Origin of the sequence: Streptomyces sp. NPDC019531 (assembly GCF_044903305.1) — a bacterium.
GTDB lineage: Bacteria > Actinomycetota > Actinomycetes > Streptomycetales > Streptomycetaceae > Streptomyces.
Genome location: NZ_JBJDQL010000029.1, coordinates 41,966 through 99,093 on the forward strand (window position 1 = coordinate 41,966; position 57,128 = coordinate 99,093).

49 protein-coding genes and 2 pseudogenes (1 of these 51 cut by a window edge) are annotated in these 57,128 nt (G+C 70.3%); 32 read left to right on the forward strand and 19 right to left on the reverse strand.

The window, feature by feature from the left end:
• From ACI2L1_RS28850 to ACI2L1_RS28860, 3 genes are all read right to left on the reverse strand, one after another.
• Positions 1-770, reverse strand: a 770-nt coding sequence (locus ACI2L1_RS28850) for an ATP-dependent 6-phosphofructokinase (RefSeq protein WP_404742305.1), incomplete at its 3' end; no start/stop codon positions are given.
• Between the two features lie 191 nt (positions 771-961).
• Entirely contained in the window at positions 962-1,690 is a 729-nt protein-coding gene (locus ACI2L1_RS28855) for a type 1 glutamine amidotransferase (RefSeq protein ID WP_404742306.1), read from the reverse strand.
• Between the two features lie 16 nt (positions 1,691-1,706).
• Positions 1,707-2,945, reverse strand: a complete 1,239-nt coding sequence (locus ACI2L1_RS28860; RefSeq protein WP_404742307.1) for a MurT ligase domain-containing protein — start codon at positions 2,943-2,945, stop codon at positions 1,707-1,709.
• A gap of 112 nt (positions 2,946-3,057) precedes the next feature.
• Here ACI2L1_RS28860 and def point away from each other — a divergent pair, with 112 nt between their 5' ends.
• Positions 3,058-3,612 (forward strand): peptide deformylase, encoded by a 555-nt coding sequence (def, locus tag ACI2L1_RS28865; RefSeq protein WP_404742308.1) that lies wholly within the window; start codon positions 3,058-3,060, stop codon positions 3,610-3,612.
• An 81-nt stretch (positions 3,613-3,693) separates the two neighbouring features.
• Here the strand turns inward: def and ACI2L1_RS28870 are convergent, their stop codons facing one another.
• A complete protein-coding gene (locus ACI2L1_RS28870) occupies positions 3,694-4,338 on the reverse strand; it encodes a TetR family transcriptional regulator (RefSeq protein ID WP_404742309.1) in 645 nt (214 codons plus the stop codon).
• A gap of 172 nt (positions 4,339-4,510) precedes the next feature.
• Between ACI2L1_RS28870 and ACI2L1_RS28875 the strand changes: the two genes are divergently transcribed.
• The gene (locus tag ACI2L1_RS28875) at positions 4,511-5,740 is read left to right on the forward strand and encodes an acyl-CoA dehydrogenase family protein (RefSeq protein ID WP_404742310.1); all 1,230 of its coding nucleotides are present in this window, start codon (positions 4,511-4,513) and stop codon (positions 5,738-5,740) included.
• 142 nt (positions 5,741-5,882) lie between these two features.
• Here ACI2L1_RS28875 and ACI2L1_RS28880 read toward each other — a convergent pair whose 3' ends face one another.
• From ACI2L1_RS28880 to ACI2L1_RS28900, 5 genes are all read right to left on the reverse strand, one after another.
• A complete protein-coding gene (locus ACI2L1_RS28880; protein ID WP_007380390.1) occupies positions 5,883-6,119 on the reverse strand; it encodes a DUF6213 family protein in 237 nt (78 codons plus the stop codon).
• A gap of 25 nt (positions 6,120-6,144) precedes the next feature.
• Positions 6,145-7,530 (reverse strand): NADP-dependent succinic semialdehyde dehydrogenase, encoded by a 1,386-nt coding sequence (locus ACI2L1_RS28885; RefSeq protein ID WP_404742311.1) that lies wholly within the window; start codon positions 7,528-7,530, stop codon positions 6,145-6,147.
• Between the two features lie 71 nt (positions 7,531-7,601).
• Entirely contained in the window at positions 7,602-8,060 is a 459-nt protein-coding gene (locus ACI2L1_RS28890; protein WP_404742312.1) for an NUDIX domain-containing protein, read from the reverse strand.
• Complete coding sequence (locus tag ACI2L1_RS28895; RefSeq protein ID WP_404742313.1) at positions 8,057-9,595, reverse strand: ATP-dependent DNA ligase; 1,539 nt, start codon at positions 9,593-9,595, stop codon at positions 8,057-8,059. Before ACI2L1_RS28895 ends, ACI2L1_RS28890 begins: the two co-directional genes overlap by 4 nt.
• A 51-nt stretch (positions 9,596-9,646) precedes the next feature.
• Positions 9,647-10,570 carry an NAD(P)/FAD-dependent oxidoreductase gene (locus ACI2L1_RS28900; RefSeq protein WP_404742314.1) on the reverse strand — a complete coding sequence of 308 codons (924 nt, stop codon included), beginning with the start codon at positions 10,568-10,570 and terminating at the stop codon, positions 9,647-9,649.
• Positions 10,571-10,634: 64 nt separating this feature from the next.
• Between ACI2L1_RS28900 and ACI2L1_RS28905 the strand changes: the two genes are divergently transcribed.
• From ACI2L1_RS28905 to ACI2L1_RS28930, 6 genes are all read left to right on the forward strand, one after another.
• Positions 10,635-11,207 carry a helix-turn-helix domain-containing protein gene (locus tag ACI2L1_RS28905; protein WP_404742315.1) on the forward strand — a complete coding sequence of 191 codons (573 nt, stop codon included), beginning with the start codon at positions 10,635-10,637 and terminating at the stop codon, positions 11,205-11,207.
• A gap of 128 nt (positions 11,208-11,335) precedes the next feature.
• Positions 11,336-12,313: an NADPH:quinone oxidoreductase family protein gene (locus ACI2L1_RS28910; RefSeq protein WP_404742316.1), complete on the forward strand. Its 978-nt coding sequence runs from the start codon at positions 11,336-11,338 to the stop codon at positions 12,311-12,313.
• On the forward strand, positions 12,310-13,491 hold the full coding sequence (locus tag ACI2L1_RS28915) for an acyl-CoA dehydrogenase family protein (protein ID WP_404742317.1): 1,182 nt from the start codon (positions 12,310-12,312) through the stop codon (positions 13,489-13,491). The genes ACI2L1_RS28910 and ACI2L1_RS28915 overlap by 4 nt, the downstream gene beginning before the upstream one ends.
• Positions 13,488-14,570 carry an acyl-CoA dehydrogenase family protein gene (locus ACI2L1_RS28920; protein WP_404742318.1) on the forward strand — a complete coding sequence of 361 codons (1,083 nt, stop codon included), beginning with the start codon at positions 13,488-13,490 and terminating at the stop codon, positions 14,568-14,570. The genes ACI2L1_RS28915 and ACI2L1_RS28920 overlap by 4 nt, the downstream gene beginning before the upstream one ends.
• Positions 14,571-14,751: 181 nt before the next feature.
• Positions 14,752-15,615: a phosphatidylinositol-specific phospholipase C/glycerophosphodiester phosphodiesterase family protein gene (locus ACI2L1_RS28925; RefSeq protein ID WP_404742319.1), complete on the forward strand. Its 864-nt coding sequence runs from the start codon at positions 14,752-14,754 to the stop codon at positions 15,613-15,615.
• Positions 15,616-15,726: 111 nt separating this feature from the next.
• Positions 15,727-15,921: a hypothetical protein gene (locus ACI2L1_RS28930; protein WP_404742320.1), complete on the forward strand. Its 195-nt coding sequence runs from the start codon at positions 15,727-15,729 to the stop codon at positions 15,919-15,921.
• 22 nt (positions 15,922-15,943) lie between these two features.
• On the opposite strand, the gene ACI2L1_RS28935 is transcribed toward ACI2L1_RS28930, so the two are convergent.
• Together ACI2L1_RS28935 and ACI2L1_RS28940 are read right to left on the reverse strand one after the other, a co-directional pair.
• Entirely contained in the window at positions 15,944-17,182 is a 1,239-nt protein-coding gene (locus ACI2L1_RS28935; protein WP_404742321.1) for a phosphodiester glycosidase family protein, read from the reverse strand.
• A 75-nt stretch (positions 17,183-17,257) separates the two neighbouring features.
• Positions 17,258-17,653, reverse strand: a complete 396-nt coding sequence (locus tag ACI2L1_RS28940; RefSeq protein WP_404742322.1) for a DUF779 domain-containing protein — start codon at positions 17,651-17,653, stop codon at positions 17,258-17,260.
• A 141-nt stretch (positions 17,654-17,794) separates the two neighbouring features.
• On the opposite strand from ACI2L1_RS28940, the gene ACI2L1_RS28945 reads away from it, so the two are divergent.
• Complete coding sequence (locus tag ACI2L1_RS28945; RefSeq protein ID WP_404742323.1) at positions 17,795-18,745, forward strand: LD-carboxypeptidase; 951 nt, start codon at positions 17,795-17,797, stop codon at positions 18,743-18,745.
• 94 nt (positions 18,746-18,839) lie between these two features.
• On the opposite strand, the gene ACI2L1_RS28950 is transcribed toward ACI2L1_RS28945, so the two are convergent.
• Positions 18,840-19,691 carry a class I SAM-dependent methyltransferase gene (locus ACI2L1_RS28950; protein ID WP_404742324.1) on the reverse strand — a complete coding sequence of 284 codons (852 nt, stop codon included), beginning with the start codon at positions 19,689-19,691 and terminating at the stop codon, positions 18,840-18,842.
• 139 nt (positions 19,692-19,830) lie between these two features.
• Here ACI2L1_RS28950 and ACI2L1_RS28955 point away from each other — a divergent pair, with 139 nt between their 5' ends.
• Complete coding sequence (locus ACI2L1_RS28955) at positions 19,831-20,613, forward strand: recombinase family protein (protein WP_404742325.1); 783 nt, start codon at positions 19,831-19,833, stop codon at positions 20,611-20,613.
• A 13-nt stretch (positions 20,614-20,626) separates the two neighbouring features.
• Here the strand turns inward: ACI2L1_RS28955 and ACI2L1_RS28960 are convergent, their stop codons facing one another.
• Positions 20,627-21,832: a bifunctional class I SAM-dependent methyltransferase/NUDIX hydrolase gene (locus tag ACI2L1_RS28960; RefSeq protein WP_404742326.1), complete on the reverse strand. Its 1,206-nt coding sequence runs from the start codon at positions 21,830-21,832 to the stop codon at positions 20,627-20,629.
• Positions 21,833-22,009: 177 nt separating this feature from the next.
• Here ACI2L1_RS28960 and ACI2L1_RS28965 point away from each other — a divergent pair, with 177 nt between their 5' ends.
• From ACI2L1_RS28965 to ACI2L1_RS29005, 9 genes and pseudogenes are all read left to right on the forward strand, one after another.
• Complete coding sequence (locus ACI2L1_RS28965; RefSeq protein WP_404742327.1) at positions 22,010-23,659, forward strand: cellulase family glycosylhydrolase; 1,650 nt, start codon at positions 22,010-22,012, stop codon at positions 23,657-23,659.
• Between the two features lie 157 nt (positions 23,660-23,816).
• A complete protein-coding gene (locus tag ACI2L1_RS28970; protein WP_404742328.1) occupies positions 23,817-25,889 on the forward strand; it encodes a discoidin domain-containing protein in 2,073 nt (690 codons plus the stop codon).
• Positions 25,890-25,913: 24 nt separating this feature from the next.
• A complete protein-coding gene (locus tag ACI2L1_RS28975; RefSeq protein WP_404742329.1) occupies positions 25,914-26,504 on the forward strand; it encodes a TetR/AcrR family transcriptional regulator in 591 nt (196 codons plus the stop codon).
• A 54-nt stretch (positions 26,505-26,558) separates the two neighbouring features.
• On the forward strand, positions 26,559-26,906 hold the full coding sequence (locus ACI2L1_RS28980; protein ID WP_404742330.1) for a VOC family protein: 348 nt from the start codon (positions 26,559-26,561) through the stop codon (positions 26,904-26,906).
• A gap of 55 nt (positions 26,907-26,961) precedes the next feature.
• On the forward strand, positions 26,962-29,337 hold the full coding sequence (locus ACI2L1_RS28985) for an ATP-binding cassette domain-containing protein (protein ID WP_404742331.1): 2,376 nt from the start codon (positions 26,962-26,964) through the stop codon (positions 29,335-29,337).
• A 135-nt stretch (positions 29,338-29,472) separates the two neighbouring features.
• Positions 29,473-29,927 (forward strand): annotated as a pseudogene (locus ACI2L1_RS28990) (S-(hydroxymethyl)mycothiol dehydrogenase); the annotation flags it as partial.
• 153 nt (positions 29,928-30,080) lie between these two features.
• Complete coding sequence (locus ACI2L1_RS28995; RefSeq protein WP_404742332.1) at positions 30,081-30,443, forward strand: bifunctional 3-phenylpropionate/cinnamic acid dioxygenase ferredoxin subunit; 363 nt, start codon at positions 30,081-30,083, stop codon at positions 30,441-30,443.
• The gene (locus ACI2L1_RS29000; RefSeq protein WP_404742333.1) at positions 30,440-31,600 is read left to right on the forward strand and encodes an NAD(P)/FAD-dependent oxidoreductase; all 1,161 of its coding nucleotides are present in this window, start codon (positions 30,440-30,442) and stop codon (positions 31,598-31,600) included. Before ACI2L1_RS28995 ends, ACI2L1_RS29000 begins: the two co-directional genes overlap by 4 nt.
• 86 nt (positions 31,601-31,686) lie before the next feature.
• Positions 31,687-32,814, forward strand: a complete 1,128-nt coding sequence (locus ACI2L1_RS29005) for an aromatic ring-hydroxylating dioxygenase subunit alpha (protein WP_404742334.1) — start codon at positions 31,687-31,689, stop codon at positions 32,812-32,814.
• On the opposite strand, the gene ACI2L1_RS29010 is transcribed toward ACI2L1_RS29005, so the two are convergent.
• The 3 genes from ACI2L1_RS29010 to ACI2L1_RS29020 all read right to left on the reverse strand — a co-directional run bounded on the left by ACI2L1_RS29010 (position 32,802) and on the right by ACI2L1_RS29020 (position 36,028).
• Positions 32,802-33,548, reverse strand: coding sequence for an IclR family transcriptional regulator (locus ACI2L1_RS29010; RefSeq protein ID WP_404742371.1), 747 nt, complete (start codon positions 33,546-33,548; stop codon positions 32,802-32,804). The two genes, ACI2L1_RS29005 and ACI2L1_RS29010, sit on opposite strands and share 13 nt — an antisense overlap.
• A gap of 225 nt (positions 33,549-33,773) precedes the next feature.
• Positions 33,774-35,312 carry a sensor histidine kinase gene (locus tag ACI2L1_RS29015; protein WP_404742335.1) on the reverse strand — a complete coding sequence of 513 codons (1,539 nt, stop codon included), beginning with the start codon at positions 35,310-35,312 and terminating at the stop codon, positions 33,774-33,776.
• The gene (locus tag ACI2L1_RS29020; protein WP_404742336.1) at positions 35,309-36,028 is read right to left on the reverse strand and encodes a response regulator transcription factor; all 720 of its coding nucleotides are present in this window, start codon (positions 36,026-36,028) and stop codon (positions 35,309-35,311) included. The genes ACI2L1_RS29015 and ACI2L1_RS29020 overlap by 4 nt, the downstream gene beginning before the upstream one ends.
• Positions 36,029-36,153: 125 nt before the next feature.
• Between ACI2L1_RS29020 and ACI2L1_RS29025 the strand changes: the two genes are divergently transcribed.
• The 3 genes from ACI2L1_RS29025 to betA all read left to right on the forward strand — a co-directional run bounded on the left by ACI2L1_RS29025 (position 36,154) and on the right by betA (position 40,483).
• Entirely contained in the window at positions 36,154-37,371 is a 1,218-nt protein-coding gene (locus tag ACI2L1_RS29025) for a DUF3500 domain-containing protein (protein WP_404742337.1), read from the forward strand.
• A gap of 13 nt (positions 37,372-37,384) precedes the next feature.
• Positions 37,385-38,659: a HupE/UreJ family protein gene (locus tag ACI2L1_RS29030; RefSeq protein ID WP_404742338.1), complete on the forward strand. Its 1,275-nt coding sequence runs from the start codon at positions 37,385-37,387 to the stop codon at positions 38,657-38,659.
• 153 nt (positions 38,660-38,812) lie between these two features.
• Positions 38,813-40,483 carry a choline dehydrogenase gene (betA, locus tag ACI2L1_RS29035; RefSeq protein WP_404742339.1) on the forward strand — a complete coding sequence of 557 codons (1,671 nt, stop codon included), beginning with the start codon at positions 38,813-38,815 and terminating at the stop codon, positions 40,481-40,483.
• On the opposite strand, the gene ACI2L1_RS29040 is transcribed toward betA, so the two are convergent.
• Positions 40,447-40,857, reverse strand: coding sequence for a hypothetical protein (locus tag ACI2L1_RS29040; RefSeq protein ID WP_404742340.1), 411 nt, complete (start codon positions 40,855-40,857; stop codon positions 40,447-40,449). The genes betA and ACI2L1_RS29040 overlap by 37 nt on opposite strands.
• A 285-nt stretch (positions 40,858-41,142) precedes the next feature.
• Here ACI2L1_RS29040 and ACI2L1_RS29045 point away from each other — a divergent pair, with 285 nt between their 5' ends.
• The 9 genes from ACI2L1_RS29045 (at position 41,143) to ACI2L1_RS29085 (ending at position 55,633) form a co-directional block, all read left to right on the forward strand.
• The gene (locus ACI2L1_RS29045) at positions 41,143-42,612 is read left to right on the forward strand and encodes an aldehyde dehydrogenase family protein (RefSeq protein ID WP_404742341.1); all 1,470 of its coding nucleotides are present in this window, start codon (positions 41,143-41,145) and stop codon (positions 42,610-42,612) included.
• A 20-nt stretch (positions 42,613-42,632) separates the two neighbouring features.
• Complete coding sequence (locus ACI2L1_RS29050) at positions 42,633-43,721, forward strand: glycine betaine/L-proline ABC transporter ATP-binding protein (RefSeq protein ID WP_404742342.1); 1,089 nt, start codon at positions 42,633-42,635, stop codon at positions 43,719-43,721.
• Positions 43,721-45,730, forward strand: coding sequence for an ABC transporter permease (locus ACI2L1_RS29055; RefSeq protein WP_404742343.1), 2,010 nt, complete (start codon positions 43,721-43,723; stop codon positions 45,728-45,730). The genes ACI2L1_RS29050 and ACI2L1_RS29055 overlap by 1 nt, the downstream gene beginning before the upstream one ends.
• 13 nt (positions 45,731-45,743) lie before the next feature.
• The gene (locus ACI2L1_RS29060) at positions 45,744-46,709 is read left to right on the forward strand and encodes an ABC transporter substrate-binding protein (RefSeq protein WP_404742344.1); all 966 of its coding nucleotides are present in this window, start codon (positions 45,744-45,746) and stop codon (positions 46,707-46,709) included.
• A 180-nt stretch (positions 46,710-46,889) separates the two neighbouring features.
• On the forward strand, positions 46,890-49,328 hold the full coding sequence (locus ACI2L1_RS29065) for an FAD-dependent oxidoreductase (protein ID WP_404742345.1): 2,439 nt from the start codon (positions 46,890-46,892) through the stop codon (positions 49,326-49,328).
• 20 nt (positions 49,329-49,348) lie between these two features.
• Positions 49,349-50,632, forward strand: a complete 1,284-nt coding sequence (gene glyA / locus ACI2L1_RS29070; protein WP_404742346.1) for a serine hydroxymethyltransferase — start codon at positions 49,349-49,351, stop codon at positions 50,630-50,632.
• The gene (locus ACI2L1_RS29075; RefSeq protein WP_404742347.1) at positions 50,629-51,861 is read left to right on the forward strand and encodes a sarcosine oxidase subunit beta family protein; all 1,233 of its coding nucleotides are present in this window, start codon (positions 50,629-50,631) and stop codon (positions 51,859-51,861) included. The genes glyA and ACI2L1_RS29075 overlap by 4 nt, the downstream gene beginning before the upstream one ends.
• Positions 51,862-51,885: 24 nt before the next feature.
• A complete protein-coding gene (locus tag ACI2L1_RS29080; RefSeq protein ID WP_404742348.1) occupies positions 51,886-55,038 on the forward strand; it encodes a sarcosine oxidase subunit delta family protein in 3,153 nt (1,050 codons plus the stop codon).
• Complete coding sequence (locus ACI2L1_RS29085) at positions 55,031-55,633, forward strand: sarcosine oxidase subunit gamma (RefSeq protein ID WP_404742349.1); 603 nt, start codon at positions 55,031-55,033, stop codon at positions 55,631-55,633. The genes ACI2L1_RS29080 and ACI2L1_RS29085 overlap by 8 nt, the downstream gene beginning before the upstream one ends.
• Positions 55,634-55,643: 10 nt before the next feature.
• On the opposite strand, the gene ACI2L1_RS29090 is transcribed toward ACI2L1_RS29085, so the two are convergent.
• Positions 55,644-56,435, reverse strand: a complete 792-nt coding sequence (locus ACI2L1_RS29090) for an IclR family transcriptional regulator (RefSeq protein WP_404742350.1) — start codon at positions 56,433-56,435, stop codon at positions 55,644-55,646.
• Positions 56,436-56,491: 56 nt separating this feature from the next.
• Positions 56,492-56,671 (reverse strand): annotated as a pseudogene (locus ACI2L1_RS29095) (CGNR zinc finger domain-containing protein); the annotation flags it as partial.
• Here ACI2L1_RS29095 and ACI2L1_RS29100 point away from each other — a divergent pair.
• A protein-coding gene (locus tag ACI2L1_RS29100) for a metallophosphoesterase (RefSeq protein ID WP_404742351.1) crosses the window boundary here: on the forward strand, positions 56,658-57,128 show its 5' portion. It continues 309 nt past the right edge of the window; only the first 471 of its 780 coding nucleotides appear in the window; its start codon is at positions 56,658-56,660; its stop codon lies beyond the right edge, outside the window. The pseudogene ACI2L1_RS29095 and the gene ACI2L1_RS29100 overlap by 14 nt on opposite strands.

Here is a 57,128-nt window from a genome sequence, read left to right on the forward strand (position 1 = left end):
AGCTCGATCGACAGCTGACGGGCGATCCCGGCGAACCGCTCGTGCCCGTAGATGTCCTTGGCGCCCTCGTCGAAGGCCATGGAGCCAGGCGCCGGCTTGGCCCCCTCCGCCGCCACGACGATCGCGAACCGCTTCCCCGCCTCGAACCGCTCCCCGACCCGCCGGGCCAACTCCTCGATGTCGAAGGGCCGTTCCGGTACGACGATGGCGTGCGCGCCGGCCGCCATCCCGGAGTGCAGCGCTATCCACCCGGTGTGCCGCCCCATGACCTCGACGACGAGTACCCGCTGGTGGGACTCGGCGGTGGTCTTGAGCCGGTCGAGCGCCTCGGTGGCGACACCGACGGCCGTGTCGAACCCGAAGGTGACATCGGTGACCGCGATGTCGTTGTCGATGGTCTTCGGCACACCCACGATCGGCAGACCGGCGTCCGACATCAGCCGGGCCGCCTTCAGCGTGCCCTCACCACCGATGGGAATGATCGCGTCGAGCCCGAGCTCCTCGACATGCCCCTTGGCCCGCTCCACGCCGTCCCGCAGATGCGAGGGCTGGACCCGGGAGGAGCCGAGGATCGTGCCGCCGCGGGCGAGGATGCCGCCGACGGCGTCGAGGTCGAGCTTGAGGTAGTCGCACTCCAGGAGGCCCTTCCAGCCGTCCCGGAAACCGATGACCTCGTCGCCGTGGTCGGCGACGGCACGGTGCACGACGGACCGGATGACGGCGTTCAGGCCGGGGCAGTCGCCGCCGGACGTGAGGACACCAATGCGCATAAGCCCGCTACAACCTTCTCGACAGGGGCTGGATCCGGACCACGTCGTCCGGCTCGAACCCCGCCACCCTAGCGGCAGGAAGGGGCGGGGCCGAAGCACACGTCCGCCTGCTGGACGACCCCGCTCACCTGTGCGGACGTACCGTCAGACGGGCTGGTTGCAGTGAGCTGAAGATCAGATGTCCATACAGGTCAGGCGGGCTGCTGCGCGGCCGCGATACGTTCGTTGCGCAGCGCCTCGTACCAGCGGTCGTCGGTCGGCGGCAGAGCGTTCACGTCGAGGGCCAGCTTCAGCAACAGGTCCGCGATGAGCGGGTTGCGCGCGAGCACGGGTCCGTGCATGTACGTACCGAAGACCGTGTCGTTGTACGCCCCCTCCGTACCGTCCCCGGTGCCGTTGCCCTTGCCCAGTCGGACGTTGGCGAACGGGCGGGCGGTGGGGCCGAGGTGGGTGATGCCCTGGTGGTTCTCGAAGCCGGTCAGCGGAGGCAGGCCGAGACGGGCGTCGATGTCGGCGAGCACGTCGCCGACGCAGCGCTCGCCCTCACCGCGCACGGAGACCACGTCGAGCAGGCCGAGGCCGGGCTCGCGCTGGCCGAGGTCGTTGATGAACTCGTGGCCGAGGATCTGGTAGCCGGCGCAGACCGAGAAGACGATCGCGCCGTTGCCGACGGCCCGGTGCAGTCCGCCGTCCCGGCGCAGCCGCTCGGCCGCGAGCCGCTGGGGCCGGTCCTCGCCGCCGCCGATCAGGTAGATGTCGCCCGAGGTCGGGATCGGCTGGTCGCTGCGCACGTCCAGGCGGGCCACGTCGAGGCCGCGCTGGCGGGCCCGGCGCTCCACGACCAGGACGTTGCCCTGGTCGCCGTAGGTGCTGAGCAGGTCGGGGTAGATCCAGACGACCCGCAGTTGGTTGTCGCTCACAAAAATCCCCTGTGTCTCAGTTGCCGACGCGGCGGCGCAGGTCCTGGAAGGCGGTGTAGTTCGCGATGACCTCGATACGGCCGTGCGGACTCATGGACACGGCCTGGTCCAGGTTGTCGCAGACCTGGAAGTTCTGGTTCGCGACCTCCAGACGTACCGCGAGGTCCAGCTTGCGATCGCCGATCACGCAGATCGGGTGCCCGGTCAGCCGGGTGTAGTCGACGTCCCACAGCCAGGAGGTGTCGGTGCCGTCGGCGCCGCGGGCGTTGACGGAGAGGATCACCGGAGTGGGCGGCGGGTCGATCAGGCTGAACGTTTCGAGCCAGCCGGCCGGGTTCTTCGCGAGCAGCAGCCGCAGGTCGCGCTGCTGGAACTGGACCACGTCGTAGCGCCCGGCCACGGCCTGCACCTGGTACATGCGTTCCAGGGCGACCTGCGGCGGCACACCGAAGACCGCGGCGACGGCGGCGGAGGAGGCGGCGTTGGCCTTGTTGGCGCGCCCCGGCAGCTGGAGGTGGATGGGCCAGGCGGAGCCGTGCGGGTCGAGCACGTGATCGCCGGACAGCGCCCAGCTGGGCGTGGGCCGCCGGAACCCGCACTCACCGCAGAACCAGTCGTCGCCCGGTCGCTGCATCACACCACCGCAGGACGGGCAGGACCAGGCGTCGTCCTTCCACATCTGCCCGGCGGCGACCCAGATGACGTTGGGGGAGGAGGAGGCGGCCCACACGACGAGCGGGTCGTCGGCGTTGGCGACCACCACGGCCTTGCTTCCCGCCAGTCCCTCGCGCCAGTTCTCCGCGAGCATGCGGGTCTCGGCGGCACGGTCGAGCTGGTCGCGGGAGAGGTTCAGCAGGGCGATGCACTTGGGGTCGGTGTCCCGGGCCACGCCCGCGAGGTACTTCTCGTCGACCTCGATCACGCCGTACCGGGCGTCCGAGCCACCGGCCAGCGCCGAGGTGATACCGGCGGGCATGTTGGCGCCGAGGGCGTTGGACACGACGGGCCCGGCGGCGCCGAGCGCCTCGGCGATGAGCCGCGTCGTGGTGGTCTTTCCGTTGGTCGCCGAGACGAGGACGACGTCCAGGTGCTGGGCGAGCCGGGCGAGGAGGTCGGGATCGAGTTTGAGGGCCACCTTGCCGCCGATGACCGAACCGCTGCCGCGACCCGCGGCTCGGGAAGCCGCCGCGACTGCCTTGCCCGCCGTCACGGCGAGCTTGGCCCGCGGCGAGAGCGGGTCCGAGTTGGCTGTCATCAGTTCTCGATCCTCCTTGCGTACGCGCCGCGACTCTGCCTCCGGCCACGTGGTGTGGACCTCAGCCTATCGAGATCCGTAGGCACTCCCGAATCGCCGTACCCTTGCGGCCATGCGAAACGGCTCCATTCCGGGCACCCATGGCCGCGTCCGGCCCCTCACCCTGCTCGGCGACCCCGCGCTGCACGACCCCTGCGGGGACGTGTCGGACTTCGGCCCGGCACTGGCGACGCTCGTGGAGGACTTGTTCGCGACGATGTACGCGGCGGAGGGCGTGGGCCTGGCGGCCAACCAACTGGGCGTACCGCTGCGCGTGTTCGTGTACGACTGCCCGGACGACGAGGAGGTCCGCCACCTGGGACATGTGGTGAACCCGCGGCTGGTGGAGGCGGACGGACTGGTGCTGCGGGGCCCGGAAGGCTGCCTGTCCCTGCCGGGCCTGGAGGCGGGAACGGAACGCTACGACCACGCGGTGGTGGAGGGTTTCACGGCAACGGGCGAGCCCGTGACGATCCACGGCACGGGCTTCTTCGCGAGGTGTCTGCAGCACGAGTGCGACCACTTGGAGGGCAAGGTCTACGCAGACCATCTGACGGGCCGACGCAAGCGCAAGCTCGCGCGACAAGTGGCCAGATCTTCTTGGCGCAGGGCAAGCGATCCCACCTAGGGGCGCGGGGCTGTATCGATGTGCGGCTCCCGCCGCGTGGGCGCGACCAGCCCCCACAGACCCGTGCCTGGGAGACGACGGTCAGAACCCCGGACCCCCGACCTTGTCTCCGGCCGCAGCGAGCCGCCCCCACAACAGGTCAGCCATACTCCGCACCAACTCCGCCCGCGAACACGGCCGTTCCCCCAACCACCAGTCACCCGCCGCGTACATCATCCCGACGACCCCGTGCCCCCACACCCGAGCCAGCAACTGACTCCCGGGCCCGAGATCCAGCCGTTCCTCGATGACCTGCCCCAACTCTTCACCCATCCTGCGCAGCAAGGGCGCGGAATGCTTACCGACGTCGAACCCCTGATCCCCGACCTGACTCCCCTCGGCGGGGTGCATCAGGAACCGGTACACCTGAGGCCGGGCCTCGATCGCGGCGAGATACGTGTCCAGGGTCGCCTCGACCCGCTCACGCCGATCCGCGGGAGCGTCCAGCGCCGCCCGCAGGGAGTCCAGCAGCGCGTCGGTGTGCCGCTTGGCAAGCGCAGCGTAAAGTCCGCCCTTGTCACCGAAGTGCCGATACAGAATCGGCTTCGTGATACCCGCCTCCGCGGCGATCGCGTTCATGGAGGCCTGCGGCCCGTCACGCAGCACCACCCTGTCCGCGGCCTCCAGCAGTTCGCGCCGGCGGCGGTCGGCGGACCGTTGTTGATCGGTCCGCTGTGTGGTGTCCATGAGTTCTCCCCACCCGTGCTGAATCGGTGCCGCCTGCGCAAACTAACACCTGACAGGCGATTGACATCGAACAGGATGCTGACTCGTCGTCGGGAGTTGACTTTTCCTACCCACGAGTAACAGACTTGAGTTACCGCTAGTAACATGCATGCGTGCCGCCGCTGGAGGAAACATGGCCGAGTTCACCATGGAGCTCAACGACGAACAGAAGGAGGTCCGGGACTGGCTGCACGGCTTCGCCGCCGACGTCATCCGCCCCGCGGCTGCCGAATGGGACGAGCGTGAGGAGACTCCCTGGCCGGTCATTCAGGAGGCCGCGAAGGTCGGCATCTACTCCCTCGACTTCTACGCCCAGCAGTACTTCGACCCCACCGGGCTCGGTATCCCGATGGCGATGGAGGAGCTGTTCTGGGGCGACGCGGGCATCGCCCTGTCGATCGTAGGCACCGGTCTCGCGGCTGTCGGCGTCCTCGCCAACGGTACCGAGGAGCAGATCGGCACCTGGATCCCGCAGATGTACGGCGACGCGAACGACGTCAAGGTCGCCGCGTTCTGCTCGTCCGAGCCGGACGCCGGTTCCGACGTGGCCTCCATGCGCACGCGTGCCGTGTACGACGAGGCCAAGGACGAGTGGGTGCTCAACGGCACCAAGACCTGGGCGACCAACGGCGGCATCGCCAACGTCCACGTCGTCGTCGCGGTCGTCGACCCGGAGCTCGGCTCCAAGGGCCACGCGTCCTTCATCGTGCCGCCGAACACCCCGGGCCTGTCCCAGGGCCAGAAGTTCAAGAAGCACGGCATCCGTGCCTCCCACACCGCCGAGGTCGTACTGGAGAACGTCCGCGTTCCTGGCCACTGCCTGCTCGGCGGCAAGGAGAAGCTGGACCAGCGCCTGGCCAGGGCCCGTGAGCGGGCGAAGGCCGGCAACGGCGAGCGCGTGAAGAACGCGGCGATGGCCACGTTCGAGGCTTCGCGCCCCGCGGTGGGTGCGATGGCCGTGGGTACCGCTCGTGCCGCCTACGAGGTCGCCCTCGACTACGCCAAGACGCGTGAGCAGTTCGGGCGCCCGATCATCGACAACCAGGGTGTGGCCTTCCAGCTGGCGGACATGCGGACGTCGATCGACGCGGCCCGTCTCCTCGTCTGGCGTGCCTCCTGGATGGCGGTCAACGGCAAGCAGTTCACCGCGGCCGAGGGTTCCATGTCGAAGCTGTTCGCGAGCGAGACGGCGAAGCAGGTCACGGCACAGGCCGTGCAGATCCTGGGCGGCAACGGCTACACGCGGGAGTACCCGGTGGAGCGCATGCACCGCGACGCGGCGATCTACACGATCTTCGAAGGCACGAGCGAGATCCAGCGACTGGTGATCGCCCGGACGCTCTCGGGGATGTCCATTCGGTAACTCGCGCGGCTGCCGGCGCGTGGGGGCTGGTCGCGCAGTTCCCCGCGCCCCCAAGGGGGCAACCCACCTGTGCCCCGAAGGGGCGCGGGGAACTGCGCGAACAGCCACGATGAACCGGCACCAGGCAACGAACCAGCAACCCCTACGGTGCCCCACCGCTACTGTGCGCGATGCACGCCACATCAATCCGGTCGGCCAGCTTCGCGAGCTCGATCGTCAGTGCGGCGACCGTGTCCTCGTCCAGCCCGTCGGCCCCGGCCTCGACCAAGTGCAGCCACCGCCCGCCAAGACTGCGGAGCAGCTTGCTCACATCGGCGGCAGCCACCTGCAAGGTCCCGCGGTCATCGACGATCAGAGGCAGAGTCACTTCGCGGTTCACACCCGGGATCGTAGCCGCGCAAGCGTCACGCTCCGTGCCAAACCGTGGTGATGTTGCAGAACTCCCTGATTCCGTGCCCGGACAGCTCACGCCCGTATCCGGACCGCTTCACTCCGCCGAACGGGAACGCCGGATGCGAGGCGGTCATCCCGTTGACGAACACCCCGCCGGCCTCCAGATCCCGTACGAACCGGTCGATCTCCGCCTCGTCGCGCGTCCACACGTTGGAGCTCAGCCCGAACGGCGAGTCGTTGGCGATCAGCACGGCCTCATCGAGGTCGGCGGCCCGGTACAGGGTGGCCACCGGACCGAAGGTCTCCTCGCGGTGGACGCGCATGTCGCGGGCGACGTCGGCGATGACGGTCGGCGGGTAGAACCAGCCGGGGCCGTCGGGCCGTTCCCCGCCGCACAGCACGCTCGCACCGCTGCGCCTGGCGTCGTCGACCAGTTCCTCCAGATCGGCCCGCCCCTGCTCGCTCGACAGCGGTCCGACCTCGGTGTCCTCCTCCAGCGGATCGCCGACCTTGAGGGCCTTCATGCCCTCGACGAACCGCTCGGCGAACCGGTCGTAGACGTCGGCGTGCACGATGAACCGCTTGGCGGCGATGCAGGACTGCCCGTTGTTCTGCACGCGCGCGGTCACCGCCACCTGCGCGGCCCGGTCGATGTCCGCCGAGGGCATCACGATGTACGGGTCGCTGCCGCCGAGCTCCAGCACCGTCTTCTTCACCATGTCCCCGGCGGTGGAGGCGACCGCCCGCCCCGCGGGTTCACTCCCCGTGAGCGTGGCCGCCTTGACGCGTTCGTCGCGCAGGATGGCGTCGATCGCACCGGACCCGACGAGGAGGGTCTGGAAACAGCCCTCCGAGTAGCCCGCCTGGTGGAAGAGGTCCTCCAGGAAGAGGGCGGTCTGCGGCACGTTCGACGCGTGCTTCAGCAAACCCACGTTCCCTGCCATCAGCGCGGGTGCGGCGAAGCGGATCACCTGCCACAGCGGGAAGTTCCACGGCATCACCGCGAGCACCGGCCCGAGCGGCCGGTAGTGCACGCGCGCGCGTGACGCGCCGGAGTCCTTGACGTCGGACTCGGAGGGCTCCTCGTCGGCGAGCAGCGACTGCGCGTGCTCGGCGTACCAGCGCATCGCCTTGGCGCACTTGGCGGCCTCCGCGCGGGCCTGCTTGACCGGCTTGCCCATCTCGGTGGTCATGACCCGGGCGATGTCCTGCATGCCGTCGTCGAGGAGCTCGGCGGCCCGGTTCAGGAGGCGGGCGCGGTCCGCGAAGGACGTCGTGCGGTAGGTGCGGAACGTCGCCTCGGCGAGCTGGAGCCTGCGCTCGATCTCCTCCTCGCCCATGGCCTCGTACGTCTTGAGCGTCTCGCCGTTCGCCGGGTTGACCGTCGCGATGGGCATGACCGACCTCCTGAAGAGCTGACTGTGCTTCGACCTTCCCGCGCGACGGGGGCGACCGCAACGCGTGGACGTCAGGCCGAGTGCTCAGCCAGCCGGTCGAGAAACGCGGCCTGCGCCTTGACGATCACGGCCCGGGCCCGGTCGAGCCCGAACCACTCCACCCGGTCCACCTCGGGGAACTCCCGTGTCTGCCCGGACTTCGGCGGCCACTCCATGGTGAACACCCCGGGCACCACGGTCGCCGGATCGAGGTCCGCCTCGATCGCCCACGCCGTGACGACCTTGCCGTTCGTCTGCCGGACCTCGCCCAGGGGTAAGGCCTCCCCGTCCGGCGGCGGCAGCCCGAGCTCCTCCTGGAACTCCCGGCGGGCCGCGTCCCAGGCGGGCTCCTCGGGTTCGTACTCGCCCTTCGGGACCGTCCACGCCCCGGCGTCCCGCCGCGCGAAGAACGGTCCGCCCATATGGCCCAGCAACACCTCCAGACCGCTATCGGTGTGCCGGAACAACAGTAGGCCCGCGCTCGTCTTCATGGCTTCACCTCGGGATGCGCGGCCAGCAGCGTCTCCACCGTGTCGGCCTCCTCCGGCCGCTTGTCCTCCCGGTAGCGGACCACGCGCGCGAACCTGAGGGTGACCCCGGCCGGATAGCGGGTCGACCTCTGCAGACCGTCGTAGGCGATCTCGACGACGAGTTCGGGCCGTACGGTCACCACGTAACCGCTGCTGTCGACGGCCAGCTCCTGGAGCCGCTCGGTCTGCCAGGTGAGCATCGCGTCGGTCATGCCCTTGAAGGTCTTGCCCAGCATGGCGAAGCCGCCGTCGGCCGTGCGGGCGCCGAGGTGCAGGTTGGAGAGTTTTCCGGTACGGCGGCCATGGCCCCACTCGGCGGCCAGCACCACGAGGTCGAGGGTGTGCACGGGCTTGACCTTGAGCCAGGACGCGCCGCGCCGGCCCGCGCTGTAGGGGGCGTCGAGGGACTTCACCACGACGCCCTCGTGGCCGCGCTCAAGGGTCTCGGCGAGGAACTCCTCCGCCGTGCCGAGGTCCTCGGGGCCGGACACCAGTGTGCGCCGCACCCGCATCGGCTCGGGGACCAACCGGGCCAGTTCCGCGTGCCGTTCGGCGAAGGGCAGGTCGAGGAGGTCGCGGTCGTCGACGGACAGTGCGTCGAAGAAGACGGGCGAGACGGGGACCGCCTCGGCGGCCGTCGTGACGTCCACGCGGGAGCCGACCCGGCCCGCCGTCTCCTGGAAGGAGCGGGGCCGCCCGGCCTCGTCGAAGGCGATCACCTCGCCGTCCAGGATGAACCGCTCGCCTCGCAACTCCAGTGCGGCAGCCGTCAGTTCGGGCAGCCGGTCGGTGATGTCGTCGAGGGTGCGGGTGTACAGCCGTACGACATCGCCGTCCCGGTGGATCTGGACGCGGATGCCGTCCAGCTTCTCCTCGACCGCGCACACGCCGAGTCTCTCGACCGCCTCGGCCACCGAGGAGGCGCTGTGCGCCAGCATCGGCAGGACCGGGCGCCCGACGGTGAGACGGAAACGGTCCAGGGCGGCCGGGCCGTCGGTGAGGAGGGCCTCGGCCACCGTCTGGAGCGAGCCCGCGAGCATCACGGCACGGCGTACGTCGGCGGGAGGTGCCTCGGTCGCCTGGGCGAGCCCCTCGGTGGCGACCGCGTCCAGCGCGCCCTGCCGTACCTCGCCACTGATCAGCCCGAACAGGAACCGCTGCTCGTCCTCGGTGGCCGCGCCCAGCAACTCCCCGACCAGCCGGGCCCGTTCGGCCTGCGAGCCTGCTCCCGCCACCTTGCCGAGCTCGCTCAGCAGGGCGTCCACCGTGTGCACGGTCAGGGTCGGCTCGGCGGCCGGGGCGACCGGGCGGCTCAGCACCTTCCAGCCGACGCCGAGCCTGCCCTGCGGAAGCCGTCCCGCCAGGTACGGGATGACGATGGGCACGTCGTCCGCCTCGGCGTCCCTGAACAGCTCGGCGAGGAGCGCGATCTTCTTCGAGCGCGCGGAGGTCGCGGCGACCTCCTGGGACACCTGGGCCAGCCGGGCAAGCAGCATGCAGCCATGGTGCACCGGAGGCGGCCGGTCCACACCCCGGCCTCGCCCCGATCACGCCTCCACGGCAGTGTCGAGGTCGCTCATCAGCAGCTCCCCGTTGATCGTCGCCGCCGCCCGGTACCCGGCGCTCGCCGCGTTGATCACCTGCTCCGCGAAGCCGGCCGCGTTGCCCACGGCGTACACACCGGGCACGGTCGTCCGCCCGTTCCCGTCCACCACCGGGTAACTGCCGAAGGGCGTCTCCTGCAGCTCGGCCCCGAGCTGTTCGAGCAGGCCGTTTTGCGGGACGGCACGCGGCGCGGTGAAGACGACCTCGCGTGCGAACGTCGGGCCGGCCGCCAGCCGTACGGCGGTGAGCCGGTCGTCCGTCACGACCAGCCCGGCGACCTCGCCGGGCACCACGGCGACACCGGCCGCGGCCAGTCTGCGCAGGTCGTCGTCCGAGAGCTCGGACTCGGCGACCTTGTGCAGGAAGAGGGTCACGTCCTTCGACCACTGGGAGACCATCAGCGCCTGGTGCACGCTGAGCGGGGTCGTGGCCAGCACGCCGAAGGCCTGGTCGCGGACCTCCCAGCCATGGCAGTACGGGCAGTGCAGGACGTCCTTGCCGAAGCGCTCGGCGACGCCGGGCACGTCGGGGAGCTCGTCCTTGAGGCCGGTGGCGAGGACGAGGCGACGGCCCCGGAGCGTGCGTCCGCTCGCCAGGGTCACGGCGAAGCCCTCGGCGACCTCGACCACCCGGTCCCGGACCAGCTCGACGCCGTACCCCTTGATCTCCTCGCGGCCGATCGCCAGGAACTCGCCGGGGGGCATGCCGTCCCGGGTGAGGAAGCCCTGCATATGGGCGGCGGGCGCGTTGCGCGGTTCGCCGGCGTCGATGACCAGGGTGCGGCGCCGGGCGCGGCCCAGGACGAGTGCGGCGGACAGTCCGGCGGCACCGCCGCCGACGACGATCACTTCGTATGTCTCGGTCATACCGACACGGTCGTCCTGGGATGCGGGATTGACAAACTTCTTTGCCGATTCTGCAATGTCTTGCATGACTACCGATGACGTTCTCGCGGAGGTCGGGCCGAGACTGCGGCGGATACGGAAGGACCGGGAGGTGACACTCGCGTCGCTGTCCCAGACCACCGGGATCTCCGTGAGCACCCTCTCCCGACTGGAATCGGGGCTGCGCAAGCCCAGCCTGGAGCTGTTGCTGCCGATCGCGCAGGCTCACCGGGTGCCGCTGGACGAACTCGTCGGGACACCGCCGGTGGGGGACCCGCGGGTAAGGGCCAAGCCCCTCTCGCGGCACGGGCGCACCTACTGGCCGCTCACCCGGCAGCCCGGCGGCCTCCAGGCCTTCAAGGTGCTGGTGCCCCAGGGTCATGAGGAGCCCGAGGCCCGTACCCACGAGGGCTATGAGTGGTTGTACGTACTGTCCGGGCGGCTGAGGGTCGTGCTGGGTGAGCACGACGTGGTGCTCACCGCCGGGGAGGCGGCGGAGTTCGACACCCGGGTGCCGCACTGGTTCGGGTCGACGGGGGAGGGGCCGGCGGAGTTCCTCAGCCTGTTCGGGCCGCAGGGCGAGCGGATGCACGTCCGGGCGAAACCCACGCGGTCGTGACGCACGCGACTGTTCCCTGGCGGGCTCTTCACCGGCAGGCTGTTCCCTGATCGGCAAGCAACCGCTTAGTATGCGGAGGATCCCCGGTCAGACCCCGGCATGACGACGCAGTCCCGTGGAGGGCCCCCATGCAGGCATGGCAAGTGCACGAGAACGGCGAGCCGAGCGAGGTGATGCGCCTCGACGAGGTGGCACAGCCCGTGCCCGGCGAGGGCCAGGTCCTGCTGAAGGTGCGCGCCGCGAACATCAACTTCCCGGATGTCCTCATGTGCCGCGGCCACTACCAGGTCCGGCCGCCGCTGCCCTTCACGCCGGGCGTGGAGGTCTGCGGCGAGACCGAGGACGGGCGGCGCGTGATCGCCAACCCCGCGCTGCCGTACGGCGGTTTCGCCGAGTACGCCGTCGCGGACGCCGCGGCTGTGCTGCCCGCGCCCGACTCGCTGGACGACGCCGAGGCCGCCGCGCTGCACATCGGCTACCAGACGGGCTGGTTCGGTCTGCACCGGCGGGCTCGTCTGGAGGCCGGCGAGACACTGCTCGTCCACGCTGCCGCAGGAGGGGTCGGCAGCGCGGCCGTGCAGCTCGGCAAGGCGGCCGGGGCCACCGTCATCGGGGTCGTCGGCGGTGCCGAAAAGGCTGCCGTCGCACGGAAGGTGGGCTGTGACGTGGTGATCGACCGGCGGAGCGAGGACGTCGTCGCCGCCGTGAAGGAGGCCACCGGGGGCCGGGGCGTGGATGTGGTCTACGACCCCGTGGGCGGCGAGGCCTACACGCAGTCGACCAAGGTCGTCGCCTTCGAGGGACGGATCGTGGTCGTCGGCTTCGCCAGCGGGAACATCCCCAGCCCCGGCCTCAACCACGCGCTGGTGAAGAACTACGCGATCCTGGGCCTGCACTGGGGCCTGTACAACACCAAGAACCCGAAGCTGGTCCAGCACTGCCACGAGCAGCTCACCGAACTGGCCGCCCGGGGCGCGATCAAGCCGCTGGTGAGCGAGCGGGTGCCGCTGGCCGGGGCCGCGGGCGCCATGCAACGACTCGGTGACGGGGTGACCACCGGTCGGGTCACCGTCGTCCCGTCGCTCGGGAAGGGAGTCTCCGCATGACCGACGCAGCCGAACTCAAGCGCCGTACCGAGGAGTTGCTGGCCGCGTGTCCGCCCGCGACCACGGACCGGATGGACTTCCTGAAGGCCCGCTTCGACGCGGGGCTCGCCTGGGTCCACTACCCCGAGGGGCTCGGTGGACTCGGTGCTCCCCGCGCCCTCCAGGCCGTCGTGGACGCCGAGTTGGAGGCCGTGGGCGCCCCCGACAACGACCCGCGGCGCAACGGCATCGGTCTCGGCATGGCCGCGCCGACCGTCCTCAAGTACGGCACCGAGGAGCAGAAGCAGCGCTATCTGCGGCCCCTGTGGGTAGGGGAGGAGGTCTGGTGCCAGCTGTTCAGCGAGCCCGGCGCCGGATCCGACCTCGCCGCCCTCGGCACACGTGCCGTCCGGGAGGGCGACGCATGGGTGGTCAACGGGCAGAAGGTGTGGACATCCGGCGCCCACAACTCCCGCTGGGCCATCCTCATCGCCCGCACCGACCCGGACGTGCCCAAGCACGCGGGCATCACCTACTTCATCTGCGACATGACCGACCCCGGCGTCGACGTCCGCCCGCTGCGCCAGATCACCGGCGAGGCCGAGTTCAACGAGGTCTTCCTCACCGACGTCCGTATCCCCGACTCCCGCAGGCTCGGCGGGATCGGCGACGGGTGGAGGGTCGCGCAGACGACGCTGAACAACGAACGCGTCGCCATCGGCGGTATGCGGCTGCCCCGCGAGGGCGGCATGATCGGCCCGGTCTCCAAGACCTGGCGCGAACGCCCCGAACTGCGCACCCAGGACCTGCACCAGCGGCTGCTGAAGCTCTGGGTGGACTCCGAGGTGGCCCGTCTCACCGCCGAGCGCCTGCGCCAGCAGCTCGTCGCAGGACAGCCGGGGCCCGAGGGCGCCGGCATGAAGCTCGCCTTCGCCCGCCTCAACCAGGAGATCAGCGGCCTGGAGGTCGAACTCCGCGGCGAAGAAGGCCTGTTGTACGACGACTGGACCATGCGCCGGCCCGAACTGGTGGACTTCACCGGCCGCGACGCCGGCTACCGCTACCTCCGCTCCAAGGGCAACAGCATCGAGGGCGGGACCACCGAGGTCCTGCTGAACATCGTCGCCGAGCGCGTCCTGGGCCTGCCGTCCGAGCCGCGCACCGACAAGGACGTCGCCTGGAAGGACCTGTCCCGATGAGCACACAGCCCGATCTTCTCTACTCCGAGGAGGAAGAGGCGCTGCGGGCCGCAGTCAGGGATCTGCTGGCCGACCACTGCGACGCGCCGGGCGTGATCGCCCGCACCGAGTCGGACACCCCGCACGACCTCGCGGCCTGGAAGGCCCTCGCGGACGGAATGGGGCTCGCCGGGCTCCTGGTACCGGAGGCGAAGGGCGGCCAGGGCGCCACGCACCGTGAAGTAGCCGTGGTCCTTGAGGAGTTGGGCCGCGCGGTCGCCCCCGTGCCCTATCTGACCAGTGCCGTCGTCGCCACCGAGGCGCTGCTGGCCTGCGAGGCCGACGAGCTGCTCGCCGAGCTCGCGTCCGGGCGGAGGATCGGCGCCCTCGCCGTCGCGCTGAACGTCGCTCCGGGCGGTGCCTACAAGGTCGTACGCCATGAAGGCCGTGCTCTGCACGGTGAGTTGACCGCTGTCGCGGACGCCGCGGCGGCCGATGTGCTGCTGATTCCCGCGGACGACGGCGGGCTCTACGCGGTGGAGGCCTCCGCCGTGACCGTCACCCCGCAGGTCTCCTTCGACCTGACCAGGCCGCTGGCCACTGTCACCCTCGACGGGGCGCCGGGCCGCCTCCTCGGTGACGCCGAGCCCGCCGTGCACCGTGCGCTGCGGGCCGGGGCCGGGCTGCTCGCATCCGAGCAACTCGGGGTCGCCGACTGGACGTTGACCGAGACCGTGCGCTATCTCAAGGAGCGCAAACAGTTCAACCGGCCGGTCGGCGGCTTCCAGGCGCTCAAGCACCGGCTCGCCCAGCTGTGGCTGGAGGTCGTCAACCTCCGTGCCGCCGCCCGCAATGCCGCCGACGCCCTCGCGACCGGTGAGGACGCCGATGTGGCGGTCGCCGTCGCCCAGGCCTACGCGGCGTCCGTCGCCGTGCACGCCGCAGAGGAGGCCCTCCAGTTGCACGCCGGCATCGGCATGACCTGGGAGCACCCGATCCACCTGTATCTGAAGCGGGCCAAGTCCGACTCGATCGCCTATGGAACGGCGGGCACCCACCGCGCCCGGCTGGCCGAACTCGTCGGTCTGCAGGCCCCCTGAGGTTCACCCGGATTCACCCGGTAAAGCCCGTCCCACCTGGGGCGGGCTTTACCGTGCGCCCACGTGGAAGGAGTGAACGGGCGACGGCAGTCCGGCCAACTCCTGGCATGTACAGGTTCATTGGGGGCCGAAGGGCCCCATACTCCCTGTGGTTCCGACCCGCCCCACAGGGAGGCAGAGCATGTCCCTCATCACTCGTCGCAGAGCCCTCACCACCCTCGGCGTCGCGGCCGCGGCGGTGCTCGCCCCGCCCGCCGGCAGTGCGTGGGCCGACGGCCAGAAGCACCGCCCCCGCCCGTTGTGGCGCGCTCACGCCCACAACGACTACGAGCATCCGCGCCCCCTCCTCGACGCCCTCGACCACCGCTTCGGCAGCGTCGAGGCCGACATCTACCTCGTCGGCGACCAGCTCCTGATCGGCCACACCGTGGACGACCTGGACCCGACGCGCACCCTGGAATCCCTCTACCTCGACCCGCTGGCCAGGATCGTCAAGGCCAACCACGGTTCCGTGTACCGGGGTTACCGTCAGCCGCTCCAGCTGCTGATCGACATCAAGACCGAGGGCTCCTCGACGTACCTCGAACTCGACCGCCATCTCCAGCGCTACAAGCAGCTGTTCACGACGTACGCGCACGGCCGCGTCCGCCCCGGAGCCGTGACCGCCGTGATCTCCGGGGACCGTGCCGCCCGTACGCCCATGGAGGCCCAGACGGTGCGACGCGCCTTCTACGACGGCCGGCTCACCGATCTCGGGACCTCGGCGCCCGCCTCCTTCGTCCCGCTGATCAGCGACAACTGGACGCTCAACTTCACCTGGCTGGGTGAGGGCGCCTTCCCGGACGCCGAGCGGGTCAAGCTGCGGAGCATCATCCAGCAGGCCCACGGGCGCGGGCAGAAGGTGCGGTTCTGGGCCACACCCGACGTGGCCGGGCCCGCGCGGGACGCGCTGTGGAGCGAGCTCCTCGCCGCCGGCGTCGACTACTTCAACACCGACGACCTGGCGGGCCTGGAGGCCTTCCTGGACGCCCGCCGGGCGGCTTAGACACCACTCGTTCGGAGGACGGCTCAGCCGCCCGGACGAACCCTCTGCTACGCCACACTTGCGGCCGAACGCCGTGAAACGGATGTGACGGCGTGGCGGAGGAGGCTGTCCATGGTGCTTTCCATTTCTGTGCTGGTGCTGCTGCTGATCCTGGCGGTGATCTTCGTGCGCAACGGCGGACTCAAGTTCTCCCACGCGCTGGTGTGCGCGCTGCTCGGCTTCTATCTGGCCGGCACGAGCGTCGCGCCCACCATTTACAGCGGTGTCACGGCGACGGCGGACATCGTCGGCAGCCTGCGCCCCTGATGCCGGCCGGTGGCCTTCGGCGTCAGCCCCTGGAGAAGACCCCGATACCGTTCGGGACGGGACGTTCGACGCCTCCTGAGGGGTGGTTGACGGCGGCGACGGAGCTGGTGCCCGGCATCCGGGCGGCCATGGTCGTCGAACCGCCGCCGTCCAGGCTGAAGGCGTCGACCGAGCCCAACGTCCGCATGGTGTCGGCCACTTCGGCGATCGTCAGCCCGGTGCGATAGGCGACCGCCCCGTCCAGCGCGAGGAGATACAGGCGTCGTCCGCCGTCCGCGATACCCACAGCCGTCCGCACCGCCGACACCGTGTCGTCGAGGCCGGGCAGCGGGAGGCCGTCGTCGAGGACGGGGTAGCCGCCGAGCGCGAAGCGGTACGGGATCCACGCCGAGGCCGCCACCAGCCGGTGCTGCACCGTCACCGCCGATCCGACCGAGAGGTGTCGCAGCTGCTGCGCGCCCGCCTCCCGGCCCACGACCTCGGTGGTGCCGACGGCGATCGGTCCGCCGCCCGGGGTGTCGGACGTGGCGACGACCTGCCCGCCGCGGACGGTCACCTCATAGGTGTCGGTGCTGCACGGGGCCGCCCGGTTCGTGTCGGTTCCGCAGGTGGCCCGCACCCGGGACATGCCGCCCCAGTCCGAGGTGAACGCCCCGACCGAACCGACGGGCAGGGCGTACTGGTTCAGCCCGCCCAGCGGCAGCCGCCCCTCGGGTGTCCGCACCGAACCGTCGAGTGCCAGGTCGTCGAGACGGGCCCGCCGGTCGGTGCCCACCCCGAATACGTCCTCGGTGCTCGTGCCGGGCGGCAGCGCGGGCCCGAAACGCTGGCCGTCCGGCACCGCTCCCTTGAGGGCCCGGCCCTGTGCAATCGCCGGGCCCACGCTCGCGCCGGTCGCCTCGACACCGGGGTGCTGGGTCTCCGTGATGTTGAAGAAGTCGCCGTTCACCCCCGCGAGGGCGCCCTGTGCGGTGGCCAGTCCGGACACCGTGGCCCGCGCGGCCACCGCCCCCGGGTACAGGAGCTCCACCCGCACCCGTGGATCGCGCAGATCCACGCTGAGCAGGTGGGCGTGCGTCCTCCCCGCGGTCGCGTTGATGTCGAACTGCCGGTACTGCACGCCCGTCGCGAGCTGGGTCCACGCCGGTGCGGCGGCGGCCGGAGACGCCCCCACCAGGGCCACGCCGGCCAGCGTGCCGAGAGCCGCCAGAAACGCCAGTACCGATCTGCCTACGCCGAAACGTCTTTGACGGTGCGTCACAGCTCCCCCTGATGTCCCGTCAACTGTCCCAGGAGTCAGGGGAAGTGCACCAGACGGCGATGGCCGAGGGGAGGTCTAGGCGCCGATCACACGCGAGCGGATGAGGAATCGCACCCCCTCGGGTGCCTCCAGCGAGAATCCGCTGCCCCGGCCCTCGACGACGTCGACGATCAGACGGGTGTGACTCCAGACCTCGTACTGGCTCCTCGACATCCAGAACGTCACCGGCTCCTCGACCCCCGCCACATCCAGCTCGGCGAGCAGCACGTCCGAGCCACCGGTACGGAACTCGCCCGCTGGATAGCACATCGGCGCGCTCCCGTCGCAACAGCCGCCGGACTGATGGAACATCAACGGCCCGTGCGTCTCGCGCAACCGCCGCAACAACTCGCCGGCCGCAACCGTGAGCTCGACACGCGGCACCTCGTCGTACTCGACGTCGTACTCGACCCGTGCGGATTCGTCGTCCATGGTCGCCGAGTGCAGCACGGGGAAGGTTGCGAAGGGGTTGCACGTGCCCTTTCCCGAGAAGTCCGGAGAAGTCTGGAGAAGGGGGAGCGTGTTGGTCTGCGGGGCCTGGCTTCGGCTGGACGTGTGCAGGAAGATCGCGGCATGGACTCCTTCGGCAGTCTCCAGAGCTTGCGGTCGCCGCGGTTGCGGTCCGGGGACCGGGTGCGGATCGTCGCTCCGGCCTGTCCCCCCAGCCGCGAGGGAGTCGCCCGTGGCGTTGAGCTACTGACGTCATGGGGACTTAGGGCCGAGGTGGGTGAGCACGTCTTTGACCAATGGGGGTATATGGCCGGTCGGGATGAGGATCGCGTCTGCGACCTGAACTCCGCGTTCCGCGACCCGGGGGTCCGCGCCGTGCTTGCCGCCATGGGCGGCAAGGGCACCTACCGCATCGTCGACGACCTCGATACCGACGCGCTGCGCCGTGACCCGAAACCGGTGGTCGGCTTCAGCGACATCACCCACCTCCACATCGCCCTGTGGGCCCGATGCCGACTGTCCTGCCTGCACGGCCCCTTCCCCGACGACTCATGGTGCGGGCCCGCATCAGCCGACGCCGTCCGCCGCGCGCTGATGACCACCGCCCCCGTCACCATCCACCGGGACACCAGCCAGGCCAGTGCGGCAGTCACCGTCGAGGGCACCGCGACCGGTGTCCTTGTCGGCGGCAACCTCGACGCGATCCGCACCGAGGCCGGCGCCGGTCTGCCGAACCTCAAGGGGGCGATCCTCTTTCTCGAACACCAGCGAGGCACAGGGCTGGGGGAGGCCGACCGCGCGCTGACCCAGCTGACCCGTACCGGGGCTCTGGACGGGTTGCACGGTGTTGCGCTCGGCCAGTTCATCGGCTTCGACCAGGATGCCGACGACCCGACCCTGGGGGGATGGGGCATCGCCGACGTCCTGCGTGACCGACTGACCCGCCTGGGAGTACCTGTCCTCGGCGGACTCCCTGCCGGACACGGCCCGCACCCTCCGACCATCCCGCTCGGCACTGAGGCCACGATCGACACCGCCGCCGGAACCCTGACGGTTCAGCCGGCCGTCACCTGACCGTCGACTGCCCGTTCTTGCACCGTGTGCGGTCTCCGAGCGCACATCGGTCCGCGAGGCTGGTGGGCTCGCAGCCTTGCCGAGCAGGCCACCTCTACCGGCGGACCGCCGAGATGAGTCCGCCTGGCCGTTCCTCGCGCTGTGGTGGGGTGTTGATCGGACGGCCGTAGGCGGCAGCGCGCTCGCGCAGGGTGTGGCTGTCGGCTTCCCAGCCGCGCCCGGCCAGCCAGCCCACCGGGTCGTCGGGCATCTCCGAGACCCACATGGACGCCGCCGATCCCGGTACGGCGTCCGCGCCGAAGCGCTCGATCACGCCGCGCGAGCCCAATGTCAGCCCCATCCAACTGCCTGCCGCCGACTGCGCGCTGATCCGGTCCAGCAGCAGCTCCACGGCGTCCTCGGGCAGATAGATCAGCAGTCCCTCGGCGATCCACACGGTCGGCACGGCCGGGTCGTGCCCTGCGGCGGCCAGCGCGCCTGGCCAGTCCTCACGCAGATCCACCGCGACGGTGATCCGCTCGCAGCGTGCGACGGCCCGCTCCTGGCGCAGCACCGAAGCCTTGAAGCCCAGTGGCGCGGCGGTGTCGACCTCGAACAGCCGGGTGCCCTCGGGCCAGTCCATCCGGAAGGCCCTGCTGTCCATGCCGGCGCCGAGCAGCACGACCTGCCGGACCCCGGCCGCGGAGGCCTGCTGCAACAAGTCGTCGAGGAACTTCGTCCTGATGACGATGGAGAACGAAACGGCCAGCCGTCGGCGTCGCGCGGCCTCGTCATCGGGCAGCGGCGGCGAGGAGGGCCACAGGCCGCCGGCGGTGGCGAAGGCCTGTGCCAGTGGGTCGCGGAACAGCGCGTTCTCCCGCGCGGTCTCCAGCGCCCGCACCCTGGCCACCCCCACCGCCGTGGCCCACACTCCCGACGGCTGCACCCGCTCCTGCTCATCAGTCACCGCGCCAGCCTAGGTGGTCGATTTCCAATGGGCCTGATGAGTGGAGCCAGGTTCATGCGCGGCCAAGCCAGTCATGCGCGCGGAGAGGATCCGAGTCCCCCGTCGGGCGGGGGCTCTCGGTGTGGCGAACCTGGTCTACATGCGGGTCTCGACCGACCAGCAGTCGACCGCCCGGCAGAGCCTCGTCCTGGAGGAAGCCGGCATCGAGGGCCCGGTCGTCTTCGAGGATGACCCGGGCACCCCCAGTCGCCTCCACCCGCTCCAGGGCCCGAACTTCCGCGAACTGCTCACCCACTCGCGGCCGGGCGACACCGTGCGCATCTCCGAGATGTTCCGCCTCGCGCCCGGCACCGGGCACATCCTCGACGTGCTCCGCGGTGAACTCCAACCCGACCTCCAGCGCGAGTTGACCTACGACGGCCTGCGCGCCGCCGAGGCCAAGGGCAGCAAGGGCGGTTGCCGTCCCGCCGTCCCGGCCGCGAAGGCCGACACCGTCCGCACCGCCTATCGGGAGGGCCGCTCGATCGCCCCCCTCACCCGCGACGACGGCTTCAGCCGGGGCGCCATCCGTACGGCCGTCGCCGACCTCATGCCCGACCACGCCGCCATCGAGCAGGAGGGCGGCGTTCCGTCCTCGGAGCTGCCGGTCACCCTCGATGTGCCGGACAGGGCCGCCGTTTCCTCCGCGCGAGCGACCTGGAGCCCGCAAGAGCGGGACGCGCTCGACCAGGGCGTGACCGTACGGCGCGGCCAGGGCCGCACCCTGCGCGTCACCGCCGCGCCAGCTGTTCACCGCCAACTCCTCGCCCGCCGCCGGCCGCTCGACGGCGGTCAGGGCCTCCCCGCGGTCCCGGCCCGGCGCAAGGTCCGTCGCGAGTACGGGAACCGCCTCAACGCCCATGTGGCCACAGCCGGACCATGAGCCGGACAAGCAGCTACCGCTGATTTCCGTTCGGCCGCTCCCCGCGGGCCACAGAGGCGGCGTACGGCGTGAAATGGGCCGGGGTGTGGTCGATCGGGAGGGTCGGGCGCCAGGCGGTGAGGCCCTGGGCACTGCAGACGAAGAGGTTCTCCGGGAGGCGGTCCAGGGAGAACCAGCGCCAGTCGCCGACGCGTTCGTCGGGCTGGTCGGAGGGCTCGCCGCGCCAGGCGGTGACCTGGGTCGCCACGGTCATCCGGACCACACCGTCGGCGTCGTCGAGGAGCGTGCCCAGCAGGTGGACGTCGGCCGTGTCGGCCTCGATCCCCGTCTCCTCGCGGAGTTCGCGGACCACCGTCTCCTCCAGCGACTCCCCGGGCTCCACCGTGCCGCCGGGCAGCTCCCACGTCCCGCGCCGGTGCCGGCCGAGGAGCAGTCCGCGGGGTCCGTACAGGATGGCGCCCACGCCGATCGCCGCGTGCGGCACCGGACCGCGGTTGGTGCGGGGTCGGGAGGAGACCCGGACCGGGCGCGTCACCCGGAAGATCCGGTACGACGCGTGGTTGCCCTCCTCCGGTGCGTCGAGCACGTCCACGCCCTCGACCCGCAGCCCGTGCTCCCCCAGCAGGTCGGTCCAGAGCTCTTGAGCCAGGACCCACATCCGGACGGTGACGTCCTCGCCTCCCGCGAGCCGCAGGATCTCGGGCCGGGACTCGACGACCGACGAGGGGCCGTCGCCGCGCGAGTTGGTGTGCAGCACGGCGAAGCACAGCGTCCCGCCGGGACGGATCGCCGCCGAAAGGGCGGGCAGCAGGCGACGGGGGTCGATGTACGGCAGCGCGTTGACCGAGTAGACGACGTCGTACGGTTCCGCCGTGCCGAGGTGCTCGACGGCGTCGGCCCTGATCAGGTGCAGCCCGCCCAGGGAGCCGTAGCGCGCGAGAGCCCGTTCGTACTGGGTGGGGGAGGAGTCGACCGCGTCCACCGAGGCGCCGTACGCCCGGACCAGATGTGCCGCGTGCCGGGCCGGGCCGCACCCGACGTCCAGGACTCGTCGCCCGGTGAGTTCGCCGAGGATCTCGGCGCCCGGGCCATGGCCCCGCAGGCCCCAGTCGAACCGCTCCAGCTCCGGCAGCACCGTGCTGCGCCGCAGATGGTGGTCGCCGTAGGCGTGCCAGGCCTCGGCGTTGACGGAGTGAGGGTCGAGGGGTCGCGTGGTCAACGTGCCTCCCAGATGCGGTGGTCCAGGTTCGGAACCCTATGCGAGCGCCGGCACCACCGAGTTGCCCAGGAGCACCGCCCATTTCCGTCTCCTGTCTTGACGTGTACTTGACGGAGTGGCTTCTATGGGAGCGCTCCCATGCTCCTTCCGACTGCCTCACCCACCCCTGGAGCCGCAGTGAGAAGAACAAGAAAGAGCCCCTTAGGCACGTTCCTGGCCAGGCTGGCGGCCCTCGTCGGCCTGGTGGTGCTCGGCGGCCTCTGCCCGGGCACGGCCCAGGCCGCCGTCGAACCCGGCACCCAGGCCACGGGCCTGCACATCAGCAACGGCCGTCTGGTCGAGGGCAACGGCAACGACTTCGTCATGCGGGGCGTCAACCACGCCCATACCTGGTACCCGAACGAGCTGCAATCGCTGGCCGACATCAAGGCGCAGGGCGCCAACACCGTCCGGGTCGTCCTCGCCGACGGCCACCGCTGGACCGCCAACAGCGCTTCGGACGTGGCCAACGTGATCGCCCAGTGCAAGGCCAACCGGCTCATCTGTGTCCTGGAGGTGCACGACACCACCGGATACGGCGAGGACACCGCCGCCGGCACCCTCGACCAGGCCGCCGACTACTGGATCGGCCTGAAGGACGTCCTGGCCGGCCAGGAGAACTACATCCTCATCAACATCGGCAACGAGCCCTGGGGCAACACGAGTCCGGAGGGCTGGACCGCTCCCACCATCGCCGCGATCCAGAAGCTGCGGGGCGCCGGGTTCCAGCACACGATCATGGTGGACGCGCCCAACTGGGGCCAGGACTGGCAGCAGGTCATGCGCACCAACGCCCAGTCCGTCTACAGCGCCGACACCACGGGCAACCTGATCTTCTCGATCCACATGTACAGCGTCTTCGACACCGCGGCGGAGATCACCGACTACCTGAACGCCTTCGTCGGCGCCGAACTGCCCATCCTGATCGGGGAGTTCGGCGGTCCCGCCGACCAGTGGGGCGATCCGGACGAGGACACCATGATGGCAACCGCCGAACAGCTACACCTCGGCTATCTGGCCTGGTCCTGGAGCGGCAACACCGACCCGATCCTCGACCTGGTGCTCAACTTCGACCCGGCGCAGATGAGTTCGTGGGGTCAGCGCGTCTTCAACGGCGCCAACGGCATCGCGCAGACCGCCAAGGAGGCCACGGTCTTCGGCGGCGGTTCCGGCGACACCCAGGCCCCCACCGCTCCCGGCACCCCGACCGCCTCGGCGGTGACGGCGAGCTCCGCGAACCTGTCCTGGACGGCCTCCACTGACAACGTTGGCGTCGCCGGGTACGACGTCGTCCGCGTCAGCGGTGGCACCGAGACCACGGTCGCGGCCTCGACGGTGAATTCGGTGACCGTGTCCGGACTGACCGCCGACACGGCGTACTCCTTCGCCGTCTACGCTCGTGACGCCGCCGGCAACCGGTCGGCCCGCTCGGCCACGGTGAACATCACCACCGCCGCAGCGCCCACTGGGAGCTGCTCGGTCGGCTACCGCGTGGTCGGGGAGTGGCCCGGCGGTTTCCAGGGCGAGATCGCCATCCGCAACACCGGCACGGCCGCCGTCACCGGCTGGAAGCTCGGCTTCAGCTTCACCGACGGGCAGACCGTCTCCAACATGTGGGGCGGGACCGCCGCGCAGAGCGGCGCAGCGGTGACCGTCACCCCGGCCTCCTACACCAACACGATCCCGGCCGGAGGCTCCGTCACCGTCGGCTTCATCGGCAGCAAGGGCACGACGAACACCGCGCCCACGGCCTTCACCCTCAATGGAGCGACCTGCGTGAACGGTTGATGTACCCCAGGTATCAGGTCAACTGTCCCGGACTCTTGACTCGGAGCGCAGTCGTCGCGATCCTCGACGCAGATATCGCGCCGGTCATGACAATCCCAAGGGCAGCCAAAGTGCCCTCGGTCGACGGCGCCCTCCCGCCGACCGAGGGACGTGGGCCATGACCGGAGACTCCGTCCGCAGACACCGGAACATCACCGGACGACGGAAGAACATCACCGTCGTCTCCGTGCTCTTCCTGGTGCTGGCCACCATCCTCGGCCCCACGCCGAGTTCGGCGGCCACCGACTGGTGGACACCGACGGCCAGACCCACCCCCGACGTCCAGGTCAACGTGACCGGAGCGCCCTTCACCGGCACGAACTCGGCAGGCGAGGTGCAGGGGTTCGTCGACGCGCACAACCACCTCTTCTCCAACGAGGCCTTCGGTGGGCGGCTGATCTGCGGCAAGGTCTTCTCCGAGTCCGGAGTCGCCGACGCACTCAAGGACTGTCCCGAGCACTACCCGGACGGTTCCCTCGCGCTCTTCGACTACATCACCCACGGCGGCGACGGCAAGCACGACCCGGTCGGCTGGCCCACCTTCGCCGACTGGCCGGCGTACGACTCGATGACCCATCAGGCCAACTACTACGCCTGGGTGGAGCGGGCCTGGCGCGGTGGGCAGCGGGTGCTGGTCAACGACCTCGTCACCAACGGCATGATCTGCTCCATCTACCCCTTCAAGGACCGCAGCTGTGACGAGATGACCTCGATCCGCCTGCAGGCCAAGCTCACTTACGACCTCCAGGCCTACATCGACAAGATGTACGGCGGCACCGGCAAGGGCTGGTTCCGGATCGTCACCGACAGCGCGCAGGCCCGACAGGTCATCCAGCAGGGCAAGTTGGCGGTCGTCCTCGGGGTCGAGACCTCCGAGCCGTTCGGCTGCAAGCAGATCCTCGACATCGGGCAGTGCAGCAAGGCGGACATCGACAAGGGGCTCGACGAGCTGTACGCGCTCGGCGTGCGCTCCATGTTCCTGTGCCACAAGTTCGACAACGCCCTGTGCGGGGTCCGCTTCGACGAGGGCGGCCTCGGAACCGCCATCAACGTCGGGCAGTTCCTGTCCACCGGAACCTTCTGGCAGACCGAGAAGTGCACCACCGCGATGCACGACAACCCGATCGGCACGGCGGCCACCGACGCGGAGGACGACCTGCCGGCCGGCACCGAGGTCCCGGAGTACGACGAGGACGCGCAGTGCAACGTGCGCGGGCTCACCGATCTCGGTGAGTACGCCGTGCGCGGCATGATGAAACGCAAGATGATGCTCGAGATCGACCACATGAGCGTCAAGGCCGCCGGCCAGGCCCTCGACATCTTCGAGGCCGCCAACTACCCGGGCGTGCTGTCCTCGCACAGCTGGATGGACCTCAACTGGACCGAGCGGGTGTACTCGTTGGGTGGTTTCGTCGCCCAGTACATGCACGGCTCCGAGGACTTCGTCGCGGAGGCCGAGCGTACCGCCGCGCTGCGCGAGAAGTACGACGTGGGCTACGGCTACGGCACCGACTTCAACGGCATCGGCGACCACCCCGCGCCGCGTGGAGCGGACGCGGCGAACAAGGTGGCGTACCCCTTCAAGAGCGTCGACGGCGGCTCGGTCATCGACAAGCAGACCTCCGGGCAGCGCACCTTCGACTTCAACACCGACGGGGCCGCGCATGTCGGCATGATCCCGGACTGGATCGAGGACATCCGGCTCGTCGGCGGCCAGGACGTGGTCGACGACCTGTTCCGCGGGGCCGAGTCCTACCTCGACACCTGGGGCGCCTCGGAACAGCACCAGGCGTCCGTGAACCTCGCCAAGGGGCGCACGGCCACGGCCAGTTCGTCCGAGTCGAACCCCTTCACCAGCTACCAGCCGGGGCGGGCCGTGGACGGCGACGACTCCAGCCGCTGGGCCAGTGACTGGAGCGACGACCAGTGGTGGCAGGTCGACCTGGGCTCCACCAACCTGGTTTCCAGGGTCACGCTCGACTGGGAGCGGGCGTACGGGAAGTCGTACCGGATCGAGCTCTCCACGGACGGCACGAACTGGACGACCGCCTGGTCGACGACCAGCGGTGACGGCGGGCTCGACACGGCCGGTTTCACCGGCACACCGGCACGTTACGTCCGGGTCCACTGTCTCGACCGCGGTACCGACTGGGGATACTCGCTCCACGAGGTGGGTGTCCACAGCGGCTGACACATTCGACAGCGGGGGAAACACATGGCACGCATGCCGTCGGCGGAGCGGCGCAGACAGCTGACGGAAGCGGCGATCAGGGCGATGGCCCGGGACGGCGTCGCGAAGACGACGACCCGGTCCATCGCCGCCGAGGCCGGCGTGTCCCTCAGCGTCTTCCACTACTGCTTCGACTCCAAGCAGGCCCTCGTCGAGGCGGTCATCACGACCCTCACCGACCAGTCCGTCACCGTCGTCAAGGAAGCACTGCGCCCCAGGGGCACCCTGGAGGAGACCGTCGCCGCCGGTTTCCGGGCGTACTGGGACCACGTCCGCGCCCACCCCGAGGCGCACATGCTCACCTACGAGCTCACCCAGTACGCCCTGCGTGAGCCCGGGTTCGAGCATCTGGCCCGACGCCAGTACGAGCTGTACGGCGAGGCCTACGCCGAGCTCATCGAGCAGCTGCGAAGGGACATGGAGCTTGAGCTGAGGGTTCCCGTCTCCGTCCTGGCCCGCTATCTCGCGGCCATGACCGACGGGCTGACCCTGAACTACCTCGTCCTCGGCGACGCGGCCGCGTGGGCCGACATCCTCGACACCGTCACCGCGCACATCGCGGGCCTGGTGCGCTGAGACCGGTCAGGATTCGAGAAGCGCCCGCCATGGGCGGTGGCTAGCGTGACCGACATGGACATCACGATTCGGGCGAGCTTCCTCCCGCACGAGGACCCGGAGGCCTCCCTGGCCTTCTACCGGGACGTGCTCGGCTTCGAGGTCCGGGGCGACGTCGGTCGCGACGGGATGCGCCGGCTCACGGTCGGCCCCGCGGGGCAGGCCGACACGTCGGTCGTACTGCAACCGGCGGGCGACGACCCCGAGCTCCTGCTCGCCACCCCCGACCTCGACTCCGTGTTCGAGCGGCTCCAGGCCCGCGCCGAGGTGATCCAGGAGCCGATCGAGCAGCCGTACGGCGTTCGGGACTGTGCCTTCCTCGATCCCGCGGGCAACATGATCCGGATCCAGGAGCTGCGCTGAGGCGCGTGCACCGACGTAGTGTTCGAAGCTGTCGAAAACGGGAGGACACGTCACCATGAGCAAGGCCACTTCGGGCGACCGGCACGCCGCTGACAGCCACGACCTGATCCGCGTGCACGGGGCGCGCGAGAACAATCTCAAGGACGTCAGCATCGAGATCCCGAAGCGCCGGCTCACGGTGTTCACCGGAGTCTCCGGCTCCGGCAAGAGCTCGCTGGTGTTCGACACCATCGCCGCCGAGTCGCAGCGGATGATCAACGAGACGTACAGCGCCTTCGTGCAGGGCTTCATGCCGACGCTCGCGCGGCCCGAGGTCGACGTCCTCGACGGGCTGACCACCGCGATCACCGTCGACCAGCAGCGCCTGGGCGGCGACCCGCGCTCCACCGTCGGCACCGTCACCGACACCAACGCGATGCTGCGCATCCTCTTCAGCAGGCTCGGGACCCCGCACATCGGCTCGCCCAAGGCGTTCTCCTTCAACGTGGCCTCGATCAGCGGGGCGGGCGCGGTCACCATGGAACGCGGCGGGCAGACGGTGAAGGAGCGCCGCAGCTTCAGCATCGTCGGCGGCATGTGTCCGCGCTGCGAGGGCCGGGGCACGGTCAACGACATCGACCTCACCCAGCTCTACGACGACTCCAAGTCCCTCGACGAGGGCGCGATGACCATCCCCGGCTACAAGGCCGGCGGCTGGAACTACCGGCTCTACAGCGAGTCCGGTTTCTTCGACGCCGACAAGCCGATCCGCAAGTTCACGAAGAGGGAGCTCCAGGACTTCCTGTACCGCGAGCCGACCCGGATGAAGATCGCGGGCATCAACATGACCTACGAGGGTCTCGTCCCGCGGATCCAGAAGTCGATGCTCGCCAAGGACCGCGAGTCGATGCAGCCGCACATCCGCGAGTTCGTGGACCGGGCGATCACCTTCATGGTCTGTCCCGAGTGCGAGGGCACCCGGCTCAACGAGGGCGCCCGGTCCTCGAAGATCAAGGGGATCAGCATCGCCGACGCCTGCGCGATGCAGATCAGCGACCTGGCGGAGTGGGTGCGGGCGCTCGACGAGCCGTCTGTCGGGCCGCTCCTGACGGCGTTGGGGGAGACCCTCGACTCGTTCGTGGAGATCGGGCTCGGCTATCTCTCCCTCGACCGGTCCTCGGGCACGCTGTCCGGCGGGGAGGCGCAGCGCACCAAGATGATCCGGCACCTCGGCTCCTCGCTCACCGATGTCACGTACGTCTTCGACGAGCCGACGATCGGGCTGCACCCGCATGACATCCAGCGCATGAACAACCTGCTGCTGCGCCTGCGGGACAAGGGCAACACGGTGCTGGTCGTGGAACACAAGCCGGAGACGATCGCGATCGCCGACCATGTCGTCGACCTGGGGCCGGGTGCGGGTACGGCGGGCGGTTCGGTGTGTTTCGAGGGCACGGTGGAGGGGCTGCGGGGAAGTGACACCGTCACCGGGCGCCACTTCGACGACCGGGCCGGTCTCAAGGACACGGTCCGCAAGGCGACCGGGGCGCTGGAGATCCGCGGTGCGTCCACGCACAACCTCCAGGGCGTCGACGTCGACATCCCGCTGGGCGTGCTGACGGTGATCACCGGGGTCGCGGGGTCCGGCAAGAGCTCCCTGGTGCACGGGTCGATCCCGGCCGGGGAGGGGATCGTGTCCGTGGACCAGGGCGCAATCCGCGGCTCCAGGCGCAGCAACCCGGCGACGTACACCGGACTCCTCGAACCGATCCGCAAGGCGTTCGCGAAGGTCAACGGTGTGAAGCCGGCGCTGTTCAGCGCCAACTCCGAGGGGGCGTGCCCCACCTGCAACGGTGCCGGGGTCGTCTACATGGACCTCGCGATGATGGCGGGGGTCGCCACGACCTGTGAGGAGTGCGAGGGGAAGCGGTTCCAGGCCTCCGTCCTTGAGTACCACCTCGGCGGGCGGGACATCAGCGAGGTGCTCGCGATGCCGGTGACCGAGGCCGAGGAGTTCTTCGGCGCCGGTGAAGCGCGTACGCCGGCCGCGCACCGCATCCTGGAGCGCCTCTCGGACGTCGGGCTCGGCTACCTCACCCTCGGCCAGCCGCTCACCACGCTGTCCAGCGGCGAGCGGCAGCGGCTGAAGCTGGCGACCCACATGGGCGACAAGGGCGGTGTCTACATCCTCGACGAGCCGACGACCGGCCTCCACCTCGCCGATGTGGAGCAACTCCTGGGCCTGCTCGACCGGTTGGTGGACTCCGGCAAGTCGGTCATCGTCGTCGAACACCACCAGGCGGTCATGGCCCATGCCGACTGGATCATCGACCTCGGGCCTGGCGCGGGCCACGACGGCGGCCGGATCGTCTTCGAGGGGACACCGGCGGAGCTGGTCGCCGCGCGGGCGACGGTGACGGCGGAGCACCTGGGGGCGTACGTGGGGGTGTGACGGGGTGTCGTCCGTCGCCGCGACACGGCTGGAACCGACCTCTTGACCCATGGCTCACCCTCCCCGATGCTCGGTTGCGCATGGTGATGCACGTATCGAATGAGGCAACCGGCAGGTCCGTCGGAGGAGTGACCCATGGCTCAGGAGGTTCGTGCTGTCGTCGCCCGGGCGAAGGGCGCCCCGTCTCCGTCGAGACGATCGTCGTCCCCGACCCGGGCCCCGGCGACGCGCTGGTGAAGATCGAGGCGTGCGCCAAGGGCGAGTCCTGGTACTGCTTCGCCACCCTTAACTCGGCCCAGCCGATGACCCTGCTCGACGGCACCCCGGTCGCGCCCGCCCTCGGTATCGGCGCCTTCGCGGAGGGGACCCTGGTCGCCGCGGGACAGTGCACCAAGGTGGACCCGGCGGCCCCGGCGGCCGCCGCCGGACTGCTCGGCTGCGGTGTCATGGCGGGCTTCGGTGCGGCCGTGAACACCGGCGCCGTCGGCCGCGGGAGGGGTGCCACCCACGCCGTGAACTCGAAGGACCTGGGCCCGGTCGAGGCGATCCGCGAACTGACCGGCGGCTTCGGCGCCGACGTGGTCGTCGAGCTTTCTGTTGATTACTGCGCATCAAGTTGCGCCAAAAGAAACGCCGAACAGGGGCTGGGCCGGCCCTCTGGACGCCTTGACAAGGGTTTGCGGGCGCCTCCACACTGACGTTGCGTTCACCGCAATCCGTTTCGCTATACGCACCGAGGTGTCATGATGATTCCCGTGTGCCGTCTCGTGGACCTCCCCCGAGGCGAGGCCTACCGGCTCGACATCGATCCGCCGGTCTCGGTGTTCCACACCGACGACGGCGAGGTCTTCGCCATCGACGACACCTGCACCCATCAGGACGCCTCGCTCGCCGACGGCTGGCTGGAGGGCTGCGAGGTCGAATGCCCGCTGCACGCCTCGAAGTTCGATCTGCGGACGGGCGCCGTCGACGCCCCGCCGGCCAAGCGTCCGGTCCGCACGCACGAGGTCCGTGTCGAGAACGGCATGATCTACGTCCAGCTGTCCATGGACGCCCCGAACCTGCCGCCCTGCGTCGCGGCCAGGCTCGCTGGGGGACCCGCGTGAGGACGGTGGCCGTGGTCGGCGCCTCGCTGGCCGGTCTGTCGGCGGCACGCTCCCTGCGCAGACAGGGCTACGACGGACGGCTCGTCGTCATCGGCGAAGAGCCCCACCGCCCGTACGACAGGCCCCCGTTGTCGAAGGAGTTCCTGGCCGGCTCCCTGGGTGAGGCGGACCTCGCCCTGGAGCCCGTCGACGAGGACCTGCGGGTCGAGTGGCTGCTCGGTGTTCGCGCCGTCGCCCTCGACGGCCCGCAGCGCGCCGTACGGCTCGCCGACGGCAGCGAGGTCCGGGCGGACGGCGTCGTCATCGCGACCGGCGCCGCCGCCCGGACGCTGCCCGGCACCGACGGACTGGCCGGGGTGCACACCCTGCGCACCCTGGACGACGCGCGCGCCCTGCGCGACGAACTGGCCCTGGGGGGACGGCTGGTGGTGATCGGCGGCGGCTTCATCGGCGCCGAGGTCGCCTCCACCGCGTACGCCCTCGGGCTCGACGTGACCGTCGTGGAGGCGGCCCCGACCCCGTTGGCCGGACCGCTCGGCGAGACCATGGGCGGGATCGTCTCCGCCCTCCACGCGGACCACGGCGTACGGCTGTTGTGCGGGGTGGCCGTCAAGGGGCTGAGCGGCGAGAGCCGCGTCGGCGCCGTCCTGCTGGAGGACGGCCGCAGCCTGCCCGCCGACATCGTGGTCGTCGGGGTCGGCGCCCGCCCGTGCGTCGAGTGGCTGGTGGGATCGGGCATCGAGCTCGCCGACGGCGTCATCTGCGGCGCCGACGGCCGCACCGGTCTGGCCGGTGTCGTCGCGGTCGGTGACTGCGCCTCCTGGTACGACCCGCGCGCGGGCCTGCACCGCCGCGTCGAGCACTGGACCGGCGCCCGGGAGCGGCCCGACGCGGCCGTGACCGCGCTGCTGGCGGGCGGCGCGGTGGAACCGACCGCGCCGAGGCCGCCGTACTTCTGGTCGGACCAGTACGGCGTGAAGATCCAGTTCGCCGGTCACGCGGCCGGTGCCGACAGTGTGACGATCGAGGAAGGCGCCCGGGACGACCGCAACGTCCTGGCCGTGTACCGGCGTTCCGGGCAGCCGGTCGCCGTGCTCGGGATGAACCAGCCGCGGCTGTTCACGCGCTGGCGCAAGCAACTCGCCGCCGCGGCCTGACAGCACCGCAGCTGTCGCTCCGTCCAGAACGCCGTCCGCTCTTCCCGGCGTGCATCACCACCACGACGTTCCCCGAGGAGTGCACTGTGACCTCGACCAGCCTGCCGGACAGTCTGATCGCCACCCTCCCCGGTACCGCCTACACGGACCCCGGGATCTTCGCCCAGGAGCAGGAGCACATCTTCGAAGCGATGTGGTTCTGTGCCGTCCGCGCCTCCGAACTGCCAAAACCCGGTGCCTTCAAGACCGTTGAGGTGGGCCGCGAGAGCATTCTCGTCACGCGGGCGCGGGACGACTCGATACGGGCCTACTTCAACGTCTGCCGGCATCGCGGGGCGAAGTTGTGCACCGAGGAGTCCGGGGAGGTCAAGCGTGCGTTCCAGTGCCCGTACCACGCGTGGACGTACGACCTGACGGGCAAGCTCGTCGCGGCGCCGAACCTGACGAAGATGCCGGACGTGGGCCGTACCGAGTACGGGCTGGCGAGCGTGGCCGTGCGTGAGTGGCTCGGCTATGTGTGGGTGTGTCTCGCGGAGGACCCGCCGCCCTTCGCCGAGGTCGTCGAGGATGTGATCACGCGCCTCGGCGACACCGAGTCGATCGAGCACTACGACATCGGGGGGCTGGAGGTCGGCCGGCGGATCGTCTATGACGTGAAGGCGAACTGGAAACTCGTCGTCGAGAACTTCATGGAGTGCTACCACTGCGCGACGATCCACCCCGAACTCACCGAAGTGCTACCGGAGTTCGCCGACGGATATGCGGCCCAGTACTACGTGGGCCACGGCGCGGAATTCGGTGAGGACGTCAGGGGCTTCACCGTCGACGGCTCGGAGGGGCTGGACCGGATTCCCGGAGTCTCCGAGGACCAGGACCGCCGCTACTACGCGATCACCGTGCGGCCGCAGGTGTTCATCAACCTCGTGCCCGACCATGTGATCTTCCACCGGATGTACCCGGTCGCCGCCGACCGCACGATCGTCGAGTGCGACTGGCTGTACCTTCCGCATGTCGTGGAGAGCGGCAAGGACGTCAGCCGGTCGGTGGAGCTGTTCGACCGGGTGAACCGGCAGGACTTCGACGCGTGCGAGCGCTGTCAGCCAGGGATGAGCTCACGGCTGTACACCAAGGGTGGCGTCCTGGTGCCGAGTGAGCACCACATCGGCGAGTTCCACGACTGGGTCCGGACCCGGCTGGGGGCTCAACCCAGATAACCCATACGGTGGCTGATCTCGTCGGCGCCCTTGACCAGCACCGGAGCGAGCTCGTGAAGGCGCTCCTCGGAGAGCCGGTACGCGGGCCCGGAGGCGCTGAGAGCCGCGATGACCTCTCCGTCCCGGTCGCGGACCGGCGCGGCCATGGCGTGCAGGCCGAGCTCCAGCTCCTCCAGGGCCCAGGCGTAGCCGCGCTCCCGGGCCTCGGCGAGGTTCCTCTCCAGCTTTGTCTTCGCGGTGATGGTGCGCGCGGTGACCTTCTTCAGACCGGTCTCGGTCAACAGCGCGGCCCGGTCCGCGGGGGGCAGGTGGGCCAGCAGGATCTTGCCGCTCGACGTGGCGTGCAACGGAGTCAGCTGGCCGACCCAGTTCTGCGCGGTGACAGCACCCGGGCCGCGCACCTGGTAGAGGTTGACCGCGTAGCGCTCCTGCAGCACGGCGAGATTCACGGTCTCACCGATCTCCTCGGCCAGGTCCTCGCAGACCGGGCGGCTCTGCTGGGTGATGTCGATGCGCCCGGTCACCGCGCCGGCGAGGCGCACGAGCCCGAAACCGAGGCGGTACTTTCCGCGCTCACCGGCCTGTTCCACCAGGCCGCGCGCTTCCAACGCGCCGAGCAGCCGGAACGCCGTGGACTTGTGGACGTCGATCTCGGCGGCGACCTCGCTGACGCCGGCCTCGCCGCGCTGGGCCAGGATCTCCATCACGTGAATGGCCCGGTCGACGGACTGCACCCCGCCGCTCGACGACCCTGTCGTTTCGTTGTCCGGGTTGTAGTTGCTCACAACGCAACTATACGGGCGCTACGGAACGAGCTGTTTGCGAGCGGGACTCTGACCAGGTCCTTTCGTTTGGTATGGGCCGATGTGCGCATTGGAGCGTTTCGCGTCTCCACCTGCGGGTTCGCGGGAGGTTCCGCGAACTGTGCACGTGTTGTGCACGGCAGCGGTGCGACGAAGTCACGGAGGCGGCATGAGGCGCGTCGGGCTCACGGTGAAGCCGACCGTCGCCCCGCCGCCCGCTCGCGGGCCCGCGAAGGCCGTGCCGCCGTGGGTCTCGGCGACATCGCGGACGATGGCGAGGCCGAGCCCCGAGCCGGGCAGGGCACGGGCGGTGTCGGCCCGGTAGAAGCGCTCGAAGACGCGGTCGGCATCGGTGGCGGCGATGCCAGGGCCGCGGTCGGACACGGTGACCTCGCAACGGCGGACCCGCACTTCGACCGGGCTGTCGCCGGGATCGAACTTGACGGCGTTCTCCACCAGGTTGCCGACAGCACGCTCCAGCGCGTGACGGCGACCGCGGACCACGGTGTCGTCCGCGTCGAGACGCACGAGCCGTCCGGTGCGCCGGTACACGCGCTGTGCGGCACGGCGGGCCACCTCGGCCAGCCGGACCGGCTCCTCGGGCTCGTCACGCCCCTGTACGAGGGCCAGCTCGACGAGTTCGTCGACGAGGCGACCGAGCTCGCGGCTCTCACCCTCGACATCGGTGAGGAGCCGGTCACGGGCGTCGGGGGAGAGCTCGCCGAGGTGGCGGAGTACGCCGGCGTTGGTGAGGAGGCTTGTCAGCGGGGTGCGCAACTCATGGGCGACATCCTGGACCATGCGTTCCTGTGCCTCCCGGGCGACGGCGAGACGGTTCAGCATTCGGCCGAACGACGCCGACAGACGCGTGACTTCGTCACGGGTGACCGAGGCCTGGGCGGCGGACGTGGCGGTGGGAGACTTCTTGAGATCGGGTGGCTCCCTCAGACCGGTCGGCTCCCTCAGACCGGTCGACTCCTTCAGACGGGTCGACTTCCCGCGCCGGAACCACTTCCCACGACCGGTCGACTCCCCGAGCCCGGACTCCCACCCCTCCGCCCGTCCCGTCGCGCTGACCTCCTCCGCCACCCGGGCAAGCCGTTCCAGGCGGCGCGTGATGCGGCCCGCCAGCAGGCGGCCCGTGCCGGCCGCCACGAGCATGACGGTCACGCTGGCGCCCGCGATCTCGCGGGCCATGCCGCCCAGGACGTAGTGCGTCTGGTCGACCCGCACGGCCACCTGGAGGGCGCCCCGGTCGGGGCCGAGGGCGGTGGTGAGGCGGCGGTAGGCGCGGCCCGCCACCTCGATCTCTGCGATGTCGTAATCGCCGGGCTCTCCCGTGGCGGCCAACGCACGGGCCGTGTCCGTCACCGGCAGGTCCACCGCCTCCCCGCCGAGCCGGATGACCGTGCCGTCCGGCGCGAGGGACTGGACGACCGTCGGCCGTACGCCCTCGTCGCCGGGCCCGGGCAGGTCCGGCCCCGGATAGAGGCCGGAGCCCCCGGCCGCCGCGTCGGACACCGCCCGCGCATGATCCGCGGCCTGTGCGAAGTCCACGGTGGCGCTGCGCAGCGTGCGGTCGATCTCGGCGAGGACGCGGTCGGAGGCGGCGCGGTAGCTGAGCAGACCGACCGCCACCGCGACGACGGCCCCGACGGCGGCGAAGGCGAGGGCGAATCGCAGCTGGAGACTCATGGGCGACGCACCGCGTAGCCGACCCCGCGGATGGTGTGGATGAGGTCGGGCGCACCGGCGTCGGCGAGCTTGCGCCGCAGGTAACCCACGTACCCGGCAAGGTTCTTGGTGTCCAGGCCCGCCTCGGGACCCCACACCCGCGCGTACAGCTTGGCGTGGTCGAGGACGAGTCCTTCGTTGCGGACCAGTAACTCCAGCAGGTCGAACTCCCTCTTGGACAGCGGCAGTTCCTCCTCCGCCCACCAAGCACGCCGGGCTGCCGGGGCGATGCGGAGGGACGCGACACGCAGCACCTCGTCGCGAGGAGAGACCGGCCGCACCACGACCCCCTCCGCGGACCAGTCCGTACGACGCCGCAACGCCCGTAACCGCGCGAGCAGTTCGGGTATCTCGAAGGGCTTGGACAGGTAGTCGTCGGCGCCCGCGTCCAGGCCGGTGATCCGGTCCGGGGGCGCGGAGCGCGCGGTGAGCAGCAGCAGGGGAGTGTGGTCGCCGCCGGCGCGCAGAACACGGCAGACGGCCACACCGTCGACGTGGGGCATCATCACGTCCACCACCAGGGCGTGGAAGGAACTCTCGCGGGCCCTGGTCAGCGCCTGCACCCCGTCGGCGGCGGTGACGACCTCGTACCCGGCCAACTCCAGTGCGCGTTCCAGGGCTTCGCGGACGGCCCGGTCGTCGTCGACGACGAGGACACGTCCCCCGGATGCGTTCACCAATGCTCCTCCAAGCTCACCTTCTTACCCGGCTCCCGAACAACTCCCGCCGGGCTCTGAGACCGCCCGCCCACGATGGCAGGCCGGAAGCAGCACCTCCACCCACCCCCCACCACAGGAGAACCATGCGTCCCCTGCCGTCGTCCGCGAAACTCGTCCGGTCCGCCGTCGTTCTCGCCGTGAGCGTGAGCCTCGGCGTCACCGGCTGCGCTGCCCTCGACTCGGCCTCCTCCTCCGCCGCGGTGTCGCTCCCGGCGGTCCACGCCGTCCCCGCGTCCGCACACCGCACCGGCGCCGGCGGGGCGAACACCGCGCAGGTGGTGGCCGCGGCGAACGCCTTCCTCGCGACGCTGTCCGACGAGCAGAAGGACACCGCCCTCTACGACTTCGACGACCCGGCGAAGAAGACCGGCTGGTCGAACTTCCCGACGCCCGTCGTCGAGCGCAACGGCCTGAAGCTGGGCGACCTCACCGACGAGCAGGAGGCCGCCGCCCTCAAGGTCATGGAGGCCGCGCTCAGCAAGAAGGGGTACGAGGAACTCGTCGAGATCCGCAAGGCCGACGACTATCTGGCCGCGCTGCCGGACACGGGCGGCCCCGGCGGCGGCGCCCCCTCCGGGACCCCGACCACGGTCCCCACCGGCACCCCGACCGCGACGCCCACCGGCGGCGGCCGTCCTCCGGGCGGTGGCGGTGGCGGCGGAGCCAACTTCGGCTCGGAGTGGTACTACATCTCCTTCTTCGGACAGCCCAGCAAGAAGGGCGAGTTCACCGTCCAGTACGGCGGCCATCACGCCGCCTACAACCTCACCTACGCGGGCGGCAACGTCAGCATCTCCCCGACCCTCACCGCCGTGGAACCGATGGAGTTCGACTGGGAGAACCTGTACTACGCCCCGCTGGAGGACAAGCGGACCGCCAGCATCGGTGCCGTACAGGCCCTGACCACCGACCAGTTGGCCGCAGCCGAGATCGACGGCAGCTTCGACGACCTCTACCTCGGCCCCGGCCACGACGGCCCCTTCCCCACCCAGCCCGAAGGCGTCCTCGTCAGCAGCCTCACCAAGAAGCAGCGGGCCAAGGTCACCGCGATGCTGAAGGCCTGGGTGGACGACCTGGACGAGAAGGCGGCGGCCCGGCTGCTGGCCAAGTACGTCTCCGAGTACGACGAGACGTACATCGGCTGGAGCGGCGGGACCACCCTGGACAACTCCCAGACCTATGTGCGCCTCGACGGGCCGTCGGCATGGGTCGAGTTCTCCAACCAGCCCGGCGCCTCGACCGACGGGATCCACCAGCACACGATCTTCCGGGACGAGACCGCCGACTACGGCTGGGAATGACGGAGAAGAAGCCGTGCGCCGTTTCCTGCCCCTTCTGCTGCTCACGGTTGTGATGCTGGTCGGCGGCCCCGTGCCGCCGGCCGGCGCCCACCCGATGAGCACCTCCGCCGTCCTCCTCGACATCGGCGCGGACCGGGTCGAGGGCGAGATCCAACTGCCCGTCGACCGGCTGGCGATCGCCGTCCACCGAGACCTGACCGCCGGGAGCGTCCTGGGCGCCGACAAAGCGTTCCTCATGTCGTACGTCACCCAGCACGTCAGCGCGTCCGGCGCCGACGGCACCCCCTGGACCGTCGGACTCGGCACACCCGCCGTCCGTACGATCGACGCGACCGCGCATCTCGTCTACCCGCTGACGATCCACCCGCCCGCCGGAGAGGACGTCACGGACTTCCGGCTGCGCTACGACGTCATCGTCGAGGAACTCCTGACCCACCAGGTCATCGCCACCGTCCGCCACGACTTCGACCGTGGAATCCTGAAGACCGACGACGCCGAGACGCTCGGGGTGTTCGACTGGGACACGCACACCCTCAAGGTGCCCGCCGGTGAGGGGAGTTGGCTGCGCGGCCTCACGGCCACCGCGGCCCTCGGCATGCGGCACGTCGGTGAGGGCGCCGACCACCTGCTGTTCCTGTTGATGCTGCTCGTCCCGGCACCGCTGGCGGCGGCGGGCGGCCGATGGCGGACGGGGGACTCCTCGCCGAGGCGCAGTGTGCTGCGCGTCCTCCACGTCGTCTCCGCCTTCGCCCTGGGCCACTCGCTCACCCTGGCCCTCGCGGCCTGCGGGGTGATCGACCTGCCGTCCCGCCCGGTCGAGACGCTGATCGGGCTGTCGATCGCCGTCTCGGCGGTGCATGCGCTACGGCCCCTGGTGGCGCGCGGCGAAGTGCTGATCGCCGCCGGGTTCGGGCTGGTCCACGGACTGGCGTTCGCCTCGCTCATCGGCGAACTCGGCCTGGACCGAGGCTCGTTGGTGACGACCCTGCTCGGCTTCAACCTGGGAATCGAGCTGACCCAGCTTCTGGTCGTGGCGCTCGTGATGCCCTCGCTGCTGGTCCTGGCCCGGACGGCGGTGTACCCGGCGTTCCGGATCGGGCTGGCGCTGGTGGGCCTCGTGTTCTCGGTGTCCTGGATGCTGGAGCGCTCGACGCTGACGTCCTCCGATCCGTTCGAGAGCGCGCAGACCTGGCTGGTCGGACACCCTCTGCTGGTCGCGGCGACGGTGGCGGCCACAGCGGCGGCGGCGCGAGTGCTGGCACCGACGGGCACAGCCGCGCGAGGGTGACCGGCCGCCGCGTTTTCTCTTCCTGAGTCGCCGCGTTGTGTCTCCCTGAGGGGCCATGGGTCCGGCAAGTTGCGCGCCACGCAACCTGGTGCGTATAGCGGTACCCGTACTAGCATGCCGCGCGTATCGACGGCGCGAGCGAGACGAGGCACCATGGCTCCTCAGCAGTATGACTTCGTCATCGTCGGTGGTGGATCGGCCGGCAGCGCACTGGCCAACCGGCTCTCCGCCGACCCGGGCAACCGGGTGCTGGTCCTGGAGGCCGGCCGGCCCGACTACCCGTGGGACGTCTTCATTCACATGCCCGCGGCGCTGACCTACCCGATCGGCAGCCGTTTCTACGACTGGAAGTACGAGTCCGAGCCCGAGCCCCACATGGGCGGCCGGCGCGTCTACCACGCACGCGGCAAGGTGCTGGGCGGCTCCAGCAGCATCAACGGCATGATCTTCCAGCGCGGCAACCCCATGGACTACGAGCGCTGGGCCGCCGATCCCGGCATGGAGAGCTGGGACTACGCGCACTGTCTGCCGTACTTCAAGCGCATGGAGAACTGCCTCGCGGCCGACCCCGACGACGAGTTCCGCGGCCACGACGGTCCGCTCGTCCTGGAGCGTGGTCCCGCCACCAACCCGCTCTTCACCGCCTTCCAGAAGGCCACCGAGGAGGCCGGGTACGCGCCCACGGACGACGTCAACGGCTACCGGCAGGAAGGCTTCGCCAAGTTCGACCGCAACGTCCACCGCGGGCGCCGCCTGTCGGCCTCGAAGGCCTATCTGAAGCCCGCCCGCAAACGCCCCAACCTCACGGTCCGGACCCGCGCTCTCGTCACCCGCGTGCTGTTCGAGGGCAGGCGGGCCGTCGGCGTCGAGTACCGGCGCGGCAAGGGGGCGCTCCAGCAGGTCCGGGCGCGGGAGGTCATCCTTTGCGGCGGCGCGATCAACTCCCCGCAGCTGCTGCAGCTGTCCGGCGTAGGCAACGCCGAGGAGTTGCGCGCGCTCGGCATCGACGTCGTCCACGACCTGCCGGGCGTCGGCGAGAACATGCAGGACCATCTGGAGGTGTACATCCAGTACGCCTGCAAGCAGCCCGTCTCCATGCAGCCGTATCTCGCGAAATGGCGGGCCCCCTTCATCGGCCTGCAATGGCTCTTCCGCAAGGGCCCCGCCGCCACCAACCACTTCGAGGCGGGCGGCTTCGCGCGCAGCAACGACGACGTGGACTACCCCAACCTGATGTTCCACTTCCTGCCCATCGCGGTCCGCTACGACGGCTCCGTGCCCGCCGGCGGACACGGCTACCAGGTGCACGTCGGGCCGATGTACTCCGACGCCATCGGCTCGGTGAAGATCAAGAGCAAGGACCCGGACGAGCACCCGGCGCTGCGCTTCAACTACCTCTCCACCGAGCAGGACCGCCGCGAGTGGGTCGAGGCGGTCCGGGTCGCCCGCAACCTGCTCAACCAGCCCGCGCTGGCCGCCTACAACGACGGAGAGGTCTCGCCCGGACCCTCCGTCGAGACCGACGAGGAGATCCTCGCCTGGGTCGCCAAGGACGGCGAGACCGCCCTGCATCCGTCCTGCACCTGCAAGATGGGCACCGACGAGATGGCCGTCGTGGACCCCGCAAGCATGCGCGTGCACGGCGTGGAAGGGCTGCGAGTCGTCGACGCGTCGGTGATGCCCTATGTAACGAACGGCAACATCTACGCACCGGTGATGATGATCGCGGAGAAGGCTGCCGACCTCATCCTCGGCAAGGAGCCGCTCGCGCCCTCCAAGGCCGTGTACTACCGGCACCGCGACGCCCATACGCAGGCGGGATAGGCGGTGGGCGGCGAGGGGGCGCGCGCGAAGGTGACCGAGGACAAGGTCCTCGCCCATGTGCCGCGCGACGTCGTCGTCACCGTGACGGCGTCGACCGGCTGTGTGCGGCGGACGTCGACGACGTCTTCGTACCAGTGGGCGACGCCGATCCGCCGGCCGGGGTCCACGACGGCGCCCTGGCGCTCCTGCGCAGGCTGGGCGAACTGGGCGACCTCTTCGCCCGGGTCGGCGGCACCGGCTGTCCCGGGCGGGCGCACGCCACGTACGTCGTCAGCAACCCCGGGCCTCGGCCCGCGCGTGCTCGCCGACCGGGTCGCCCGCATCCGCCGCCGGGGCGTCGCGGGACCCGCACGGCGGGCGAAGTTGCTCGCCATGGCGACGAGGATCGAGATGGGGGATTCGACCCGTTTGAGCGCATGCTCGTCCGGGGAACTCACCCCGACCACAGCGGGAGTTGCCGGTCTGCATCTCCTCACCTTCACCAGATCGCCGACACCGAGCGGTGGCGCCGCGCAGTGCTCGACCGGTTGAATCGGTAACGCAGAGTTTTCACCAGGCGTCCCCCTACCCCTTGACGGGGGTTGCCGCATTCCGCAGAGTGTTCCACCACAAGCAATACGATGCGTCATGCGCAACGAACCGCTCGAAGGGCTCCCGACGTGGCAGACCTGTACGTGGACGGCGAATGGCGGGAGCCGGTGGCCGGAGGTCGCCGCGAGATCCGATGTCCCGCCGACGGTACGCTCTCCGCGACCGTGTCCGAAGGGACCCGCCCCGATACCGAGGCGGCCGTCGCCGCCGCCCGCCGGGCCTTCGACGAGGGTCCCTGGCCGCACACCCCCGAGCGTGAGCGCGGCGCCCTGCTGCTGCGCACCGCCGACCTGATCGAGCGCGACGCCAAGGAGTTCGCCCGCGCCGAGTCGCTGGACACCGGCAAACGGCTGGTGGAGAGCGAGTACGACATCGCCGACGTCGTCTCCTGCCTCCGCTACTACGGCGGGCTCGGCGGCACCGACGCCGGCCGCGCGATCGACACCGGCAGGGACGACGCCGTGAGCCGCGTGGTGTACGAGCCGGTCGGGGTGTGCGGACTGATCACCCCGTGGAACTACCCCCTGCTGCAAGCGAGTTGGAAGGTCGCCCCGGCCCTCCTCGCCGGAAACACGATCGTCCTCAAACCGAGCGAGCTCACCCCCTCCACCTCGGTCCTCCTGATGAAGGCCCTGGAGGAGGCGGGGGTGCCGGCCGGCGCCGCCAACCTGGTCCTCGGTGCCGGGCCCGAGGTCGGTGCGCCGCTCTCCGAGGATCCCCGCGTCGACATGGTCTCCTTCACCGGCGGCCTGGAGACCGGCAAACGGATCATGGCGACGGCCGCCGCGACCGTGAAGAAGGTCGCGCTGGAACTCGGCGGCAAGAACCCCAACGTCGTCTTCGCCGACGCCGACTTCGAGACGGCCGTGGACTTCGCGCTCACGGCCGTCTTCCTGCACTCCGGGCAGGTCTGCTCGGCCGGCGCCCGGCTGATCGTCGAGGACTCCCTGCACGACCGCCTCGTCGACGAGATCGTCCGGCGCGCCCGGCGGATCCGCCTCGGCGGCCCCTTCGACCCCGAGGCCGAGACCGGGGCACTGATCTCGGCGCAGCATCTGGCGAAGGTCGAGGCGTATGTCGCGGCCGGCGTGGCCGAGGGCGCCGTTGTGCGCTGCGGCGGCGAGCGGCCCGACGACCCCGCCCTCGTGAGCGGCCACTACTACCCGCCCACCGTGCTCGACGAGTGCCGCCAGGACATGCGGGTGGTGCACGAGGAGTCCTTCGGGCCCGTGCTCACCGTGGAGCGTTTCACCGACGAGGACGACGCCGTACGTATCGCCAACGACACCGAGTACGGGCTCGCCGGGGCCGTGTGGACCGAGGACGCCGGGAAGGCCCAGCGCGTCGCCCGTCGGCTGCGGCACGGCACGGTGTGGATCAACGACTACCACCCCTATGTGCCGCAGGCCGAGTGGGGTGGCTTCGGCCACTCCGGTGTGGGCCGGGAACTGGGACCGACCGGCCTCGACGAGTACCGCGAGCCCAAGCACATCTGGCAGAACATCCAACCCCGGCCGCAGCACTGGTTCCGCGGCTGAACGCCGAGAAGAGGTCGACCATGACCCCCACCAAGACCGAGGTGCCGCCGCGGCGCGGCACACCCGAGGACGCGGCCCCGACACCGGTCATATCCGTGCGCGGGCTGTGGAAGGTGTTCGGGCCCAAGGCGGAACAGGTACCGGGCTCCGAGGAGTTGTGCGGGCTCAGCCGCCGCGAACTCATGGAGCGCACCGGCTGCACCGCCGCCGTGCGCGACGTGGACTTCGACGTCGCGCCCGGCGAGGTCTTCGTCGTCATGGGCCTGTCCGGCTCCGGCAAGTCCACCCTGGTGCGCTGTCTGACCCGGCTGATCGAGCCCACCGCCGGCGAGATCGTCTTCGAGGGCGAGAACATCCGGGACGCCGACGAGCGGCGGCTGCGCGAACTGCGGCGCAACAAGTTCTCCATGGTCTTCCAGCACTTCGGACTGCTTCCCCATCGCCGCGTCGTCGAGAACGTGGCGTTCGGGTTGGAGATCCGCGGCATGGGCAGGGCCGAGCGCACCAGGCGGGCGCTGGAGGTCGTCGAACTCGTCGGGCTCTCCGGGTACGAGAACTCCTACCCCGACCAGCTCTCCGGCGGTATGCAGCAACGCGTGGGCCTGGCAAGGGCGTTGGCCGGTGACCCGGACGTACTCCTCTTCGACGAACCGTTCTCCGCGCTCGACCCGCTGATCCGCCGCGACATGCAGAACGAGGTCATCCGGCTGCACCACGAGGTCGGCAAGACCATGGTGTTCATCACCCACGACCTCTCCGAGGCGCTGAAGCTCGGCGACCGCATCCTCATCATGCGCGACGGCAGGACGGTCCAGTGCGGCACCGGCGACGAACTCGTCGGCGCCCCGGCCGACGACTACGTACGCGACTTCGTGAAGGACGTGCCGCGCGGCGATGTCCTGACCCTGCGCTGGATCATGCGCCCGGTCACCCCCGAAGACCCCCTGGACGGACCGGAGTTGGGCCCGCATGTCGTGGTGAAGGAGGCCACCCGGGCGGTGCTCGCGGCCGAGAAGCCCGTCAAGGTCGTCGAGAACGGCGAACTGCTCGGCATCGTCGGCGACGAGGAGATCCTCGCGGTGGTCGCCGGGCAGGAAGGCGACGCGTGATGACCGTCGCCATGGAGAAACCCGGGACATCCGGGGAGACACAACAGGCACCGCCGCCCCCGCCCCCAGCCCCCGTGCGCAGGATCAGCCGGTCCATGGTGGTCGGCGCGATCCTCGTCGGCTGGCTCGTCCTCTTCTTCGTACTGCGCGGGAAGCAGACCCTGTCCCTGGCCGCGGCCGACCTCACCGATCTGCACCGCTGGCTCAACGACGTCAACGACTCCATCGGCGCCGACCGCAACTCCAACCCGCTCTTCCTGTACTTCTTCAACGAGATCCGGCTGGTCATCGACAACCTGGTGACCTTCGTGCAGGACCTGATCTCCCAGCCGTCCGGCAGCCGTCCGGTCCCGCAGATCGGCTGGCTCGGGGTCGTCGGCCTCGTCGGCTATGTCTCCTGGGCGGTCGCCAACTGGCGGGTAGCGCTGCTGGCCGTGGCCGGCTTCACCTTCCTCGGGCTCCAGGGGCTGTGGCAGGAGAGCATGGACACCCTGGCCCTCACCCTCTCCGCGGTCCTCGTGGCGCTGCTGTTCGCGCTGCCGCTCGGTGTGTGGGCGGGGCTGTCCGAACGGGTCAACCGGATCGTCACGCCGTTCCTGGACTTCATGCAGACGATGCCGACCCTCGTCTACCTGGCGCCCCTGACCCTGTTCTTCCTCATCGGCGGCGCCTCCGCCACCATCGCCACCGTCATCTACGCGGCACCGCCCGCCATCCGCATCACCGCGCACGCCATCCGTTCCGTGGCCGCCGCGTCGGTCGAGGCGGCCGCCTCCATGGGCGCCACCCGACGGCAGTCGCTGCTGAAGGTCCTGCTGCCGATGTCCAAGCGGACCGTGGTGATGGGCGTCAACCAGACCATCATGTGCGCCCTCGCCATGGTGACCATCGCGGCCCTGATCGACGCTCCCGGCCTCGGCAAGACCGTCGTGCAGGCCCTGCAGTCCCTCGACGTCGGTACGGCCTTCAACGCGGGCCTCGCCATCGTCGTCATGGCGATCGTCCTGGACCGGGTCACCACCGCGGCGAGCGGACGCGCGGAGGCCGCCCGGCGCTCCGAGAACGCTCGGGCGAAGTGGCGGCGGCCCCTGCTGGGAGCGGGCGCCGCGGTGGCTGCCGTACTCGTGTATCTCTCGCACACCTACGTATGGGCGGCCGAGTTCCCCGGTGACGGCAGCACCGGCGGCAACATCGCCAAGGCCGCCGACGACGTGACCACCTGGGCGCAGGACCACCTGTCCGGGCTGACCAACGGCTTCCGTGACGCCATCACCAACGGTCTGCTCAACCCGTTCCAGACCCTGCTCACCGACTCCCCGTGGTGGCTCGTCGGCGCCGCCCTGATCGGGATCGCCGTGGTCCTCGGCGGGTGGCGCACCGGGATCACCACCGCCGTGTGCGTGGGCCTGCTGGTCGCAACCGGTGTGTGGTCGGACGGCATGACCACGCTCGCGTCGACCGTCGTGGCGACCGTGCTGGTGATGCTGATGGGCGTGGTCTTCGGGGTGTGGATGGGGCGCAGCGAGCTGGTGGACCGGCTGGTGCGGCCCACCCTCGACGCGGCCCAGGTCATGCCGCCGTTCGTCTATCTCGTGCCGTTCCTCGCGCTGTTCGGCGCGACCCGGTTCACGGCCATCGTCGCCGCGATCGTCTACGCGGCACCGGTCGCCATCAAGATCATCGCCGACGGGGTGCGGACCGTGCCCGCGGCCACCGTCGAGGCGGCCACCTCCACCGGGTGCAACACCTGGCAAATCATCACCAAGGTCCAACTGCCCATGTCCCGCAGCGCGCTCACGCTCGCGACCAACCAGGGCCTGATCTACGTGCTGGCGATGGTCGTCGTGGGCGGCCTGGTCGGCGCCGGAGCCCTGGGCTACGACGTGGTCGCCGGCTTCTCGCAGGGACAGCTCTACGGCAAGGGCCTGGCGGCCGGGCTCGCCATCGTCCTGCTCGGCGTCATGTTCGACCGGATCACTCAGGCAGCGGCTCGCCGCACCAGCGATTGAGGAGCACCACACGATGGCAAGACACTGGCGGACCGGCGCGGTCGGCATGGCCGTCCTCGGCCTCACTCTCACCGCCTGCGGTGGCGCGAAGGTCGGCGACTCCTCGGAGGCCGGCGATTCGGGCAGCTCCGGCAAGTGCGGCACCTTCAACCTCGCGGTCAACCCGTGGGTGGGCTACGAGGCGGACGCGGCGGTCGTCGCGTACGTCGCCGAGCACGACCTCGGCTGCAAGGTCACCAAGAAGGACCTCAAGGAGGAGATCGCCTGGCAGGGCTTCGGGACCGGCGAGGTCGACGCCGTACTGGAGAACTGGGGCCACGACGACCTGAAGAAGAAGTACATCACCCAGCAGAAGACCGCCGTGGAGGCCGGCTCGACCGGCAACAAGGGCATCATCGGCTGGTACGTGCCGCCGTGGCTGGCCAAGGCCCACCCGGACATCACGAACTGGGAGAACCTCAACAAGTACGCCGCCGAGTTCAAGACCTCGGAGTCCGGCGGCAAGGGCCAGCTCCTGGACGGCGACCCGTCGTACGTCACCAACGACGAGGCGCTGGTGAAGAACCTGAAGCTGGACTTCAAGGTGGTGTACGCGGGCAGCGAGACCGCACTCATCCAGGCGTACCGCAACGCCGAGAAGAACAAGGAATGGGTGATCGGCTACTTCTACGAGCCGCAGTGGTTCCTCTCCGAGGTGCCGCTGGTCAAGGTCGACCTGCCCGCTTACAAGACGGGCTGCGACGCCGATACGGAGAAGATCGCCTGCGACTACCCCGTCTACGACCTCGACAAGATAGTCAGCGCCAAGTTCGCCAAGTCGGGCAGCCCGGCCTACGACCTGGTGAAGAAGTTCAACTGGACGAACGACGACCAGAACACCGTGGCCAAGTACATCGCCGTGGACAAGATGACGGCCGACGCGGCGGCGAAGAAGTGGGTCGAGGCCAACCGCGACAAGGTCGACGCCTGGATCAAGTAACCCGCTCATGGACGCCCGGTGGGCGGTGCGCACTCCCGCGCGCCGCTCACCGGGCGTCGCCGTTTCCGGCCTGTTCCGCGACGTCATACGGCCTCTTGACACCCATCCGGGCGCCAGGCACATTGAGTTGCGCAACCTGAATCATGTTGCGTAGAAAGCAACTGAACCGGAGGTGCGGCGATGGCGGGACCCCGAGTGGTCATCATCGGAGCGGGCGTCGTCGGCGCGGCGCTCGCCGACGAGATCTCCGCGCGAGGCTGGACCGAGGTGACCGTCGTCGACCAGGGCCCGCTGCCCGCCACCGGGGGCTCGTCCTCGCACGCCCCGGGCCTGGTCTTCCAGGCCAACCCGTCCAAGACGATGACCGAACTGGCCCGCTACACCGTCGAGAAGCTCTGCTCCCTCGATGTGGACGGACAGCCCTGCTTCCTCCAGGTCGGCGGCCTCGAAGTCGCGACCACGCCCGAGCGCGTCGCCGAACTCCACCGCCGCCAGGGCTGGCTCACCGCCTGGGGGGTCGAGTCACGCATTCTCACGGCCGACGAGTGCGTCGAGAAGCATCCCCTGGTCAACCGCGACCGGGTCCTCGCCGGCCTCCTCATCCCGACCGACGGTCTCGCCAAGGCCGTCCTCGCCGTCGAGGCGCAGATCCGCCGGGCCACCGAGCGCGGTGTGACGTTCCTGGCCCGCCACGAGGTCCTGGACGTGCTCCGGGCCGACGGCGAGGTGACCGGCGTCCGCACCGACCACGGCGACCTGGAAGCCGACATCGTGGTGTGCTGCGCCGGCATCTGGGGCCCGCGGATCGCCCGCATGGTCGGCATGAACCTCCCGCTGACCCCGCTCGCCCACCAACTCGCCTGGACCGGACCGGTCCCGGCACTCGCGGGCCAGACCGAGGAGGCGGTCCGCCCGATCCTGCGCCACCAGGACGCCGACCTCTACTACCGCGACCGCTTCGACACCCTCGGCATCGGCTCCTACGGCCACCGCCCCATGCCCATCACCGCCGACGAGATCCTCCCCTTCGACGAGGCCGACGCGATGCCGTCCGTCCTGAAGTTCACCGAGGACGACTTCGCGGACGCCTGGACCGAGACCCGCTCACTGCTCCCCGCGACGAAGGACGCCAAGATCGAGGAGGGCATCAACGGCCTGTTCTCCTTCACCACCGACGGCCTTCCCCTCCTCGGAGAGTCCCCGGACGTCAAGGGCTTCTGGGTCGCCGAGGCCGTCTGGGTCACCCACTCCGCCGGAGTCGGCCGGGCCGTCGCCGAATGGCTGGTCGACGGCCACTGCTCCTCCTTCGACCTGCACGAGTGCGACGTCAACCGCTTCGAGCCGCACCAGCTCTCCCCGGAGTACGTACTGGCCCGCGACTGCCGCAACTTCGTCGAGGTCTACGACATCCTGCATCCGTTGCAGCCGTCCGGTGACCCGCGTCCGATCCGCACCAGCCCTTTCCATTCTCGCCAACAGGAGCTGGGCGCGGTGTTCCTGGAGGCGAACGGCTGGGAGCGGCCGCAATGGTACGAGGCCAACGCGGGCCTGGTGGAAGGCCGTTCGATCGCCACCCCCAACGACTGGGCCGCCCGGTACTGGTCGCCGATCGTCGGTGCCGAGGCCCAGACCACCCGCGAGACGGTCGCGATGTACGACATGACGGCCCTCAAGCGCCTTGAGGTGAGCGGGCGGGGAGCCGCCGACTTCCTGGAGCGGCTGTGCACCGGCAAGGTGGCCAAGTCCGTCGGCTCGGTGACGTACACCCTGCTCCTCGACCACGACGGCGGTATCCGCAGCGACATCACCGTGGCCCGCCTGGCCCCGGACCTCTTCCAGGTCGGCGCCAACGGCAACCTCGACCTCGACTGGTTCACCCGCCACCTGCCCGCCGACGGCACGGTCCAGGTCCGCGACATCACCCCCGGCACCTGCTGCGTCGGCCTGTGGGGACCGCTCGCCCGCGATGTCCTCCAGCCGCTCACGGACGACGACTTCTCGGCGACCGGCCTGAAGTACTTCCGCGCCCGGCGCGCCCACATCGGGTCCGTCCCGGTGACGGCCATGCGACTGTCGTACGTCGGTGAACTCGGCTGGGAGCTGTACACCACCGCCGACCTCGGCCAGAAGCTGTGGGACACCCTGTGGCGGGCGGCACGGCCGCTGGGCGGCATCGCGGCCGGCCGGGGCGCCTTCAACAGCCTGCGTTTGGAGAAGGGTTACCGCTCCTTCGGCACCGACATGACCTACGATCACGACCCCTACGAGGCCGGCGTCGGCTTCGCCGTCAAGGCCGACAAGGAGGACTTCATCGGCAAGGCGGCACTGGAGCGGCGCAGGGCCGACGTCCGCCGGAAGCTGACCTGCCTCACCATCGACGACCCGCGGTCGGTCGTCATGGGCAAGGAGCCCGTCTACGACGGCGAGCGCGCCGTCGGGTACGTCACCAGCGCCTCCTACGGCTACACGATCGGCAAGGGCATCGCCTACGCCTGGCTGCCCACGGAGCTCGCCACCCCCGGCACCACCGTGCACATCGGCTACTTCGACCAGCGCGTCGAGGCGATCGTCGCCGAGGAGCCGCTGTTCGACCCGACGATGTCCCGCCTTCGCGGCTGAGCAGGGAGAGCGAACACCCCATGAACGCGCTGAACACCCCCCTGGCGGAGCTGGACCCCGAGGTCCACGCAGCCCTCGCCGCCGAACTCCACCGGCAGCAGTCCACGTTGGAGATGATCGCCTCCGAGAACTTCGCGCCCACCGCCGTGATGGAGGCCCAGGGCTCGGTCGCGACCAACAAGTACGCCGAGGGCTACCCGGGCCGTCGCTACTACGGCGGCTGCGAACACGTCGACGTCACCGAGCGGTTGGCGATCGAGCGCGTCAAGTCCCTCTTCGGGGCGGGCTTCGCGAACGTCCAGCCGCACTCGGGCGCCCAGGCCAACACGGCTGTCTTCTTCGCCCTGTTGCAGCCCGGCGACACCATCCTCGGCCTCGACCTCGCGCACGGCGGCCACCTCACCCACGGCATGCGCATCAACTACAGCGGCAAGATGCTGAACGTCGTGCCCTACCACGTGTCCGAGGCCGACAACCTGGTCGACCTGGACGAGGTGGAGCGGCTCGCCAAGGAACACCGGCCCAAGATGATCATCGCGGGCTGGTCGGCGTACCCCAGGCAGCTGGACTTCGCGGCCTTTCGCCGGATCGCCGACGAGGTGGGCGCGCTGCTGATGGTCGACATGGCGCACTTCGCCGGACTGGTCGCGGCGGGCCTGCACCCGAGCCCAGTCCCACACGCCCACGTGGTGACCACCACGACCCACAAGACCCTCGGCGGACCGCGCGGCGGAGTCATCCTCACCAATGAGGCCGACCTCGCCAAGAAGATCAACTCGGCGGTGTTCCCCGGGATGCAGGGCGGCCCGCTGGAGCACGTCATCGCCGCGAAGGCGGTCTCCTTCAAGGTCGCCGCGACCCCCGAGTTCACCGAACGCCAGGCCCGCACCCTGGCCGGCGCCCGCATCCTCGCCGAACGCCTGACCCGCGAGGACGCCTCCGCCGCCGGGGTGAAGGTCCTGACCGGAGGCACGGACGTGCACCTCGTCCTGGTCGACCTGCGGGACTCCGTGCTGGACGGCCGCCAGGCCGAGGACCTCCTCCACGAGATCGGCATCACCGTCAACCGCAACACCGTCCCCTTCGACCCGCGCCCCCCGATGGTCACCTCGGGCCTGCGCATCGGCACCCCGGCCCTCGCGACCCGCGGCTTCACCGAGGAGGACTTCACGGAGGTCGCCGACGTGATCGCGCGGGCGCTCCAGCCGGAGCCCGACATCGCCGGCCTGCGCGCCCGCACGGCGGCCCTGGCGGCGAAACACCCCCTCTACGCGCACCTCAACGGCGAGGGAGACGCCCGATGAGCCCCCGCACCCCCGGCGCCGAACTCCCCGAACACCCCGACTGGCTGTGGCGCACACCCGAGCCGAAGCGGTCGTACGACGTCATCGTCGTCGGCGGCGGCGGACACGGCCTGGCCACCGCCCACTACCTGGCGAGGAACCACGGCATCACCAATGTCGCCGTGCTGGAGAAGGGCTGGCTCGCGGGCGGCAACATGGCCCGCAACACCACGATCATCCGCTCCAACTACCTGTGGGACGAGAGCGCCGCCATCTACGAGCACGCCCTCAAACTCTGGGAGGGCCTGGCGGAGGAGCTCGACTACCCGATCCTCTTCTCCCAGCGCGGTGTGCTGAACCTGGCCCACGGTCTCCAGGACGTCCGCGACAGCGTGCGCCGGGTGGAGGCGAACCGACTCAACGGCGTGGACGCGGAGTGGCTCGACGCGGACGGAGTGCGGGAGGTCTGCCCGATCGTCAACACCAGCCCGGACGTGCGCTATCCGGTCCTCGGCGGCACCTACCAGCCGCGCGCCGGCATCGCCAAGCACGACCACGTGGCATGGGGCCTGGCCCGCTCGGCGGACGCGGCAGGCGTCGACATCATCCAGAACTGCGAGGTCACGGGGATCGAAGTCGTCGGCGGCCGGGTGATCGGCGTCCGGACCACACTCGGCCCGATCGCGGCGGGCAAGGTGGCCCTGTGCTCGGCGGGCCACACCTCGGTCCTCGCCGCCATGGCCGGCATCGAACTCCCCCTCCAGAGCCACCCGTTGCAGGCGCTGGTGTCGGAGTTGTTGGAGCCGGTCCACCCCACGGTGGTCATGTCCAACGCCGTCCATGTCTACGTCAGCCAGGCGCACAAGGGCGAGTTGGTGATGGGCGCGGGCATCGACTCGTACAACTCCTACACGCAGCGCGGCGCGTTCCACATCATCGAGGAACAGATGGCGGCGGCCCTGGAGCTCTTCCCGGTCTTCGCCCGCGCCCACGTCCTGCGCACCTGGGGCGGCATCGTCGACGTCAGCCCCGACGCCTCGCCGATCGTCGGCCTCTCCCCGGTCGACAACCTCTACCTCAACTGCGGCTGGGGCACCGGCGGTTTCAAGGCGACGCCGGGCGTCGGCTGGGTCTACGCCCACACGATCGCCCACGACACGCCCCACCCCCTGGCCGCGCCCTTCTCGCTCGACCGCTTCCACACCGGCGCGCTCGTCGACGAGCACGGCGCGGCCGCGGTGGCCCACTAGGGACCCTCAAGGGAGCCGAACGACATGCTGCTGATCCCCTGCCCGTGGTGCGGGCCCCGCGACGAGTCCGAGTTCCACTACGGCGGCCAGGCCCATGTCCCGTATCCGCAGACCCCGGCCGACCTCACCGACGAGGAGTGGGCGCGCTACCTGTTCTTCCGCGCCAACCCGAAGGGCCCGTTCGCGGAGCGCTGGAGCCACGGGGCGGGCTGCCGACGGTGGTTCAACGCGGTACGGGACACGGGGACGAACGAGATCCTGGCGGTGTACAAGACGGGGGAGGAGCGTCCGGCGACGATCGAGCCACGTTCGTTGTCTCCAGCCCGTCCGGCGTCTGAGGGCGAGGCCCCTTCAGGGCCGATCGGGGGTGCGGGGGCGAAGCCCCCGGAACGGCGCGGCACCCTCCGGATCACCTTCACCTTCGACGGCATCGAGTACCAGGGCGCAGAGGGAGACACCCTCGCCTCCGCCCTCCTCGCGAACGGCGTCATCCAGACCGGCACCAGCATCAAACTCGGCCGCCCCCGAGGCATCTTCTCCGCCGGCGTCGAAGAACCCAACGCGGTCGTCCAGGTCGAGAAACCCTTCCCGGAGCCGATGCTCCCCGCAACGACCGTGGAGCTCCACGACGGCCTGGTCGCGAGCAGCCTCCCCGGCCGGGGACGCCTCGCGACCGAACCGGACCCGGCTCGCTACGACGCCGTACACGCCCACTGCGACCTGCTGATCATCGGCGCGGGCCCGGCAGGTCTCGCGGCCGCCGCGGCCGCCGCCGGCACCGGCGCCCGCGTGATCCTCGCCGACGACCGCCCCGAACTCGGCGGCGGCCTGCTCGGCACCGGTGAACTCCTGGACTGGGCCGCCGAGTTGGGCACGCGTCTCGACACCGCCCCCGAGGTCCGCGTCCTGCGCCGCACCACCGTGTTCGGCTACTACGACGACAACCACCTCCTCGCCGTCGAGCGCCGCACCAACCATCTCGGCGCCGAGGCCCCCGACAACGTCTCCCGCGAACGCGTCCACCGCATCCGCGCCCGCCGGGTCGTCCTGGCCACCGGCGCCCACGAGCGCTCCCTCGCCTTCGCGGACAACGACCGCCCGGGTGTGATGCTGGCGGCCTCGGCCCGCATGTACGTCAACCGCCATGGCGTGCTGCCCGGCCGGCACGCGGTCGTGTTCACCACCAACGACAGCGCCTACCCGGCCGCGCTGGACCTCGCCGCGGCGGGCGTCGCCGTCGCGGCGATCGTCGACACGCGCCCGGAACCGGGGGAGTGGGCGGACCGCGCCCGTGCGGCCGGCATCGAGGTGCTCGCGGGCCACGCCGTCTCCGGCACCGAGGGCGAGGCGCGGCTGACCGCGGTGACCGTCGCCCCGTACGGACGGACCGTCGGGCAGCGGGAGTTCGCCGCCGACCTGCTCCTGGTCTCCGGCGGCTGGAACCCGGTGGCCCACCTGTTCAGCCAGGCGGGCGGAAAACTCCGACACGACGAGACACTCGGCACCTTCGTCCCGGACTCCTGCCGTCAGGCCGTCGAGGTCGCGGGCAGCGCGAACGGCGTGTTCGACCTGCCCGGCGTCCTCGCCCAGGGCGCGGCCGCCGGCGCCCGCGCTATCGAGGCCGAGGGCTACACCGCCGCGACGCCACGCCTCCCGCAACCGCCCCCGCAGCCGCGACCGACACCGCCCATGCAGGTCTTCACCGTCCCCGGCCGGGACGGCGCCCCGCGTTTCGTCGACCTCCAACGGGACGTCACCGTCGACGACTTGAGCCGCGCCACCGGCGCCGGAATGCGCTCGGTCGAGCACACCAAGCGCTACACGACCGCCGGTACCGCCAACGACCAGGGCAAGACCTCCGGCGTCCTCGCGAGCGGTGTCGTCGCCGAACTGCTGGGCGTGGACATCTCGGCGCTCGGCACCACGACCTTCCGGCCGCCGTACACGCCCGTCTCCTTCGCCACCCTCGCTGGCCGCGACCGGGGCGCGCTGCACGACCCGATCCGCACAACCGCCCTCCACGCATGGCACGTTGAGCACGGAGCCCGCTTCGAGAACGTCGGCCAGTGGAAGCGACCCTGGTACTACCCGCGGGCCGGCGAGGACATGGAGGCGGCCGTCCTGCGCGAGTGCGCCGCCGCCCGTGACGGAGTCGCCTTCATGGACGCCTCCACCCTCGGCAAGATCGACGTACAGGGCCCGGACGCCGCCGTCCTCCTCGACCGGCTCTACACCAACATGATGTCCACTCTGAAGGTCGGCATGATCCGCTACGGCGTGATGTGCCGCCTCGACGGCATGGTCTTCGACGACGGCACCGTCATCCGCCTCGCCCAGGACCGCTTCCTGGTCACGACGACCACGGGCAACGCGGCCGCCGTACTGGACTGGATGGAGGAGTGGCTCCAGACGGAGTGGCCGGAGCTCAAGGTGCACTGCACCTCCGTGACCGAACAGTGGGCAACCGTCGCCCTCGTGGGCCCGAAGTCCCGTGCGGTCCTCGGCTCGCTCGCGCCCCGGCTGGCGGTGTCCAACGACGACTTCCCGTTCATGGCCTGGCGCGAGACGACCGTCGCGGGCATCGAGGCCCGGGTCTGCCGGATCAGCTTCTCCGGCGAACTCGCCTACGAGATCAACGTGTCCCCCTGGGAGGCCCTCGCCCTCTGGGAGGCGCTGTACGAGGCCGGCACCCCGTACGGCATCACCCCGTACGGCACCGAGACCATGCACGTCCTGCGTGCCGAGAAGGGCTACCCGATCATCGGCCAGGACACCGACGGCACGGTCACCCCGCAGGACCTCGGCATGAGCTGGGCCGTGTCCAAGAAGAAGCCCGACTTCATCGGCAAGCGTTCCCACGCCCGCGCCGACACCGTACGCCCCGACCGCAAACACCTCGTCGGCCTGCTCCCCGAGGACCCCGGCACCTTCCTCCCCGAGGGCACCCACCTGGTCGCCGACAGTGTGCTGCCCGCCCCGCCGGTCCCGATGCTCGGCCACGTCACCTCCAGCTACCGCAGCGCGGCCCTGGGCCGGACCTTCGCCCTCGCCCTGGTCAAGGGCGGCCGCGAGCGCATCGGCGAGCGGCTCTACGCCCCCGTCGGCGACCGGCTGGTCCCGGTGACCGTGGCAAGCCCCGTCCTCTACGACCCCGAGGGAGCCCGCCGCGATGGCTGACACCGCCCTTACCGCCCCGCTCCGCAGCCCCCTGTCGCATGCCGCCGAACGCCTGGCCGCCGCGACCCGTACCTCCGGGGGCGCGGTCCGGCTGGCGGAACTTCCCTTCCTGACCCAGATCAATGTCCGCCTCGACCCCAAGGGGGCGGCGGCCGACGGCGTCGGGTCGGCCCTGGGGCTCCACTTGCCCGTCGAGCCCGACACCGTCGTACGGGCGGGGGACCTGACCGCGCTGTGGCTCGGCCCCGACGAGTGGCTCGTGGTGGGGCCGCCGGGGCGACGGGACGTGGAAAGCCGTATCCGCGAGGCGTCGGGGGACGAGCCGGTGTCCGTCGTCGACGTGTCCGCGCAGCGCACCACGCTGCTCGTCGCGGGACCCCGCGCCCGCGACCTGTTGGCCCACGGCTGTTCGCTGGATCTGCACCCGCGCCACTTCGGGGCGGGGCGCTGCGCGCAGACCACCCTGGGCCGCGCCCAGGTGGTGCTGGTCGCGCGCGAAGAACCGAGTGCCGGGTTCTGGGTACTGGTCCGCTCGTCCTTCGCCGGTTACCTCACGGACTGGCTGCTGGACGCGGCCATGGAGTGGACGTCCTGAGGGCCGGACATCAGCCCAGGTGGCCGAGCCGACGGCTGAGTTCGTCGGCTCCCCGGATCAGTACCGGTGCCAGCTCGTGCATCCGCTCCTCGGTGAGGCGGAAGGCGGGCCCCGAGGCGGTGAGCGCGGCGACGACCTCTCCGTCGCGGGAACGCACGGGCGCGGCCATGGCGTTGAGTCCCTCCTCGTACTCCTCGACCGTCATGGCGTAGCCCTGCTCACGGACCCGGACCAGCTCCTCCTCCAGCTTCTGCCGGGAGGTCACCGTGCGTGCCGTCATCCGGTCCAGCCCGGCCGCGGCGACGAGCTCGTCCCGGCGCTTCTCCGTGACATGGGCGAGCAGGACCTTGCCGCTCGACGTGCAGTGCATCGGCGTGAGCCGGCCGACCCAGTTCTGCGCGGTGATGGCGGACTGGCCGCGCACCTGGTCGAGGTTGATCACGTGATGCGATTCCAGCACCGCGATGTTCATCGTCTCGCCCAGCGCGTCGGCGAGGCGCTCGCAGATGCCGCGCCCGTGCTTGGTCACGTCGATGCGCCCGGTGACCGCGCCGGCCAGCCGCACGATGCCGAAGCCGAGCCGGTACTTCCCGCGCTCGCCCTCCTGCTCGACCATCCCGTGCGCCTCCAGCGCTCCGAGGAGCCGGAACGCGGTGGACTTGTGGACGTCGATCAACTCGGCCACTTCACTGACGCCTGCCTCGCCGCGCTGGGCAAGAATCTCCAGCACGGTGACAGCCCGGTCGACGGACTGCACACCGCCACCGGACGTGCCTGCGGACTCGGTGCCGTAGCTGCTCATGGCGGAACCTTATGCGAAGGGGTCAACACCGGTCATGGGATGACGATCGCTGATCATCAGACGGCTCCGGCTGAGGCAATGCCCCGTCGAGGCGGGTCAGCCGCTCCCGGGGTCCTGCACGCCGAGGGGGTCTTCTTGCGGGCCCGGTACGCCGCCGCCTTGATCCTGTTGCCGCGCGACTCCATGCCGCACCACTGCCGGCGCATGTCTCGGGAGCGGCCGATGCAGACGCGGGAGTGCTACGCGAACCTCGATGTCGACCGGGTCCGCACCTGGAACAACTTCTTCACCAACAACACCCGTTCGGCACGCTTCCGCCCCTGGATGCCGGCGGCCGGCAACCACGAGATCGAGAAGGCCAACGGCGCGCTCGGACTCGGCGGCTACCAGACCTACTTCGACCTCCCCTCCACCGAGACGGACGCCGAACTCGCCGGTCTCTGGTACGCGTTCACGGTCGGCTCGGTCCGCGTGATCGTGCTGCAGAACGACGACAACTGCCTCCAGGACGGCGGCGACATCTACATCAACGGCTACTCCGGAGGGCGCCAACTCGCCTTCCTGGAAAAGGAACTCAAGGCGGCGCGGTCCTCCCGTGACGTCGACTGGGTGGTCGTCGCGATGCACCAGGTCATGATCAGCTCCTCCGACGCCAACGGCGCCGACCTCGGACTGCGCCAGAAGTACGGCCCC

Bases quoted from the DNA above. Each gene is read 5' to 3' on its own strand.
- ACI2L1_RS29040 (WP_404742340.1), bottom strand. From the start codon at position 40,857: ATGGCGAGCAACTTCGCCCGCCGTGCGGGTCCCGCGACGCCCCGGCGG.
- ACI2L1_RS28915 (WP_404742317.1), top strand. From the start codon at position 12,310: ATGACCGACGCAGCCGAACTCAAGCGCCGTACCGAGGAGTTGCTGGCC.
- ACI2L1_RS29050 (WP_404742342.1), top strand. From the start codon at position 42,633: ATGACCCCCACCAAGACCGAGGTGCCGCCGCGGCGCGGCACACCCGAG.
- ACI2L1_RS29075 (WP_404742347.1), top strand. From the start codon at position 50,629: ATGAGCCCCCGCACCCCCGGCGCCGAACTCCCCGAACACCCCGACTGG.
- ACI2L1_RS28945 (WP_404742323.1), top strand. From the start codon at position 17,795: ATGGACTCCTTCGGCAGTCTCCAGAGCTTGCGGTCGCCGCGGTTGCGG.
- ACI2L1_RS29085 (WP_404742349.1), top strand. From the start codon at position 55,031: ATGGCTGACACCGCCCTTACCGCCCCGCTCCGCAGCCCCCTGTCGCAT.
- ACI2L1_RS28860 (WP_404742307.1), bottom strand. From the start codon at position 2,945: ATGACAGCCAACTCGGACCCGCTCTCGCCGCGGGCCAAGCTCGCCGTG.
- ACI2L1_RS28890 (WP_404742312.1), bottom strand. From the start codon at position 8,060: ATGAAGACGAGCGCGGGCCTACTGTTGTTCCGGCACACCGATAGCGGT.
- ACI2L1_RS28940 (WP_404742322.1), bottom strand. From the start codon at position 17,653: ATGGACGACGAATCCGCACGGGTCGAGTACGACGTCGAGTACGACGAG.
- ACI2L1_RS28875 (WP_404742310.1), top strand. From the start codon at position 4,511: ATGGCCGAGTTCACCATGGAGCTCAACGACGAACAGAAGGAGGTCCGG.
- ACI2L1_RS29090 (WP_404742350.1), bottom strand. From the start codon at position 56,435: ATGAGCAGCTACGGCACCGAGTCCGCAGGCACGTCCGGTGGCGGTGTG.
- glyA (WP_404742346.1), top strand. From the start codon at position 49,349: ATGAACGCGCTGAACACCCCCCTGGCGGAGCTGGACCCCGAGGTCCAC.
- ACI2L1_RS29060 (WP_404742344.1), top strand. From the start codon at position 45,744: ATGGCAAGACACTGGCGGACCGGCGCGGTCGGCATGGCCGTCCTCGGC.
- ACI2L1_RS29080 (WP_404742348.1), top strand. From the start codon at position 51,886: ATGCTGCTGATCCCCTGCCCGTGGTGCGGGCCCCGCGACGAGTCCGAG.
- ACI2L1_RS28930 (WP_404742320.1), top strand. From the start codon at position 15,727: ATGGTGCTTTCCATTTCTGTGCTGGTGCTGCTGCTGATCCTGGCGGTG.
- ACI2L1_RS28955 (WP_404742325.1), top strand. From the start codon at position 19,831: ATGCGGGTCTCGACCGACCAGCAGTCGACCGCCCGGCAGAGCCTCGTC.
- def (WP_404742308.1), top strand. From the start codon at position 3,058: ATGCGAAACGGCTCCATTCCGGGCACCCATGGCCGCGTCCGGCCCCTC.
- ACI2L1_RS28925 (WP_404742319.1), top strand. From the start codon at position 14,752: ATGTCCCTCATCACTCGTCGCAGAGCCCTCACCACCCTCGGCGTCGCG.
- ACI2L1_RS28905 (WP_404742315.1), top strand. From the start codon at position 10,635: ATGACTACCGATGACGTTCTCGCGGAGGTCGGGCCGAGACTGCGGCGG.
- ACI2L1_RS28885 (WP_404742311.1), bottom strand. From the start codon at position 7,530: ATGCCCATCGCGACGGTCAACCCGGCGAACGGCGAGACGCTCAAGACG.
- ACI2L1_RS29065 (WP_404742345.1), top strand. From the start codon at position 46,890: ATGGCGGGACCCCGAGTGGTCATCATCGGAGCGGGCGTCGTCGGCGCG.
- ACI2L1_RS28895 (WP_404742313.1), bottom strand. From the start codon at position 9,595: ATGCTGCTTGCCCGGCTGGCCCAGGTGTCCCAGGAGGTCGCCGCGACC.
- ACI2L1_RS29025 (WP_404742337.1), top strand. From the start codon at position 36,154: ATGCGTCCCCTGCCGTCGTCCGCGAAACTCGTCCGGTCCGCCGTCGTT.
- betA (WP_404742339.1), top strand. From the start codon at position 38,813: ATGGCTCCTCAGCAGTATGACTTCGTCATCGTCGGTGGTGGATCGGCC.
- ACI2L1_RS28920 (WP_404742318.1), top strand. From the start codon at position 13,488: ATGAGCACACAGCCCGATCTTCTCTACTCCGAGGAGGAAGAGGCGCTG.
- ACI2L1_RS28985 (WP_404742331.1), top strand. From the start codon at position 26,962: ATGAGCAAGGCCACTTCGGGCGACCGGCACGCCGCTGACAGCCACGAC.
- ACI2L1_RS28995 (WP_404742332.1), top strand. From the start codon at position 30,081: ATGATGATTCCCGTGTGCCGTCTCGTGGACCTCCCCCGAGGCGAGGCC.
- ACI2L1_RS28980 (WP_404742330.1), top strand. From the start codon at position 26,559: ATGGACATCACGATTCGGGCGAGCTTCCTCCCGCACGAGGACCCGGAG.
- ACI2L1_RS28900 (WP_404742314.1), bottom strand. From the start codon at position 10,570: ATGACCGAGACATACGAAGTGATCGTCGTCGGCGGCGGTGCCGCCGGA.
- ACI2L1_RS28910 (WP_404742316.1), top strand. From the start codon at position 11,336: ATGCAGGCATGGCAAGTGCACGAGAACGGCGAGCCGAGCGAGGTGATG.
- ACI2L1_RS28970 (WP_404742328.1), top strand. From the start codon at position 23,817: ATGACCGGAGACTCCGTCCGCAGACACCGGAACATCACCGGACGACGG.
- ACI2L1_RS28975 (WP_404742329.1), top strand. From the start codon at position 25,914: ATGGCACGCATGCCGTCGGCGGAGCGGCGCAGACAGCTGACGGAAGCG.
- ACI2L1_RS29055 (WP_404742343.1), top strand. From the start codon at position 43,721: ATGACCGTCGCCATGGAGAAACCCGGGACATCCGGGGAGACACAACAG.
- ACI2L1_RS28870 (WP_404742309.1), bottom strand. From the start codon at position 4,338: ATGGACACCACACAGCGGACCGATCAACAACGGTCCGCCGACCGCCGC.
- ACI2L1_RS29015 (WP_404742335.1), bottom strand. From the start codon at position 35,312: ATGAGTCTCCAGCTGCGATTCGCCCTCGCCTTCGCCGCCGTCGGGGCC.